General features: G+C 66.5%; 41 protein-coding genes, 1 tRNA gene and 1 pseudogene. 15 read left to right on the top strand and 28 right to left on the bottom strand.

Annotation, left to right across the window (positions count from 1 at the left end):
• Window positions 1-126 precede the first annotated feature (126 nt).
• Both rpmG and VHB27_RS24510 read left to right on the top strand, forming a co-directional pair.
• Window positions 127-294: a 50S ribosomal protein L33 gene (gene rpmG, locus VHB27_RS24515; RefSeq protein WP_325605615.1), complete on the top strand. Its 168-nt coding sequence runs from the start codon at window positions 127-129 to the stop codon at window positions 292-294.
• A 413-nt stretch (window positions 295-707) separates the two neighbouring features.
• On the top strand, window positions 708-3,017 hold the full coding sequence (locus tag VHB27_RS24510) for a xanthine dehydrogenase family protein molybdopterin-binding subunit (RefSeq protein WP_325605613.1): 2,310 nt from the start codon (window positions 708-710) through the stop codon (window positions 3,015-3,017).
• Window positions 3,018-3,027: 10 nt separating this feature from the next.
• On the opposite strand, the gene VHB27_RS24505 is transcribed toward VHB27_RS24510, so the two are convergent.
• Entirely contained in the window at window positions 3,028-4,287 is a 1,260-nt protein-coding gene (locus tag VHB27_RS24505; protein ID WP_325605611.1) for an MFS transporter, read from the bottom strand.
• Here VHB27_RS24505 and VHB27_RS24500 point away from each other — a divergent pair.
• From VHB27_RS24500 to VHB27_RS24490, 3 genes are read left to right on the top strand one after another with little or no spacing between them, the layout of a single operon-like run.
• Window positions 4,286-4,465, top strand: a complete 180-nt coding sequence (locus tag VHB27_RS24500; RefSeq protein ID WP_325605609.1) for a hypothetical protein — start codon at window positions 4,286-4,288, stop codon at window positions 4,463-4,465. The two genes, VHB27_RS24505 and VHB27_RS24500, sit on opposite strands and share 2 nt — an antisense overlap.
• Before the next feature lie 44 nt (window positions 4,466-4,509).
• Complete coding sequence (locus VHB27_RS24495) at window positions 4,510-5,229, top strand: hypothetical protein (RefSeq protein ID WP_325605607.1); 720 nt, start codon at window positions 4,510-4,512, stop codon at window positions 5,227-5,229.
• Window positions 5,230-5,253: 24 nt separating this feature from the next.
• On the top strand, window positions 5,254-6,141 hold the full coding sequence (locus VHB27_RS24490; RefSeq protein WP_325605605.1) for a TauD/TfdA dioxygenase family protein: 888 nt from the start codon (window positions 5,254-5,256) through the stop codon (window positions 6,139-6,141).
• Between the two features lie 51 nt (window positions 6,142-6,192).
• Here the strand turns inward: VHB27_RS24490 and VHB27_RS24485 are convergent, their stop codons facing one another.
• Window positions 6,193-7,413: an ABC transporter substrate-binding protein gene (locus VHB27_RS24485; protein ID WP_325605603.1), complete on the bottom strand. Its 1,221-nt coding sequence runs from the start codon at window positions 7,411-7,413 to the stop codon at window positions 6,193-6,195.
• A 102-nt stretch (window positions 7,414-7,515) separates the two neighbouring features.
• On the opposite strand from VHB27_RS24485, the gene VHB27_RS24480 reads away from it, so the two are divergent.
• On the top strand, window positions 7,516-9,192 hold the full coding sequence (locus VHB27_RS24480) for a thiamine pyrophosphate-binding protein (RefSeq protein ID WP_325605601.1): 1,677 nt from the start codon (window positions 7,516-7,518) through the stop codon (window positions 9,190-9,192).
• A gap of 24 nt (window positions 9,193-9,216) precedes the next feature.
• On the opposite strand, the gene VHB27_RS24475 is transcribed toward VHB27_RS24480, so the two are convergent.
• The gene (locus VHB27_RS24475; protein ID WP_408904043.1) at window positions 9,217-9,828 is read right to left on the bottom strand and encodes a DNA-3-methyladenine glycosylase family protein; all 612 of its coding nucleotides are present in this window, start codon (window positions 9,826-9,828) and stop codon (window positions 9,217-9,219) included.
• Window positions 9,829-10,032: 204 nt separating this feature from the next.
• Between VHB27_RS24475 and VHB27_RS24470 the strand changes: the two genes are divergently transcribed.
• The 3 genes from VHB27_RS24470 to VHB27_RS24460 all read left to right on the top strand — a co-directional run bounded on the left by VHB27_RS24470 (window position 10,033) and on the right by VHB27_RS24460 (window position 11,784).
• Window positions 10,033-10,260 carry a hypothetical protein gene (locus tag VHB27_RS24470; protein WP_325605599.1) on the top strand — a complete coding sequence of 76 codons (228 nt, stop codon included), beginning with the start codon at window positions 10,033-10,035 and terminating at the stop codon, window positions 10,258-10,260.
• Window positions 10,261-10,333: 73 nt separating this feature from the next.
• Window positions 10,334-11,029: a creatininase family protein gene (locus VHB27_RS24465; protein ID WP_325605597.1), complete on the top strand. Its 696-nt coding sequence runs from the start codon at window positions 10,334-10,336 to the stop codon at window positions 11,027-11,029.
• Complete coding sequence (locus VHB27_RS24460; RefSeq protein ID WP_325605595.1) at window positions 11,029-11,784, top strand: SDR family NAD(P)-dependent oxidoreductase; 756 nt, start codon at window positions 11,029-11,031, stop codon at window positions 11,782-11,784. Before VHB27_RS24465 ends, VHB27_RS24460 begins: the two co-directional genes overlap by 1 nt.
• Window positions 11,785-11,880: 96 nt before the next feature.
• Here the strand turns inward: VHB27_RS24460 and VHB27_RS24455 are convergent, their stop codons facing one another.
• The 11 genes from VHB27_RS24455 to VHB27_RS24405 form a co-directional block, all read right to left on the bottom strand.
• Window positions 11,881-12,045: a hypothetical protein gene (locus tag VHB27_RS24455; RefSeq protein ID WP_325605593.1), complete on the bottom strand. Its 165-nt coding sequence runs from the start codon at window positions 12,043-12,045 to the stop codon at window positions 11,881-11,883.
• Window positions 12,046-12,164: 119 nt separating this feature from the next.
• Window positions 12,165-12,587 (bottom strand): VOC family protein, encoded by a 423-nt coding sequence (locus VHB27_RS24450; RefSeq protein WP_325605591.1) that lies wholly within the window; start codon window positions 12,585-12,587, stop codon window positions 12,165-12,167.
• 374 nt (window positions 12,588-12,961) lie between these two features.
• A complete protein-coding gene (locus VHB27_RS24445; protein WP_325605589.1) occupies window positions 12,962-13,180 on the bottom strand; it encodes a hypothetical protein in 219 nt (72 codons plus the stop codon).
• A 270-nt stretch (window positions 13,181-13,450) separates the two neighbouring features.
• Window positions 13,451-14,710, bottom strand: coding sequence for a gephyrin-like molybdotransferase Glp (glp, locus tag VHB27_RS24440; protein ID WP_325605587.1), 1,260 nt, complete (start codon window positions 14,708-14,710; stop codon window positions 13,451-13,453).
• Window positions 14,707-15,012, bottom strand: coding sequence for a hypothetical protein (locus VHB27_RS24435; RefSeq protein WP_325605585.1), 306 nt, complete (start codon window positions 15,010-15,012; stop codon window positions 14,707-14,709). Before VHB27_RS24435 ends, glp begins: the two co-directional genes overlap by 4 nt.
• Before the next feature lie 12 nt (window positions 15,013-15,024).
• Window positions 15,025-15,849, bottom strand: coding sequence for a peptidylprolyl isomerase (locus VHB27_RS24430; protein WP_325605583.1), 825 nt, complete (start codon window positions 15,847-15,849; stop codon window positions 15,025-15,027).
• Window positions 15,850-15,852: 3 nt separating this feature from the next.
• Entirely contained in the window at window positions 15,853-16,593 is a 741-nt protein-coding gene (narI, locus tag VHB27_RS24425) for a respiratory nitrate reductase subunit gamma (RefSeq protein ID WP_325605581.1), read from the bottom strand.
• Between the two features lie 12 nt (window positions 16,594-16,605).
• Window positions 16,606-17,286, bottom strand: coding sequence for a nitrate reductase molybdenum cofactor assembly chaperone (narJ, locus tag VHB27_RS24420; RefSeq protein WP_325605579.1), 681 nt, complete (start codon window positions 17,284-17,286; stop codon window positions 16,606-16,608).
• Window positions 17,286-18,806, bottom strand: coding sequence for a nitrate reductase subunit beta (gene narH / locus VHB27_RS24415; protein WP_325605577.1), 1,521 nt, complete (start codon window positions 18,804-18,806; stop codon window positions 17,286-17,288). The genes narJ and narH overlap by 1 nt, the downstream gene beginning before the upstream one ends.
• On the bottom strand, window positions 18,806-22,576 hold the full coding sequence (locus VHB27_RS24410) for a nitrate reductase subunit alpha (RefSeq protein ID WP_325605575.1): 3,771 nt from the start codon (window positions 22,574-22,576) through the stop codon (window positions 18,806-18,808). The genes narH and VHB27_RS24410 overlap by 1 nt, the downstream gene beginning before the upstream one ends.
• A 10-nt stretch (window positions 22,577-22,586) precedes the next feature.
• Window positions 22,587-23,915, bottom strand: coding sequence for an MFS transporter (locus VHB27_RS24405; RefSeq protein WP_325605573.1), 1,329 nt, complete (start codon window positions 23,913-23,915; stop codon window positions 22,587-22,589).
• A gap of 217 nt (window positions 23,916-24,132) precedes the next feature.
• Between VHB27_RS24405 and VHB27_RS24400 the strand changes: the two genes are divergently transcribed.
• Entirely contained in the window at window positions 24,133-24,879 is a 747-nt protein-coding gene (locus VHB27_RS24400; protein ID WP_325605571.1) for a helix-turn-helix domain-containing protein, read from the top strand.
• A 265-nt stretch (window positions 24,880-25,144) separates the two neighbouring features.
• Window positions 25,145-26,848: a YbaL family putative K(+) efflux transporter gene (gene ybaL / locus VHB27_RS24395; RefSeq protein ID WP_325605568.1), complete on the top strand. Its 1,704-nt coding sequence runs from the start codon at window positions 25,145-25,147 to the stop codon at window positions 26,846-26,848.
• A gap of 93 nt (window positions 26,849-26,941) precedes the next feature.
• On the opposite strand, the gene VHB27_RS24390 is transcribed toward ybaL, so the two are convergent.
• The 11 genes from VHB27_RS24390 to VHB27_RS24340 all read right to left on the bottom strand — a co-directional run bounded on the left by VHB27_RS24390 (window position 26,942) and on the right by VHB27_RS24340 (window position 34,454).
• Window positions 26,942-27,637 (bottom strand): response regulator transcription factor, encoded by a 696-nt coding sequence (locus tag VHB27_RS24390; RefSeq protein WP_325605566.1) that lies wholly within the window; start codon window positions 27,635-27,637, stop codon window positions 26,942-26,944.
• 281 nt (window positions 27,638-27,918) lie between these two features.
• A complete protein-coding gene (locus VHB27_RS24385; protein ID WP_325605564.1) occupies window positions 27,919-28,095 on the bottom strand; it encodes a hypothetical protein in 177 nt (58 codons plus the stop codon).
• 555 nt (window positions 28,096-28,650) lie between these two features.
• Window positions 28,651-28,726: transfer RNA gene (locus VHB27_RS24380), tRNA-Phe, on the bottom strand.
• Window positions 28,727-28,789: 63 nt separating this feature from the next.
• The gene (yacG, locus tag VHB27_RS24375) at window positions 28,790-28,972 is read right to left on the bottom strand and encodes a DNA gyrase inhibitor YacG (RefSeq protein ID WP_325605562.1); all 183 of its coding nucleotides are present in this window, start codon (window positions 28,970-28,972) and stop codon (window positions 28,790-28,792) included.
• A complete protein-coding gene (locus tag VHB27_RS24370; protein WP_325605560.1) occupies window positions 28,965-30,065 on the bottom strand; it encodes a ribonuclease E/G in 1,101 nt (366 codons plus the stop codon). The genes yacG and VHB27_RS24370 overlap by 8 nt, the downstream gene beginning before the upstream one ends.
• Window positions 30,062-30,637, bottom strand: a complete 576-nt coding sequence (locus tag VHB27_RS24365; RefSeq protein ID WP_325605558.1) for a Maf family protein — start codon at window positions 30,635-30,637, stop codon at window positions 30,062-30,064. Before VHB27_RS24365 ends, VHB27_RS24370 begins: the two co-directional genes overlap by 4 nt.
• A 19-nt stretch (window positions 30,638-30,656) precedes the next feature.
• Window positions 30,657-30,875 carry a translation initiation factor IF-1 gene (infA, locus tag VHB27_RS24360; protein WP_011631737.1) on the bottom strand — a complete coding sequence of 73 codons (219 nt, stop codon included), beginning with the start codon at window positions 30,873-30,875 and terminating at the stop codon, window positions 30,657-30,659.
• A 71-nt stretch (window positions 30,876-30,946) separates the two neighbouring features.
• Complete coding sequence (locus tag VHB27_RS24355; protein WP_325605550.1) at window positions 30,947-31,933, bottom strand: DUF2891 domain-containing protein; 987 nt, start codon at window positions 31,931-31,933, stop codon at window positions 30,947-30,949.
• Window positions 31,930-33,219 carry a histidinol dehydrogenase gene (gene hisD, locus VHB27_RS24350; protein ID WP_325605547.1) on the bottom strand — a complete coding sequence of 430 codons (1,290 nt, stop codon included), beginning with the start codon at window positions 33,217-33,219 and terminating at the stop codon, window positions 31,930-31,932. The genes VHB27_RS24355 and hisD overlap by 4 nt, the downstream gene beginning before the upstream one ends.
• A gap of 94 nt (window positions 33,220-33,313) precedes the next feature.
• On the bottom strand, window positions 33,314-33,802 hold the full coding sequence (locus VHB27_RS24345) for a DUF2147 domain-containing protein (protein WP_325605545.1): 489 nt from the start codon (window positions 33,800-33,802) through the stop codon (window positions 33,314-33,316).
• Between the two features lie 19 nt (window positions 33,803-33,821).
• The gene (locus tag VHB27_RS24340; protein ID WP_325605543.1) at window positions 33,822-34,454 is read right to left on the bottom strand and encodes a nicotinamidase; all 633 of its coding nucleotides are present in this window, start codon (window positions 34,452-34,454) and stop codon (window positions 33,822-33,824) included.
• 85 nt (window positions 34,455-34,539) lie between these two features.
• On the opposite strand from VHB27_RS24340, the gene VHB27_RS24335 reads away from it, so the two are divergent.
• The gene (locus VHB27_RS24335; RefSeq protein ID WP_325605541.1) at window positions 34,540-36,117 is read left to right on the top strand and encodes an ABC transporter substrate-binding protein; all 1,578 of its coding nucleotides are present in this window, start codon (window positions 34,540-34,542) and stop codon (window positions 36,115-36,117) included.
• A gap of 134 nt (window positions 36,118-36,251) precedes the next feature.
• On the opposite strand, the gene VHB27_RS24330 is transcribed toward VHB27_RS24335, so the two are convergent.
• Window positions 36,252-37,847: a DHA2 family efflux MFS transporter permease subunit gene (locus tag VHB27_RS24330; protein WP_325605539.1), complete on the bottom strand. Its 1,596-nt coding sequence runs from the start codon at window positions 37,845-37,847 to the stop codon at window positions 36,252-36,254.
• A gap of 26 nt (window positions 37,848-37,873) precedes the next feature.
• The gene (locus VHB27_RS24325; protein WP_325605537.1) at window positions 37,874-39,007 is read right to left on the bottom strand and encodes an HlyD family secretion protein; all 1,134 of its coding nucleotides are present in this window, start codon (window positions 39,005-39,007) and stop codon (window positions 37,874-37,876) included.
• A gap of 92 nt (window positions 39,008-39,099) precedes the next feature.
• On the opposite strand from VHB27_RS24325, the gene VHB27_RS24320 reads away from it, so the two are divergent.
• The gene (locus VHB27_RS24320) at window positions 39,100-39,771 is read left to right on the top strand and encodes a TetR/AcrR family transcriptional regulator (protein WP_325605535.1); all 672 of its coding nucleotides are present in this window, start codon (window positions 39,100-39,102) and stop codon (window positions 39,769-39,771) included.
• A gap of 44 nt (window positions 39,772-39,815) precedes the next feature.
• Here VHB27_RS24320 and VHB27_RS24315 read toward each other — a convergent pair whose 3' ends face one another.
• A complete protein-coding gene (locus VHB27_RS24315; RefSeq protein WP_325605533.1) occupies window positions 39,816-40,946 on the bottom strand; it encodes a M20 family metallopeptidase in 1,131 nt (376 codons plus the stop codon).
• Between the two features lie 133 nt (window positions 40,947-41,079).
• Here VHB27_RS24315 and VHB27_RS24310 point away from each other — a divergent pair, with 133 nt between their 5' ends.
• Window positions 41,080-41,502 (top strand): MaoC family dehydratase, encoded by a 423-nt coding sequence (locus VHB27_RS24310; protein WP_325605531.1) that lies wholly within the window; start codon window positions 41,080-41,082, stop codon window positions 41,500-41,502.
• A pseudogene (locus VHB27_RS24305) lies at window positions 41,502-42,072 on the top strand (FAD synthetase family protein); the annotation flags it as partial. The gene VHB27_RS24310 and the pseudogene VHB27_RS24305, both read left to right, overlap by 1 nt.

The following is a 42,072-nucleotide window of genomic DNA, read 5'->3' as shown; positions in this document are numbered from 1 at the left end:
GGGCACAGCGACCCTGGGCATAACGACCCCTGGGCATAATGCTTGACCTGGGGCCTCCGGATGCGCATTTTGCGCCCCTCGAATTTGGGGGCCATGGCTGAGTGGCCCATTCCAAGGATTTTTCTGATGGCAAAGACCAACACGATCCAGATCAAGCTGGTTTCGACCGCTGACACCGGGTTCTTCTACGTGACCAAGAAGAACGCCCGTGCGACGACGACGAAGCTGGAGATGAACAAGTACGACCCGGTCGTGCGGAAGCACGTCCCGTTCAAGGAAGCCAAGATCAAGTAGCGCCGATCGGCGGTGCCTTCGACCCGCCCCCTCATGGTCGGCCGCGTCAGGCTGCGTGAGAACGTCGCGAGCGACGGCAAAGGGTAGGGTTTTCACCAAAGGATCGGGGCGCTTCCTTGTGCCATGGCTTGGCCCGATCATGGCGCGAGGGCAACGGCCTGACGCCACATCCGGAGCGTACTTGTCCACGCTCCGCTGACATCCCCAAACTTTCATCGATCCCGACCACACGGAACGGCCGTTCGCGCCTTGCGGTGGTGGCGGTGAAAAGGCCTTCAGGCGGGCCCGTGCCCTCCACGGCAGGACCGGTGCCGCACAGGGGGTGCCCCCATCGCCCTCGGCGACAAGCCGGTTATACTCCGTGTCGAAGCGGATCACCGTGTGATCCCCGCCAGAACGGAAAGGACGCCGGAATGTCCACGATCCAAGCGAAATCCGTCCGCCGCCGCGAAGACCTCCGCCTGCTCACCGGCCGCGGCAACTACACCGCCGATGCGCGGCCGGGCGCCATGGCGGTTGCCGTCTTCCTGCGCTCGCCCTACGCCCATGCACGCATTACAAGCATCGATACGGCGGCGGCGAGGGCATTGCCCGGCGTCTTCGGCGTCTTCACCGCCGCGGACCTGACCGACGTGTCGCCGATCCCCGGCGGCATCGGCTTTCCGCGCCCCGACGGCGGTCCCGCCCCCAAAACCGACCGCAAGCTGCTGGCCGAGGACCGCGTCCGGTTCGTTGGCGAACCCGTCGCCGTGGTGGTCGCGGACTCCCGGGCGGCGGGGCTGGAGGCGGCAGAGGCGATCCTGGTCGACTATGACGCCCTGCCGCTGGTGACCGATGCCGCCGCCGCCATGGCACAAGGCGCGCCCGCGGTCTGGGACGACGTCCCCGACAATATCGGCTTCCTGTGGAAACGCGGCGACGCGGACGGCGCCGCCGCTGCACTGGCCGGATCGGCACATGTCACGACGCTCGACTTCTGCGTCTCCCGCGTCACCGCCAATTCGATGGAGCCGCGTGGCGCCTGGGCCGAGGTGGCGGCGGACGGGCGGCTGGAGGTCCATGCCTCCCACCAGTCGCCGTTCGCCCTGCGCAACGGCATGGCGAGCGGCAATTTCGGCTGCGCGCCGACGGATATCCGCGTGGTGCCGGGCGATGTCGGCGGGTCCTTCGGCATGAAATCAGGCGTACACCTGGAGCCGGTGCTGGTTGCCTGGGCGGCGCGGCGGTTGGGCCGGCCGGTGCGTTGGGTCTCGGACCGCACCGAGGGGTTCCTGACGGACGAGCAGGCGCGGGAGATGCGGATCAGCGCGTCGCTGGGCCTGGATAAGGACGGCAGGTTCACCGCGCTGAAACTGCGCTGGGACGTCAACCTTGGCGCCTATGTCTCCGGCCGCTCGGGCTGGGGTGTCGGCAATATCGGCGGCATCGCCGGGGTCTATGTCATCCCGTATATCGCGGCCGAGGTCTGCGGCGTGCTGACCCACACCGTCCCGACCGCCGCCTATCGCGGTGCCGGCCGGCCTGAGGCCACATACGCGATCGAGCGATTGATCGACCTCGCTGCCCGCGAGATCGGCGTCTCGCCTTATGAGCTACGGCGGCGCAACCTGATCCCGCCCAGCGCGATGCCGTACAAGACGGCGCTGACGTTCACATACGATTGCGGGGAATTCGAGGGGAATATGGTCATGGCCGCCGAAATGGCGGACCTCGGCGGTTTCCCGGCGCGCCGGGCGGACGCGGAAGCGCGCGGCAAGCTGCGCGGCATCGGGTTGTGCAACTGCATCGAGGTCGCCGGTGGTCCGTTCCTGCGACCGGCCAGGGACCAGGCATCCCTGCGCATCGCACCCGACGGGACGCTGGTGCTGCGGTCCGGATCGATGTCGGTGGGGCAGGGGTTGGAGACCACGATGACCCAACTCGTCGCCGAACGCTTCGGGGTGGACATCGAGCAGGTGCGGTGGGAAGGCGGCGACACCGACCTGCTGCCCGGCGGCAAGGGCAATGGCGGATCGGGCGCCCTGTGCATCGGCGGATCGGCGGTCATGCTGGCGGCCGACAAGGTGATCGAGACCGCGCGAAAGGTCGCCGCCGAGATCCTGGAGGCGGCGGTGGTGGACATCGAATTCTCCAATGGCCGCTTCCGCATCGCCGGCACCGACCGATCGGTCGGGCTGGCCGAGGTCGCGCGCGCGGCACCGATCATGCCGGGCGAGGAGGGCGGGCTGACGGAAAGCGGCGAGTTCGTGCCGACCGCCGTGACCTTCCCCAACGGCACGCATGTCTGCGAGGTCGAGATCGACAAGGAGACCGGGGTCACCGAGATCGTCCGCTACAGCGCGGTGGAGGAGCTCGGCCGCGTGCTGAACCCGCTGATCGTGACGGGCCAGATCCAGGGCGGCGTGGTGCAGGGCATCGGCCAGGCGCTGGGCGAGGTCATCATCCACGACAAGGAATCCGGGCAGATGCTGACCGCGTCCTTCATGGACTACCAAATGCCGCGGGCCTACGAATATCCCGAGTTCCAGCTTGCGACGCGGGAGGTTCCGACCGCGGTGAACCCGATCGGTGCCAAGGGCGTCGGCGAGGCCGGGACCGTTGGCGCACTGGGTGCGGCGATGAACGCGATCAACGACGCACTCGCGCCCCTGGGCGTGCGGCATTTCGACATGCCGGCGACGCCTGCACGGGTTTGGGAGGCCATTCGGATGGCCTCCCGCTGAAGATTCGGGTTCAGTGCGTCGGATCGTTGCGTACGACAGCAAGTTCGCCTGCAAGGAATCCGTCGGCCGCCGTATCCATCCTGCCGAGGCGAGCGGCATCGGCTTCCGGGTCGATCAGGAACGTCACAAGGATCGCGACGGCCGCCGCCGCCAGGCCGGTCATGACGAACCCGGACCGAAAGCCTTCGATGGTATTTGTCCCGCTGTCGATGATGATGCCCATGACCGTCGGCGCCAGCACGCCCGCCAGCGTCGCGACCGCGTTGCCGGTCGCGAGCGTCAGGCCTCGCTGCGCCGTCGGGGTGATGCTGGCCACCATGATCGGACACAGGGTGAAAACGATGCCGCCGGAGGAGAAGGCGACAAGGGTACAGAGGATCGGCAGAAGATGCCCCGGTACCAGCGGCAGTGCGACCGTGGCGGCTGCCGAAACGAACAGCGATGCGCCGGACACCCAGCCACACGCCACGCGGTTCGATGCGCCGCGCGCTTGAAGCCATTGCGCGAAGCCGCTGACCCCGGGTACGAGGACGATCTGGGCGATCGCTGGCAGCGTAACGATCCAGCCGGTGGCCACGGCCGAGAACCCGGCACCTCGGACAAGGTAGGCCGGCAGCCACACGACCGAGAGCATGGCGAGCCAGTAGCTCGCGAATTCGGTGGCGGCCTGGGCGACGAAGGTGCGTGACGTCAATATGGCGCGATAGGGGACAGGCCGAGCGTCCGAGGAGCGGGAGACAGGGGGGACGTCGGCGATGGTGCCTTCCTTGCCGATGACCAGCCAGGCCAGGCACCAAATCAGCCCGACGACGCCAAGCGTCGCGAAGGCGGCATGCCAGGAATAATGCAGGATGACGTAAACCAGCGCGGGCGCGGCAAGGCCGGTTCCGACAGCGCTGCCGACGTTGAGGAAACTGGTCGGGAACGATCGCCGGTCGGCCGAGAACCATTTGTAGGTGGCGTGGACGGCCACCGGATAGGCCGGTCCTTCGCCAAGGCCCAGAAGCACCCTGTTGGCGACGAGCGCCGCGGCGCCCAGGGGCAATCCCATCGGCAACTGGATCAAGGCCCAGGACAGGGCCATCGCGAACAGGATCCATTTCGTCGGAAGGTGATTCGCCAGGATGCCGACGCAGACCGCGGAGAGCGAGAAGAAGGTGAAGAAGCTCGTTCCGACCAGGCCGAACTCGACATGGTTCAGCCCCAAGTCGCGCATGATCGGCAGGGCGGCGAGCCCCAGGATGGCCTTGTCCGCAAAATTGACTGTCATGAACAAGAACAGCATGACCACGATCAGCCATGGCCGCGCCCGCTCCCACTGGGTCGTCATCGACGTCATCCTCCTGCACTTGCGGCTGTTTGCCGGCCGCTTCATTCGTGAATTCAAAGGTTTCGGGCGTGATGATCTTGTCGGATCGGCCCGCCGCGATTTAATGCTATCCAATTAACGGATTTAATGCCATATCATTGATGGCAGAGGCAGGGCGATAGCATGGGCGAAACCGCGTACTGGGACCCCGATACCGATACCAGGACCAAGCTGATCCTGGCCGGCGAAGCCTTGTTCGGCAGCCGCGGCATCGACGCCGTGCCCCTGCACGAAGTGGTGACGGCCGCCGGGCAGCGGAACGTTTCGGCGCTCAGCTATCATATCGGCGGGCGGGAGGCGTTGCTGATGGCCATCCTCGATTACCGCCGTTCGTCCGTCGATGCCCGGCGCTTCGCATTGCTTCAGGAGTACATCGCGGCCGGCATCGTGATGGACGAAGCCGCGATCGCAGCCGGCATCATCCTGCCGTTGGCAGAGCTGATGATGAAGGATCCGAACGGTGGAAACTACCTGCGGCTGTTGACCCAGGTCTTCGTCACCGACCGCCCGCGCGCGAGTTATGCGGTCGCGGGACGCTTCGATCAGGGCTGGCGGCTGTGCCGGCGTCTTTACCGGGCGTGGTTCCCTGGCGTCTCGCACCGGGCACTCATTGAGCGTTTCGAGACCTGTAGCCATGGCGCGATGTACGCCATGGCCGATTGGGAACGGGACAAGGTTGCGCCGCGCAACTTTCCGCGCAGCGGCTTCATGACGTTCATTTCGGACCTGATCGCCCTGACGGCAAGCGCCTTGGCCAGTCATGGCCGAAGCGATCCCCGGTTCAAGCCGTTCGCCACCATCCAGCCGGCGTCCGTCGATGCCGAGGAACTGGCACTGCAATAACCCCAAGGAAAGGAGAAGCCGCCCATGAGCGTTTCCGTCGCACCGGCGTTCAACAAGCCGAACGACCAGGTCACCATCGAGCCAATCAGCGGCGCGGTCGGTGCGGAGATCCACGGCATCGACATTTCCCGCACGCTGCGGGGGGATGAACTCGACCGGCTCCGCTCTGCCCTGTTCGAGCATGGCGTCCTGTTCTTCCGCGACCAGACGCTGACCCCCGACCAGCATCTGGCGTTCGCGCGCAACTTCGGGCCCGTCAACGTCAACCGCTTCTTTGCGCATGTCCCGGACCATCCGGACATCGCCGAGGTGCGGAAGGAGCCCGATCAGAAAAAGAACATCGGCGGCGGCTGGCACACCGACCACTCCTATGACGAGGCCCCTGCGCTCGGGTCCGCGCTCTATGCGCGGGAGGTCCCCCCGACCGGCGGCGACACGCTGTTCGCCAGCATGTACGCGGCGTATGACGCGCTTTCAGACGGTTTGAAGCAGACGCTGGAAACGCTGCGCGCCTGTCATTCCAGCCGGCACGTGTTTGGCCTGAGCTCCGGCCGGCATCTGGACAAGGACATCAGCAGCCGGATCAAGAATCCGGAACTCGCCACCCAGGACGCGGTGCATCCGGTGGTGATCCGCCACCCCGGCAGCGGCCGTCCGGCGCTGTACGTCAACCCGTCCTTCACGGTACGGTTCGACGGGTGGACCGAGGAAGAGTCGCGTCCCCTGCTGGATTACCTCTACCGCCATGCCTCGCGGCCGGAGTTCACCTGCCGGTTCCGCTGGCAGCCGGGTTCAATGGCGCTGTGGGACAATCGCGCGACGTGGCATTACGCGGCGAACGACTACCATGGGGAGCGCCGGCTGATGCACCGGGTCACGATCGGCGGGACCGAGTTGTCCGCCCGCAATTGACCGGTTGGGGCTTTCCGCCATGCCGGCATGGCGGAAAGCCGTCCAATCCCATCAAGCCTTGATGAAGTAGCAACCGCCTTCGTTCAGCGGCCGCCAGGCGTCTTCCGGCTTGATCGTCGCCAGATGGGTGCAGTCGTCATGCGGATACTTCGATTCCGCGGGGGATTTCACCTGCCACAGATACATCTGGTGCATCACCCGGCCATCTTCCCGGACCTCCACATCGGTGTTGTAGAAGTCGTTGACCTTCGTCGCCTTCATCTTGGCCATCACGGCGTCCGTGTCCGTCGATCCCGCGGCCTTCACCGCCTTCAGGTAGTGGAACGCGGCCGCGTAACTGCCGGCATGCAACAGGCCGGGCACCCGACCACCCATCTTGTCGCCCCAGCGCTTCGACCAGGCGCGGGTCTTGTCCGTCATGTCCCAGTAAAAGCTGTCGGTGTAGATCAAGCCGGCGGAGGCCTTCAGCCCCAAGGCCTCGACGTCGCTGATCTGCATCAGCAGCGTCGCCAGCTTGGACGTCTTGGTCAGCCCGAACTCGGCTGCCTGCTTCACCGAGTTCTGCGTATCGGTGCCCGCGTTCGCCAACCCGATGACTTTGGCCCCCGAAGCCTGCGCCTGCACCAGGAAGGACGAGAAATCCGACGTGCCCAGGGGTGCCCGCACCGCCCCCAGCACCTTGCCGCCCGCCGCCTTGACGGCGTTGATCGTGTCGCGTTCGAGCGCATAGCCAAAGGCATAGTCGGCCGTGATGAAGAACCACGAGTCCCCGCCGGCCTTGGTCAGCGCGCCGCCGGTGCCGTGCGCCAGGGCATAGGTGTCGTAGGACCAGTGGGTGCAATAGGGCGAGCACTGCTTTCCGGTGAGATCGGAACTGGCCGGGCCGGTGGCCAGGTAAGGCACCTTCTTTTCCCGGCAGACCTGCTGGATCGCCAGGCTGGAGGAACTGGCCGCGCCGTCGGCCAGCACGTCGACATGCTCGTCGTCGATCCATTGCCGCGCGAGGGAGGTCGAGACGTCCGGCTTGTTCTGGTCGTCGGCCTGCATGATCACGACGGGCCGGCCGAGCACCGATCCGCCCATGTCGTCGACGGCGAGTTGCGTCGCCACCTTGTTGCCCGGTCCGCCGACGTCGACATACGGGCCGCCCATGTCCGACAGCAGGCCGATCTTGATTGGCTTGGACGAGGTCTGCGCCTTGATGACGGCGGGGGCGGCGAGCGGTGCGGCGGCAAGGCCACCCAATACGATACGGCGCGACAAACCAGACATGAACTCAGACTCCTTCCCTGGCGCCTGGCGTCCGCTTGATTTGCGGCGCCGCGCCTTGTAGCGGAACAGCACCGATTGCCGTTCAACGGGGGGAAACTATCGATGCCAATGATGCCGGGAAAGAGCGCATTGCTGGAATTGTTGAAGCAGGAAGGGGTCCGGGTGTTGTTCGGCAACCCTGGGACGACGGAACTGCCTCTGATGGACGCATTGGCTGCGGAACCCGAGCTGCGATACGTCTTGGCGTTGCAGGAAGCCCCCGCGATGGGCATGGCGGACGGGTATGCACAGGCGTCCGGACAATGCGCATTTGTCAACCTTCATGCCGCCCCCGGCCTCGGAAACGCGATGGGCATGTTGTATGACGCGCAGAAGGGCAACGCGCCGATCCTGGTGACCGCGGGCCAGCACGAGCAGCGGTTCAACTTCACCGAACCCTTGCTGTGGTCGGACCTGCCGCGCATTGCCCGTCCGTTCGTCAAATGGTCGGAGGAGGTGCGCCGGCTGCAGGACTTGCCGCGCGCCATCCATCGTGCGGTGAAGACCGCCTTGGCGCCGCCGATGGGGCCGGTGTTCCTGTCGCTTCCGGGCGACATCCTGACAGCCAGCGCCGATCTCGACCTGGGCAAGCCCAGCCGCGTCGGGACGCGGATCCGTGGCGATGCCTCGGCGATCGAGACGGCCGCGGCGATCATCGCGGCGGCGGACAGCCCGGTGATCTTCGCCGGCGATTGCGTGGCGCAAAGCAATGCGCTGTCCGAGTTTGTCGAACTCGCCGAAGCGATCGGCGCACCGGTCTATGACGAGGGGATGGCGACGCGGGCGATGTTCCCGTCATCGCATCACCTGTATCGCGGTGCGATCGTCCGCCTGCCGGCCGCGATCCGCGGCATCCTGGACCAGCACGACCTGCTGGTGTCGGTCGGCGCGGACCTGTTCACCTTGTCCTTGCCCGCCGACATCGAATCGGTCCCGGAAAATTACAACATCGTCCATCTGGACACGGACGCGTGGGAGCTGGGCAAGAACTATCCGGAAAACGTCTCGATCCTTGGCGATCCCAAGGCCACGCTTCCGGAACTGACGAGGGCGATCAAGGCAGCGCGTTCGGCGCAGCAGGCGGCGAAGGCGGCGAAGCGCCTGGCGCATGCGATGGCCGAGGGCGAGGCGAGCCTGCAGAAGCTGCGCGCCACGGCCGACGCCATGTCGGAACGGAGCCCGATCCATCCGCTGGCGCTGATGGCGACGATCGGCCGCGTCCTGCCTGATGATGCGGTCGTCGTCGACGAAACCATATCGTCCGGAACCGGCTTGCGGCGCTTCCTGAAGAGCGACGACGCGCAGAGCTTCTTCGGCGGCCGCGGGGGCGGTATCGGCTGGGGATTGCCGGGTGCGATCGGGGTGAAGCTGGCGTTGCCGGACCGGCCGGTGGTGGCGCTGATCGGCGACGGGTCGATGATGTACACGATCCAGGGCCTGTGGACCGCCGCGCGCGAGAAGCTGCGGATGGTCTTCATCGTCATCAACAACTACTCGTATCGAATCCTGAAGCAGCGCACGAACAACATGAAGGGGCTGGCACAGCAGAACGACCTGTATGTCGGGATGGACTTGGACAATCCGCGGGTCGACTTCGTCTCGGTTGCCAAGGGTTTCGGCTTGCAGGCGCACACCGCCAAGACCTTGTCGGATGTCGCCGAGCTGTTGGAGCAGGCGCTGGAGACGGACGGCCCGACGCTGATCGACGTGGAGGTGGACCGGTCCTGGAAGCCGGTTTGAGGGAGGTTGGTGCTTCGGCCGCCGTCACGCCCGGCTCATGGGTCCCTGCCGCCGAGCTTCCTCGACCGCGCGGTAGAGATACCAGGTGGCGAGGGAGCGGTGGGGGGCCCAGGCCAGCCCGATCTCGGCCAGGGCCTTTGGCTTCGGCTGCTCCTCCAGCCCCGCCAGGATGCGGTATCCCTCGCGCACGCCGAAATCGTCCACCGGCAGGATGTCCGGGCGCCCGAGGGTGAAGATCAGCAGCATCTCCACCGTCCAGCGGCCGACGCCGCGGATCGAGGTCAGCCGCTCGATCAGCACCTCATCGCTTAGCCGCAGCGATGCGCGGCGGGACGGCACCGTGCCGTCCAGCGTCCGCGCGCAGATGTCCCGGATGGCGCTGATCTTGCCCTGGGAGAAGCCGCAGCCGCGCAGGGCCTCGTCCGAGGTCGCCAGTACCGCGTCGGGGTGCGGGAAATCATCGCCGGGGAACAGCGCGTCGAACCGCGCCAGGATCGCCTGCGCCGCCTTGCCGTGCAGTTGCTGATGGGCGATGGCGCGCACCAGTGCCGCATATGGGCTGCGGTCGCGCTCGATTGCCATCCGCGGCGGGCCGACGCGGCGGATCAGCGCGTCGAACCGCGGATCGGTCCGCAAATGCCGTAAGCCGGCCGCTCGTGAGCCTGGGGAAGCCGCTGCCACCGAATCCTCTCGCCGTCCTGGACGCTGCGCACTTGTACAGATCAGGCGGTGGCAGCGCCATGGACGGAACGCCACTTGCGCTGGTGGCACATCGGGCTTGCTTCCAACGGCGTGGCTTTTGCTCTAAGATCAAGAGCGCCTTGCGCGTGGGAGGCTCGCGTGTATCCAGGTCGGCACTGGCAGTCAGAAGATGCGGAATGGGAGGCGGCAAAGCGGCAGACCGCCGGCCTGATCGGTATCGTGGTGATCCTGCTGCTGCTGATCGTCGGCCTCTTCCTGGTGCAGCAGCTCCGTATGTCGAGCGAGATCGGCGACTGTCTTCTGTCCGGTCGCCGCAACTGTGACGCCTTGGTGCATCCCGACACCCAGCCCCAGCCTGAACCTTGACCGGCGGAACCTTGACCGCCCCCCATCCGCGCGTCAGCGTGGCTGAAAAGGTGACGTCGTCAGAGGGGATGGGATGCGCATTGCCGATATGGATTGGCGGATGGTCGAGGATTGGGTGCGTCACGACGACCGATGCATCCTTCCGCTCGGCAGTACGGAACAGCACGCGGGCCTGTCGCTCGCCACCGACGCCATCCTGGCGGAACGGGTCGCCGTGGAGGCCGCCGAACCGCTGGGCATTCCGGTCTTCCCGGTCGTTTCATTTGGCCTGACACCGTATTTCAGCGGTTTTCCCGGTACCGTGACGCTGCGGGTCTCGACCTTCGCCGCACTGGTGCGCGACGTGCTGGATAGCCTGAAAGGAAGCGGCTTCCGGCGGATCCTCCTGGTCAACGGCCATGGCGGTAACCAGCCGGCGTCGGCCGTGGCTCAGGAGTGGATGATGGATCAGTCGGACGCGCGGGTCCGGTTCCATGACTGGTGGCGCGCACCCCTGACGCAGGCGGCGATCCAGCGAATCGACCCGGTCGCCAGCCATGCGAGCTGGATGGAGAATTTCCCCTGGACCCGGCTACCGAACCGCACCCCCGTGGACGATGCCAAGCCGATGGTCGATGTCGATCGCATGCGCACGCTGCCTCCGTTCGAAGTGCGGCTGCTGTTGGAGGATGGCAATTTCGGCGGCCGCTATCAGCGAGACGATGCCGAGATGCTGGAAATCTGGGATGTCGCGGTCCGCGAGACCCGAGCGTTGCTGGAGGCGTGGTAGTGGAGATCAGGTTCGACGGAAAAATCGTTGTCGTCAGCGGCGCCGGCCATGGCTTCGGCCGGGAGATCGCGCGCAGCTTTGCCAGCCTGGGCGCGCGGGTGTTCGCCACAGACCTGTCGGCGCGCGCGCGCGCCGAGACCGCCGCGACCGGGAACATCGAGATCACGGCGCTGGATCTGCGCGATCGCGCGGCGGCAGCAGCTTGGGTCTCGCGGATCGAGGCGGAGACGGGACGGGGGGTCGACATCCTGGTGAACAACGCCGGGGGTGTGGCGGGACAGGAGCCGGTGCCGCTGGAGGCCGTGCCGGACGCGGACTGGAACGTGATTTTCGATATCAACGTCCATGCGGCGTTCACGCTGAGCCGGGCGGTGGTGCCCGGGATGAAACGGACGGGCGGCGGGCGGATCGTGAACATCAGCTCGGGCGCGGGTGTTCAAGCGTCGCTGACGGGCATCCAGGCCTATTGCAGCGCCAAGCACGCGGTGGTCGGCCTGACGAGGCAACTGGCGCACGAGTTGGGGGCGTTCAACATCACGGTCAATTCCGTGGCTCCCGGCTTGGTCCGCACCAATGAGGCGACCGAGAAGCAATGGGCGAGTTACGGGCCGGAGGGGCAGAAGGCGCTGGTCGAGCGGATCGCCATGAAGCGGCTGGGATCGGCGCGGGATATCGCGAACGCGGTGATCTTCTTCGCGTCGGACCTGGCGGGGTTCGTGAACGGACAGATCCTTCAGGTCGACGGGGGACGCTAGGAACACTTCGCGAAGGATGACAGGACAGCCGTATCGGCAGGCGCTGTCCGCCTGCCACCGATCGCCCCCGAGGGGCGGTCCGGCATCGCCGGACGATCAGGCCCGTGGAAGCCTGACTTCCCCATGTGGAGGGTCGGGAAACAGCGGCGGATCGTTGAAGTCGTGCCATCCCTGGACGACAGCGATGATGACCGCAGTCGTCAAGATGATCGCCACGACAAAAGCAATCCCAAGCCGGATGATTTCTCGTTCGCGACTCATGGAGGGGAAGCTATCCGATCTGCGGCGGGCGCGCTGTGACGCGAGTCACAGGCAGCAGAGGATGGCGGCGATACCGTGTCCCGCTTTGCCGCCGTCACAGCAGCCAAGACGGGTCGGCGCTATTTCATCTTGAAGCCGTTCTCGACAATGCCGGACGCGAGCCCGAGGCCGCGATCACCCACCTGCACGTTTAGGCCGTCCGGATCGCGAACATGGAAGCTGTCGGAATCCTTCTGCGGGTCCAAGTCCGCCGCGACAAGCTGAGCGCGGAGCTTATCAGCGTCGTAATCGTCGATTCCGAACATGAAGTGCGAAATGGTCCCCGGTGTCCCTTCCGCGCGAAGCACCAGCATACTCTCGCCAAACCCGAGCAGCACGCTCTCCGCACTCTCCTGGATCAGGCGAAGGCCGAATGTCTGACGATACCAGTCGCGTGAGCGCGCCAAATCCGACACGGAGATCGCAATGTGGTTGACGGTCTGCGCCTTGCAGACCGGCTCATTCTTCATGGGCATGAAGGCCTCGTCTTTAGCGAGGCCCATCTTGGGACCTCTCCCCGCCTGGATGCAAATCGTATCGGGACCGACGCGTTGGTCTTTCAGCCAAAGGTGGCGCAGACCTCAACGCCCGGAGATCGCCCTCAGCGATAATAGCCCGGAGGCGGATGCCCTGGAGGCGGTCCGTAGCCTGGCGGAGGCGGACCTGGCGGCCTCGGTGGAGGTGGCGGCGGATGCCTTGGTGGCGGCACTACGACGCAGCCCGAAACTGACAGGCTGACCACCAGCAATGCCAGCATGGCGGTGATCGATCTCGGTGCGGCCATCGTTACCCCCTTGTCCGGGCAATAACGTTGCGGGGCGCCGCGGGGTTCGTCCGTTCACCGATGCGTCAATCCCCGATCACCGCAGCCGCCGCGTCACCAGCCGCCGAACCAGATGCCGATGCCATGAACGATGCCGACGGGGAAGAATGAAGCGGACGCGACCAAAAGGGGCCAGCGGTCGTGTGCGGCGCAGAACACGATCGACGTGAGCCACGCCGAGTATGCCAACCCGGCCGCCCCGAGGAGCGACGTCGCGGTAGGGATGTCCAAGGAGCCAAAACGAGTGACGCGCATCTTAACCTCCATCGCCATTGCCTGAACCATCCTGCAGCGGGTGATGCCGCTCTGCTCAGGCGATATTGCCCTACTGCCCCTTCCGCGTCGCGCGGTTTCCTTCGGCCGTGAGGTTGGCTGGTCATCTGCGCTGTGTCGATATATTTGCCCATCGTGGGCCCGTCGGCACGACGTCCATGTCGCCACGACGGGCGATGACACAAAGGCGGGCGCAAGGCGCGGCACCATGGAAGCCGTCATGGCATGCCGTTAGCGGACGCTGCGTTCACGGCCGTTTGGGGCATGGTGTCAGCGATGCGGCCAATCCGCTGCGAAGCCGTTCGGCAACCAGGGATGCACGTCGAGGATGTCCCCCTGCTGCAGATCGCCCATCCAGGCCGCGAGCATCGCCAAACCATCAGCCGCGAGCAGTGGCGTCAGCCGACCCGAACCTTCCGGTCCGGCCCGTGTGGCTCGGAGGCAGGTATCGTGTTGCGCAAGACGGACCGGGATGAACTCTGTGCGCCCCGGTTTGCGGCGGAGGGAGAAGTCCGCCCGTGCACGTAGCGTGGCGGGCGATGATGCACCGGTCAGCCGGGCGAGCAGCGGCCGGAGGAAGCCGACCGCGCCGGCCAGCGCCGCCTGCGGATTGCCGGGCAGCCCCAGGAAGACAGCTTGGCCCAGCCGCCCGGCGGCCAGCGGCTTGCCTGGCTTCATCGCCACCTTCAGCACGGCCAAGGTGCCGCCGTGCCCACGCAGCGCGTCGCGTACATGGTCCTCCTCGCCGACCGAGATCCCGGCGGTCGTCAGCACCAGGTCTGCTGCCAGGGAGGCCTCGCGCAGGGCCGTACCGATTGCGGCCGCGTTGTCGGACACCACCGGCAGCGGCCGCACTTCCGCGCCCCAAGCGGCGAGCAGGGCGGTCAGCATGGGCAGGTTCGAGTCGTGGATCTGGCCCGGCGCGAGGCTCTCCCCGACATCACGCAGTTCCCGACCGCTCGACAGCAGCGTAACGCGCGGGCGCCGGCGCACCTCGACGGTGCCGATCCCTTGCGCGGCGAGCACGGTGAGGTGTCGCCAGTCCAGTGTGATACCGGCCGGGATGAGCACGGTGCCGGCGCGGATGTCCTCTCCGCGTCGGCGCAGGTTCGTCCCGGCGGGCGGTGTCGCGGCGATGGCGACGACATCGCCGTCGCGGTGCAGGTTCTCCTGCGCGATCACGGCGTCCGCGCCCCAGGGTAGCGGCGCACCGGTGAAGATGCGGTGCGCCCCGCCCGGCACGAGGTGGTGCGGCGGTTCGCCGGCGGCCGTACGGCCGGTGACGGGCAGACGGGCGCCGGGCATCGCGTCGATGGCGCGGACGGCATAGCCATCCATCGCGGATTGGTCGAAGCCGGGAAGGTCGAGGCGGGCATGGACGGGCTGCGCGAGAACGCGGCCGACGCATGCGGCAAACGGCACGCGCTCCGCTGGCAGCGGCGCCGTGACGAGCGCCAGGACGTGGTGCAGTGCGTCCTCGAACGGCAGGCCGCCGGCGGTGCAGCCGAACGCAGGGGCGATCGCGTTCATGCCGCGCCCCGCGTGATGCGGACGCGCACCGGGTCGGGGAAAGCCGTGGCGAGCACGCGCACGGCAGCAGCGGCACCGGGTTGCGGTGATCCTGACATCACGCCCAGCAGGTCGAGCCAAACTGCCTCGCCGCCATGTTCGACAATGTGCCGGACCCTGGCGGCGACCAGGGGGCCGACGGAGACGCCCTCGGCCGCGGCGGCGTTGACGATCCGGGTAAGAATTGAAGGCGGGACGACTTCGGCGGCGACGTGTTCGGCGCGCGCCTCATCGGTCAAGCCGGCCAGGATGGCTCCAAGCATTTCCGCCCCCCCTTATTGAACGAGCGGCGACACGGCGGCCGCCATCTCGCAGCCGTCGATCGTCGCCTGACCGGCGAGCAGGGACACGTATTGCGCGACGGCGCGGCGCCAGGCGCTTTCCTCCAAATAGGCCGCGATCCGTGCGTGAACCTGCTCGAATGGCAGGGATTGACCCTCGACCTTGCGATCCAGCCGCAGAACATGCACGCCATAGCGCGTCTGCACCGGTTCGGCGCAGATCTCACCCGGCCGCAGGCGCAGCAGCGCCGCTTCGAATTCCGGCGTGGTGTCGCCACGTGCGACCTGGCCGAGCCGGCCGCCCTCATGCGCTGATGGGCAGTCGGAGAGAGCGCGCGCGAGAGCGTCGAACCGGTCCGGGGTAGCCTTGATTTCGGCGAGTGCGGCCGCGGCGCGCGCGATGGCCGTCGCGTAGGCATCACCATCGGCGCGGTCGGCCTGGAACAGGATGTGCAGCGGCTCGAACAGATCGGGGCTGCGGAAGCGGCGGAGATTGGCGGCGTAATAGCGGCGGCAACTGCCTTCGTCGGCGACGGGGGTATGCACTTCGGCTTCCAGCAGAGCGCGGATCAGCGCCTCCTCCTCGGTCTCCCGCAGCCCATCGTCCGTGCGTGGCGTGGCCGAGAGGCCTAGATCGCGGGCGCGTTGCAGCAGCAACTCGCGGATGACGAGGGCCCGTGTCGCTTCCTCCCAGGCTGCCTTCGGCGAGATGCCGGGATGGTTCTGCACCTCACGGGCGATGGCAGCGGCGGGGACCACGACCGCGTTGACCGAGACCGCCGGATGCGGCGCTTGCTGGTGACGGATGGACGTGCGCATGGCTCAGTCATCTCCCTGCGCAGGCTGTGGCCCGGTGGCGGCCGGACGACGAGCGATCTGCCGCCGCGTGCGGACCACTTGGTAGCCGGGCCGGCCGAAATACCAGATCGGCGCGCTCCACACATGCACAAGGCGCGTGAAGGGGAAGACCAGGAAGACCGTCATGCCGAGGAACAGGTGGAGTTTGAAGATCGGGTTCACGTCGGCCACCAGCGCCGCGGCACCGGGATGCAACGTGAGGATGCCCTGCGCCCAGGTCATGAATTTTACCATCTCGCCGCCGTCGAGATGCTGCGCCGACACCGGAATGGTGAGCAGGCCGAGCGTCAACTGAACCCAGAGCAGCAGCAGGATCGCGATGTCGCCGAAGCTGGAGGTGGCGCGGATGCGGGGATCGAACAGCCGACGGTGCGCGAGCAGGGCGATGCCGATCCAGCAGGCAATGCCGGCGACACCGCCGAAACTCATCGCCAGGAGTTGCTTGAACGTATGGCTGATGCCGAGCGCATCGAACACCGCGACGGGCGTCAGCAGTCCGACGAAGTGGCCGGCGAAGATCGCGAGGATGCCGACATGAAACAGGTTCGACCCCCACAGCATCTGCCGCCGCCGCAGCAACTGGCTGGAGCCGGAGCGCCACGTGTATTGCGAATGATCGAAGCGCAGCAGGCTACCGAGCAGGAACACGGTGAGCGCGACATAGGGATACCAGCCATAAAGCGCGTTGTTCAGCCAGGGGCTCATGATGATTTCTCCTCAGGCCGCGGCGGCGTCACGTTGCGCGGCGCGCAGGCGCGTGCGCAGGCGATCGGTACCGCAGCCATCGATGGCTTCGCCGGGGCCGAAATGAACGGCCGCTTCCTCCCACGCCGCATCCAGCGCCGCGAGATCATCCGGATCCTCATCCGGGATCGCGGAAGCCCCGGTCCGTGGCGCCTGCGCAAGCGCGGCGACAGCCTGCATGACGGCGGCGTAGCCGGCATGGCGCTTCGCCAGGCGTTCGGTGAGCGCCCGCAGGATGGCGGCGGGTTCGGCGAGTAGAGCCTGGGCTTCCGGGACCGGAAGCAGCGAGAGGAATTCGAGGAACAGCGGCAGGAAATCCGGCAGTTCCCCGGCAGTGACCTCCAGCCCGTGCTCGCGGTAGAGCGCGAGCAGATCGACCATCGCCTGGCCACGGTCGCGGCTTTCGCCGTGCACATGCTCGAACAGGTGCAGAGAGACGGCGCGGCCGCGATCGAACAGGCCGACATAGCGCTCCTGCAAGTCATAGAGATCCGCGCCGGCAAGTTCGCGGAGAAATCCGCGGACCGATTCACACTGCGGGGCAGACAACAGCGCCTCGGCGGTCAGGGTCTCGGCAATTTCCCCGGCGGCAACCTGCAATTCCTGCGTCGGGTAGGACAACAGGGCCGCGAGAGCGCGATAAGTGCGGGCCATCACTCGACCTCCATCGGTGTCTTGTCATGCGGCTGCTTCTGGCCGAACAGATTGAAGCCGGTGCGGCCGGAACAGCCCTCGCCGAAGGAGAAGCCGCAGGAGCCGCGAAGCTGATAGGGGTCCTCGCCGGTTTCGCGATGCGCGGTGGGGATGACGAAGCGGTCTTCGTAATTGGCGATCGCCATCAGCCGGTACATCGCCTCGATATCGTTGCCGGAGAGTCCGACGCGCTCGGCCAAGGCTTCGTTGATGACGCCGTCGACGGTCTTGCTGCGCATATAGCCGCGCATTGCCAGCATGCGCTGCAGCGCTTGTTCGATCGGCTTTGTGCGCCCGGCCGTGAGCAGGTTGGCCAGGTATTGCACCGGGATACGCAACGATGTGACGTCGGGCAGGCCGCCGACTTCGCCGAGATCGCCCTTCGCCGCGGCCGACTGGATCGGGCTCAGCGGCGGCACGTACCAGACCATCGGCAGCGTGCGATACTCGGGATGCAGCGGGAACGCGATCCGCCAATCCATCGCCATGCGCCAGACCGGCGAACGCCGCGCGGCGTCAAGCCACGGGTCGGCAATCCCGTCGGCGCGCGCCTGTGCCTGCACCTGCGGATCGAACGGATCGAGGAAGACCTTGAGCTGCGCTTCATACAGGTCGCCCTCGTCGGGCACCGCTGCAGCTTCCGCAATGCGGTCGGCGTCGTAGAGCACGACGCCCAGATAGCGGATGCGGCCGACACAGGTTTCCGAGCAGACGGTCGGCATGCCCGCCTCGATACGCGGGTAGCAGAAGGTGCATTTCTCCGATTTGCCGGAGGACCAGTTGTAATAGACCTTCTTATACGGGCAGCCGGAAACGCACATGCGCCAGCCGCGGCATTTGTCCTGGTCGATGAGGACGATGCCGTCTTCCTCGCGCTTGTAGATAGCGCCGGAGGGGCAGGCAGCGGCACAGGCGGGGTTGAGGCAATGCTCGCACAACCGCGGCAGGTACATCATGAAGGTGTTCTCGAAGGCGCCATAAATTTCCTTCTGCACGCCTTCGAAATTGACGTCCCGAGACCGCTTGGCGAATTCGCCGCCCAGGATTTCCTCCCAGTTCGGCCCCCAATTGATCTTCTCCATCCGCTCCCCGCTGACCAGGGAGCGGGGACGCGCCGTGGGCATCGCCTTCGTCTCTGGAGCATTCTGCAGATGCTCGTAATCGAAGGTGAAGGGTTCGTAGTAGTCGTCGATCTCCGGCAGGTCGGGATTGGCGAAGATCTTCGACAGCACGCGCCATTTCGCGCCGATGCGCGGCTCGATCTTGCCGCTCCGGCGCCGCACCCAGCCGCCATTCCAGCGCTTCTGGTTCTCCCAATCCTTCGGGTAGCCGATGCCGGGCTTGGTTTCGACATTGTTGAACCAGGCGTACTCGACGCCCTCGCGGCTCGTCCACACGTTCTTGCAAGTGACCGAGCAGGTATGGCAGCCGATGCACTTGTCGAGATTCAACACCATCGCGATCTGCGCGCGGACCTTCATCACACGGTCTCCTTGCTGGTCGTGCCATCCGCGCTCGTCGGCGAGGCCGCCTCGAACGATCGCGCCGCGCCGGCGGCCGGTTCGTCATCGAGCCAGTCGACCTTGTTCATGCGCCGGATGACGATGAACTCGTCGCGGTTGGAGCCGACCGTGCCGTAATAGTTGAAGCCGTAGGATTGCTGGGCGTAGCCGCCGATCATGTGCGTGGGCTTGAGCACCGTGCGCGTGACCGAGTTATGGATGCCGCCGCGCTTGCCGGTGACCTCGCTGCCCGGCATGTTCACGATCTTCTCCTGCGCATGGTACATCATCGCCATGCCGGAATTGACCCGCTGTGAAACAACCGCGCGGGCGACGAGCGCGCCGTTGGCGTTGTACGCCTCCACCCAGTCGTTGTCGGCGATGCTCGCCGCCCGGGCGTCGTCCTCGCTGATCCAGATCACCGGTCCACCGCGGTTCAGCGTCAGCATCAGCAAATTATCGGTGTAGGTGCTGTGGATGCCCCATTTCTGATGCGGCGTGATGAAGTTCAGAACGATTTCCGGATTGCCGTTGCCGTGGCGGCCCCGCACCGGGGCGATCGCCTTGGTATCGACCGGCGGCCGCCAGGTCGCGAACGCCTCGCCGAACGCACGCATCCACGGATGGTCCTGGTAGAGCTGCTGGCGACCGGTGAGCGTGCGCCACGGGATCAGCTCATGCACGTTGGTGTAGCCGGCGTTGTAACAGACCTTCTCGCTCTCCAGCCCCGACCAGGTGGGCGAGGAGATGATTTTGCGCGGCTGCGCCTGCAGGTCGCGATAGCGGATCTTCTCGTCTTCCTTCGGCAACGCCAGGTGCGCGTGCTCACGACCGGTGACCTTGCCCAGCGCTTCCCACGCCTTCACCGCAACCTCGCCATTGGTCTCCGGGGCGAGGCTCAGCACCGCTTCGATCGCATCGATGTCCGTCTCCATGCGTGGCTGGCCGTTTGGCGCGATGCCATTCAAGGCGCGCAGGAAATCCATTTCGTGCTGCGTGTTCCATCCGATGCCCTTGCCGCCGTTGCCGAGCTTTTCCATCAGCGGACCGATCGACGTGAAGCGGTCATACAGGCTCGGATAGTCGCGCTCGACGACGGCGACGGACGGCATCGTGCGGCCGGGGATCGGTGCGACGGCGCCGGTCTTCCAGTCCTGCACGTCATAGGGCTGCGCCAGTTCCCCCGCCGTGTCGTGCAGGATCGGGGTCAGGACGACATCCGTCTCCCTGCCCAACACTTCCGGTGCGACGTTGGAGAATGCCTTGGCAATTCCCTTGTAGATGTCCCAGTCGGAGCGCGCCTCCCACGCCGGGTCCACCGCCGCGGAGAGCGGGTGGATGAACGGGTGCATGTCCGACGTGTTGAGGTCCGCTTTCTCGTACCAGGTCGCGGTCGGCAGCACGATGTCGGAATAGACGCAGGTCGTGGACATGCGGAAGTCCAGCGTGACCAGCAGGTCAAGCTTTCCTTCCGGCGCCGCATCGTGCCAGGCGACGTCCTGTGGCTTCACGTGTCCTTCCGCACCCAGGTCCTTGCCCAGCACGCCATTCGACGTGCCCAGCAGGTGCTTGAGGAAATACTCGTGCCCCTTGCCGGAAGAGCCGAGCAGGTTCGATCGCCAGACGAACAGGTTGCGCGGCCAGTTCGCAGGATCGTCCGGGTCATGGCAGGAAAGTTCAAGTTCGCCGGAGCCGAGAGCCTGCGCCACGTAATCGCGCGGCTCCAGCCCGGCCGCCTTTGCGCGGCCGGCGATCGTCAGCGGGTTCTGCTTGAGCTGAGGCGCCGACGGCAGCCAGCCCATCCGCTCCGCGCGCACGTTGTAGTCGATCAGGCTGCCCGACCACTCACCCTCGGGCGCCGTCGGGGAGAGGATCTCGGAAACGCCCAACGTCTCGTAGCGCCACTGATCGGTATGCGCGTAGAAGAACGACGTACTGTTCTGCTGCCGCGGCGGACGATTCCAATCCAGCGCGAAAGCCACCGGCAGCCATCCGGTCTGGGGGCGTAACTTTTCCTGCCCGACATAATGCGACCAGCCGCCGCCGGACTGGCCGATGCAGCCGCAGAACACCAGCAGATTGATGATCCCCCGATAGCTCATGTCCATGTGGTACCAATGGTTCAGACCGGCACCCAGGATGACCATGGAGCGGCCATTGGTTTTCTCGGCGTTTGACGCGAACTCCCGCGCCACATGGATGATCTGCTGCCGCGGCACGCCGGTAATCCGCTCGGCCCAGGCCGGAGTGAACGGCGCGTCATCATCATAGCTGGCAGCAACATGGTCGCCGCCGAAACCACGATCCAGCCCGTAATTGGCGCACAGCAGGTCGAACACCGTCGCCACCGGAGCCTCGCCGTCCTTCAGGACCAGGCTGCGCACGGACACCGTATGGGTCAGCACGTCCGGATGGTCGGTCGCAACGAAACCATTCGTTGCGGCGCCCCCGAAATATGGGAAGGCGACCGGCACGGTGGTGGCGGTGTCGCCAGCCAGCGTCAGGGCGAGCTTCGCCTCCTGACCGGCGGCGTTGCGCTCTTCCAGGTTCCACTTGCCCTGCTCGCCCCAACGGAAGCCGATCGAGCCGCGCGGCACCACTGGGGTCCCGGCTTCATCGAAGGCGACCGTCTTCCAGGCCGGATTGTTCGCCTCACCAAGCGCATCGGTGAAATCCTCGGCGCGCAGCAGGCGGTCGGCGACATAGCCGTCGCCCCGGCGCACCAGCCGCACCAGCATCGGCAGATCGGTGTAGCGCCGCACATAGTCATGGAAATAGCCAACCTGCCGGGCGAGATGGAACTCGCGCAGGATCACATGTCCCATCGCCAGGGCCAGCGCGGCATCGGTTCCCTGTTTCGGATGCAACCACAAATCGGCGAACTTGGTCGCCTCGGCATAGTCGGGCGAGACGACGACGCTTTTGGTGCCCTTGTAGCGGACCTCGGTATAGAAATGCGCATCCGGCGTGCGCGTCTGCGGAACGTTCGAGCCCCACAGCATCAGGAAGCCGGCATTATACCAGTCCGCGCTTTCCGGCACGTCGGTCTGCTCGCCCCAGGTCATCGGGCTGGCGGGCGGCAGGTCGCAGTACCAGTCGTAGAAGCTCATGCAAACGCCGCCGAGCAGCGACAGGTACCGGGAGCCCGCGGCGTAGGAGAGCATCGACATCGCCGGGATCGGCGAGAAGCCGATGATGCGATCGGGGCCGTATGTCTTCGCGGTATAGGCGTTGGCGGCGGCGATGATCTCGGTCACCTCGTCCCAATTCGCGCGTACGAAGCCGCCGAGGCCACGCCGGGTCGTGTAGCTCGCCCGCTTCCCGGGATCCTCGACGATCGAGGCCCAGGCGGCGACCGGCGTGCGGAGCGCCCGTGCCTCCCGCCACAACTTGAGCAGGCGGCTGCGCACCAGCGGGTGCTTCACGCGGTTCGCGGAATAGAGGTACCAGGAGTAGCTGGCCCCCCGCGAGCAGCCGCGCGGCTCATGGTTCGGCATGTCGGGCCGGGTGCGCGGATAGTCGGTCTGCTGCGTCTCCCAGGTGACGATACCGCCCTTGACATAGATCTTCCACGAGCAGGAGCCGGTGCAGTTCACGCCGTGAGTGGAGCGCACGATCTTGTCGTGCTGCCAGCGCTTGCGGTAGCCGTCCTCCCACCCGCGGTCTTCGTCAGTCATCACGCCGTGCCCGCCGGCGAAGGTCTCCGTGCTGCGACGGAAGAAGGTGAGGCGATCGAGAAAATGGCTCATTGTCCGGCCCTCACGCGGCAGCGGCGCTGTTGCGGATGAAGCCGATCGAGACCAGCATCGCCGCCACCGCCAGCACGACATAGACGAAGAACCCGCCGGAATAGCCGGCATCGCCGAGCGCGCCGGCGAACAGCCCGAGTGTCGGCGGGATCACGAAGCCGCCGAGCGCGCCGAGCCCGCCGACGATGCCGGAGGCGCCGCCGACCGCATGCGGCACGTATTTCGGCACCATCTTGAACACGGCGGCATTGCCCAGGCCCATGCCGAGGCCGATCAGCAGTTCGCCCGCGATGTTGACGGGGAACGAGGTCGCGAAGGTCAGCAGCGCGGCGCCAACCAGCACGATGGCGAAGGACAGCAGCGCCATCACTTCACCGCCGAACTTCTCGGCCAGCGATCCGCCGCCGACCCGTGCCACCGCCGCCAGCAGCGAGAAGCCCACGCCCCCCAGGATGCCGGCATTGGTCAGGCTGAGATGGTGAAAGTTGATCCAGTAGGTCGGAAACCACGTCGTCAGCGCCAGGAAGCCGCCGAACGAAACGAAGTAGAGGAAGGTCAGGCCCCAGGTGCGCGTCTCGTCGGCAGCCATCAGCAGCGCGCCCCAGACCGAATCGCGGGGGAACAATTCCTGGCCGTGGCTCTGCGCGATGGTTTTCGCTTCATCGGCCGTCGTGCCGCGGGCGCGAAGCTGGAAGTAATACGCATCGCGCGCCAGCCAGCCATAGATGCCGGTGCCGATCAGCAGGAAGGCAAGCCAGGCGAGATAGGACCCGGCCAGGCCCAGGGCGGAAATGGCGAAGGGCAGAAGCAGCGTGAACAGTCCCGGCGCGAGATTGCCGACACCGCCATAGATGCCCAAGGCCGTACCCTGCCGATCGCGCGGGAACCAGTACGACACCTGCGGAATGCCGACCGAGAATGAGGCCACGCCGCAACCGCTCATGAAGCCGAACAGCAGGACGACGGGATAGAGCGTCGCGGTGATGTGCGGTACCGTGACCAGGATGAACACCAGCCCCCACATGCCGACAATCGAGATGCCGAACAGCACGAGCATCGGCAGGCGGCCGCCGACCTGGTCCACCCAGGCGCCGAACGGGATGCGGAGCAGCGAGCCGGTGAGCTGCGGCGCCGCCACCAGCAGCCCGACCAGCAGCGGCGAGAGCTGCATGGATTGCTGGAAGGCATGCGCGGCCGGCCCATAAAGCGCGACCGCCGCGAAACCGATGAAAAAGCCCCACGTGCCCATGACCAGGCCCAGACGTGGATTACCTTGCAGCCCGTGATCCGCCGCGCCGACGGGCCCGGTGGGGACGGGTGCTCGGGTGAGTGTGTCCACTGCTCACGCTCCTTGTGGCGCGCCACCACCTGGCTGGAATCGCAGGCTGGCAAGCGGCCTCGCGGCCCGATGCCGCGAGAATGGGGCGACGTTGCCTTGTGTGACGCGACCGATCATTGATCTGAGTCAAGCAAAAGCGTGATCCTATCCACTAATCTACGTGACATAAGTCACACACAAAGGGGCGGCCGGCAGGTGGCGGAAAGACGAGCGGCCAATGGACATTGAGAAGCCGGTGGCGGAGGCGTCTCCGGCCGAGGCGTTGCGGCGCACGCCCTGGCTTCGCCATGTGCCCAGCCCGACGATCGACAGGCTGGCGCGGCAGGCGGTGCTGCATCGCGTGCCGGCCGGCAGCATCCTGTTCGAACAGTCCGAAATCCCGGGGTTCGCGCAATTGCTGGTCAGCGGAGGTGTCGAGCTGCTTGCCGTCGACGGCACCAACGAGGTCCCCATCGAGACCGTGCGGCCGGTCGACCTGCTACTGCCCGCGGCGGTGTTGAACCAGCAGCCGTATCTCACGCGCGCGCGCGTGCTGGAGGAGGCACATCTCGTCCTGATCCACGCCGGCGTGTTTCGTGACGCCGTGGCGAGCGATCACGCCTTGTGCCTGGCCGTGCTGGCTTGCCAGGCGGCGCAGTTCCGCCGCCAGGTGAAGCTGGCCAAGAACCTGAAGCTGCGTTCGGCGGAGGATCGCGTCGGCTGTTATTTGCTGCGCCTTGTCGAGGGGAAGGACGCCCTCACGCCCACCCACCTGCCGCTGGAGAAGCGGCGCATCGCCGGGCAGCTTGGCATGACCCGGGAAACATTCTCCCGGACCCTGTCGGCGATGTCGCGCCACGGGCTGCACGTGGCCGGCGATACGATCACGGTGACCGATCCGGAGGCGCTGCGGGCTCGTTTCCATTTGGACCCGCTGATCGATGCGCCCGAACCTGTGGAGCCGATTGCTTCGCGCAGGGACTGACGCGCTTCCCCAGGCAGCTGCCGCCCGTCGGGTTTCTACACCGTGGCCGATCTCCTCGGCTCGTCCTGCGGGACGGGTCTGGCACATCACCAGGAACAACGAGCCCCGGGCTGCCGTCAACTTTCCTCGCAACGAAGGTACAGGAGTCTCGACGCCAAGCGTGGGCCATGGCCGCAGCAGCGGGTCAAGGCTATGGAACAGGGGTCGACCGTTGGCGGACGCGCTGGCGCCGCGGCCTCGGCCTGTCAGTAAGGAGGGGGTGTAGATGCCGCACGAGACGCCGCTAATCGGCATCCTGGTGATCGGTTTGGGTTTGGCCTTCCTCCTGGGTACCCTCGCCAACCGTCTGAAAATATCGCTGCTTGTTGGATATCTCCTCGCCGGCGTGGCGGTCGGACCGTTCACCCCCGGCTTTGTGGCAGACCAAGACCTGACCCTCCAATTGGCCGAGGTAGGGGTCGTCCTGTTGATGTTTGGGGTCGGTCTGCACTTCTCCCTCAAGGACCTGGCCGCCGTCCGTGCCGTCGCCATTCCGGGTGCGCTCATCCAGATGGTCCTCACGTCCTGCCTCGGCGTGGGCCTCGCCGGCGTGCTCGGCCTGCCTTGGGGGGCAGGGGTCGTCTTCGCATTGGCCCTGAGCATTGCGAGCACCGTTGTGTTGCTGCGGGCACTGCAGGACCGACGGCTGATGGATACGGAGCGTGGTCATCTCGCCGTCGGTTGGCTCGTAGTCCAGGACCTGATGACCGTCTTGGCTCTGGTATTGTTGCCAGCGCTGGCGCCCTTGCTGCGGCACGACGCGTCCGGGAGCCCGACGGTGGCGGCGCTCGCCCTCACTTTTGCCATCACGCTCGGCAAAGTGGCGGCTTTCATCGCTCTGATGCTTCTCATCGGCCGGCGAGTCATCCCGGCAATGATGCACTACGTCGCGCATACCGGCTCGCGCGAATTGTTCAGGCTCTCCGTGCTCGCGGTCGCCCTGGGGGTCGCCTTCGCCGCGGCCGAGTTGTTCGGGGTCTCGTTTGCGCTGGGTGCCTTTGTGGCGGGGATGGTTCTGAGCGAATCCCAACTCAGTCAGCGAGCGGCGGAAGAGACATTGCCGCTGCGGGATGCCTTCGCCGTCCTGTTCTTCATCTCCGTCGGCATGTTGTTTGATCCGACGATTCTTGTTCGCAGCCCGCTGCCGCTCCTGGGGACGCTTGCGGTGGTTCTCGTTGGCACGCCGGCGATCGCGGTCGTGATCCTGCGTGCCATGAGGCAGACCTGGTCCGCTTCCCTCACGATCGCTGCCGGCCTGGCGCAAATCGGCGAGTTCTCGTTCATCCTCGCCGCGCTGGGCATAGGGTTGGGCCTGCTGAGTCAGCAGGCACGCGACCTGATTCTGGGGACATCCATCCTGTCGATCCTGATGAACCCGCTTCTGTTCCTCGCGGTCGACCGTCTGCGCCCCTGGGCAGACCGCCGGGATGGCATTCTTCCCGCAGTCCAAGGTCCCGCTGCAGTGACAAAGCCGATCGAGTACCCGGTCACGTCCCTGCGGGGCCACGCGGTTCTCGTCGGTTACGGCCGTGTGGGCAAGATGGTCGCGCACGGCCTGTTGGAAAGGGGATGGAAGCTGCTGGTGATGGAGGCCGGAGACGCGGCCGTTCAGCCGCTCCGGGAGGTCGAGGCAGAGGTGCTGGTGGGTAACGCCGCTGATCCGGACATCCTCAAGGCAGCCAACCTCGCAAGCGCCCGTCTACTTCTTGTGGCCATCCCGGATGCGTTCGAGGCCGGCCAGATCGTCGAGCAGGCGCGTGCGGCCAACCCTGATCTGGAGATCATCGCCCGTGCTCATCTGGAGGCGGCCGTGACCCATCTGCAGGAGCATGGTGCGAATGCAGTCGTCATGGGAGAGCACGAGATCGCCCGAGCCATACTGGATCTGGCCAGAGGCTGGGAGGAGCGGCGCTCGAACTCGGCGGCGTGAAGGTTGGCGGTTTGGCGCGTATCACCTGGTTCCTGCCACCGCCATTCATGGGCCTTCCAAGGTTGTCCCGGGCGGCCGCAGCCCCGGATCGGCTCACGCCGCCAGGCGTTCCTCCATGACCTCGGTACGGTTGACGTTGGTGATGACGAATCCGTGGCCCCAGACGGTGCCGATCATGTTCCTCACGCCGGCATGTTCCAGTTTTTTGCGGACATGGCGCATGACGACATCGAGGACCTTCGGATCGGGTTGAGGGCGCCCTTCGTAGAGCTGCGCCAGCAGCGCCGACCTGGCGACGACGGACCCTCTGCGGAGCATCAGGCTCCTCACGACGTCGAATTCCATCCTGGTGAGCCTGATCTCCCGGTCGATCACAAACATCCGCCTCGTTGCCAGGCAGAGCCTCACGTCACCGATTTCGAGCCAATCGTGGCATGCTTCCAGCCCTGGGCGGCAGAGATTGGCAAGCCGCTCCCAGAACGCCTTGCGCGTCACGGAGAGGCAGGCCGCGTCGTCGGCTCCGAACGCGAGCGCATTGCCGCGATCACCGGACTTGACGCCCGGCAAAGCAAGGATCGGCGTCGCATCGCCACTTGCGCGCATCCTGCGAATGAGCCGGAAGGCCTCCCAGGGACGGGACCCCAGATTGAGGACGACGGCATCGAAGCGATTGGTTCGGAGCAGGGTCATGGCTTCAGCGACATCCTCGGCGCAGAGGACGACAGCCCGGTCGTCGTCGAGATAGGAAGACGCGGAATTCCGGGCCTCTTCGACTAGAAGGATGTGCATATCGGCCTCAAAACAACTCTCGATAGTATTTCTGTAAAATTACCAACTTGTAAAGTTTTATTTTTATATCAATTTGTAGACGATACGGATGGCTGGGCCCGTTGGAGTGGACGGATGAGAAAGAGAGGGCATCCGTCGTTCCTGGAATCCAGGATGAAGGGGCATCATCGATCGCCGGTCGAGAAAGCTTCAGCGTCCCACGGCCAGTTCGCCCTCGCGAGGAAGAGTCTTCCTGAGCGTCGTCAGTTCGATGGTCATACCGGAACCACGGCGGGGCGGTTTCAGTCGCCGGCACGGACGCGGTCCAAGATGACGACGCTGCCCACGGCGCCGACGACGCCCACACCGAGACCGATGCCCGCTCCCCAATAGCCGCCGTGGACGGCGCCGAAATAGCTGCCCAAGACGGCGCCGAACGCCAGCGTGGCAAACGGGATCAGGCAACCGACGGCGAGCATCCTTGTCCTTCCGGGGCATGGGATCGCGATGTTCGAGACCTACGACAAGAAGGTTCGGCCACATCTCCGCACGAACCGTGATGCTACTATAAGTAGAAATACTATGAGTTCATGCTTGCATGGGTAGCGATAAGCCGCTATAAGCCTGTCACCCGCCGGACGGTTTGGCGGAACCGCATTGACGAGTTGAATTAGGAATTTGAGGATTTTGTGGCGGCCTGGATTTTTGTCCGGGCCGCTTTTCCTTTGGGGTGGGTCTCCAAGCCGCCATGCACGGAAGAGCGTTGGCGTCGGGAAGGCACGGCACTCTGTGGCCCAGTCAATGTGGCCCAGTCATCGCCCCAGGGGCGGGTCGCACGATTGAGGCCGGGAAGGGGTCCGTCAACGGCGCCGGACTCTGTGCTGTTCCACCTCGCGCGGACCGCAGCAATCGGGACGCGCTGGTCCCTTTGTCATGGCAACCGGTCATCAAACGATGGTCGCGTCGCTGAAATAATGGCCGAGTGCCGGTCAGCGGCTGGTCCCGATCTCGGCGGGCGTTGACGTGACGTGTGATGGTGCCCAGGGGCGGAATCGAACCACCGACACTGCGATTTTCAGTCGCATGCTCTACCAACTGAGCTACCTGGGCACGGCGACGTCTCGGTCGGGAGGCGCGTGCTTAGACCATGCCCGCGCCGCGATCAAGCCGCTTTCACGCGGCATCCGTCGAAGGCGGCGGGTCCTCGTCCAATTCCGCCGGCGGCCCGGGAATGCGGTACGCCCCGGTCAGCCAGCGGCCGAGATCGACCTCCTGGCAGCGCGGCGAGCAGAACGGCCGGTTCTTCGCCGAAGCCGGCCGGCCACAGATCGGGCATTTCGTCCTGGTATCAGCCATGGTCCAATCTCCATGTCCGGTCCGCCATCGACGGGTCCGACCGCAGTGTCACCTCACATCCGGTCCGCCGCGTGAAGTCAGCCAGCGCCACGGGATCGCCCCGCAGGGCGGCAACCACGGCCGGATGTGCCCGAAGGGCCGGCATGGCCCGTGGATTCGTGCCGCCACCCCCCGCCAGCACGGCCCGCAGTCCCGCCAATCCAGCCGCGAGAGGGGAGGATAGCAACTCGTGCAATGGCAGGTGAACCCGCGGCCGCACGATCTCGGCCAAGCCCAAAGCGGTGAAGCCCAGAAACCTCGGGTTCAGCCGGTCCTCGGCCAGTGCGGTGACGATGTCCGCGCCCAGGAGGGACCGCCGTTTCGCCGGCATCCCGGCCAGATCGACCACGATGGCCCCCGACAAGTCCCGCAGCCGGATCTGCGCGGCCAGTGCAGGCAGCAGCGCTCTGTTGAACGCGGTGTGGCGGTGCTGGGCGGACCCGAAGCCTCTGTCCACCGTCCCGGCGCTGTCCACGTCGATCGCCACCAGCGCCGGTGTTGGCCAGATCGACAGCCGGCCACCGCCGGGGATTTCGACCACCGGCCGGCCCAGCGCCTCGATCGCCTCCAGGATTGGTTCGTCCAGCACATCCGGGACCACGCGAACGCCGCGCCCCAGGGACGCAGCCATCGCGTGGTCGTCTGTCAGGACCAAAGCCCCGGGGTAGCGTACCGCCATCCGTTCCACCGGGTTCGGCCCCGGTCGGGGCTGGGCGTCCGGCGGCAACCGGGCGCTGAGTCGCGGGCCCTTGCCGCCCTGGGCGGACCGGATGATGCGTACCGGCAGCACCGACCCGACGCTCAGACCCTTGGCACCCTCGCTGTCGGGCAGGAAGCCTTCGGCGTCGGGCAGCGCCAGGAACGCGCCGGCCATGGCCGGCATCACGGCGGAGACGCGGCCGATCACGATATCGCCTACCCCGTCGGGTGCACCGGGCCGCCACAGCGCGTAATCGATCAGGGTATCCTCACGCACCACGGCGACATGGGCCTCACCGGGGCTGGTGGCGACGCGGATCGCCAAGGGCACGGGTGGCGGGACGGGCAGGGTCACGGCAAATCCCAGCCATGGCCGCGCAGCAGTTGCGCGGTCTCGAACAGCGGCAGGCCGACCACGCCGGAATAGCTCCCGGACAGAAAGCGGATGAACGATGCGGCGTGGCCGTTGATCGCATAGCCGCCGGCCTTGCCGATGCCTTCGCCGGTGTCGGCATAGCGGGCGATTTGCGTTTCCGTCAGGCGATTGAAGGTGACGACGCTCTCGACCAGCCGATGCTGCATGGCGCGCCCAGGCGCCGCCAGGGCAATGGCGGTCAGAACGCGGTGGCGCCGCCCGGACAGCAGGCGCAGCGACTCGACGACCTGCACCGCCGTCTCCGCCTTGGGCAGGATGCGGCGACCGGCGGCGACCACGGTGTCGGCCGCCAGCACCAGGTGATCGGGCGAGGGCAGGGCCGCCGCCTTCGCAAGCGCCATGCGCGCGGCATAGGGCCGAGGCAATTCCCCGCGCCTTGGGGTCTCATCGATGTCGGGGGACAGAACCTGGACCGGCACGATGCCGATCTGCCCGAGCAGCGTCAGGCGCCGTGGGCTGGAGGACGCCAGGATCAACGGTAGCGGGGACACCCGCTCAGCGCACCGGCGTCTACTTGAAGCGGAACGTGATGCGACCTTTGGTCAGGTCGTACGGCGTCATCTCGACGTTCACCCGGTCGCCCGCGAGCACGCGGATACGGTTCTTGCGCATCTTGCCGCTGGTATGAGCCAGGATCGAATGCTCGTTGTCCAGCTTAACGCGGAACATGGCGTTGGGCAGAAGCTCCATCACCGTCCCACTGAATTCGATCATATCTTCTTTCGACATCAGACCCCGTCTATTGGTTGATTCGGCGGGAACATGATGACGGCGGATGTCAAGGTCAAGCCATTCCGGCTTCATCCCAGCGCCAGGGCAGCGAAACTGGCGAGCCAGTGTTCACCCATATAGTCGCCCCCGACATGGGGCAGGCTGGTTGCGATATGGGCCTCGGCGGCGGCGCGTGCCACCGCGGGCTCCGGCGTGAACGGCGCCAGCGATCGCCAGCACCATGCCCGGCTCAGGTTCAACCCATCCAGATGCGCGATCTTCCCGTCGCTCCGGTCGCTGACCGTGGCCGGGACGAACAGCGTCCGTGGCTCGCGCCGCGCCAACCTGGGCAGAAAGGCGGAAAACCAGGCATGGAATTCCGGCTCCGGCAGGATGGCCCGCAGGCATTCGGCCTCGATCAATGCGGGCGAGAGGAACTCGTCCCCGCCTGGTTCCCAGGCCTGGCAGTCGCGGTCGTCGGCGTACCAGCGGCGCGCGGCGGCGGTCAGTGCCGCCCGCAGCGCCTCGTCCGGATATTCCAGCGCCAGCCGCACGGCGAACGCCGTGTTCGTATGCACCCCGGCGCGGATCGGATAGGTCGCGAGCGGCAGGAATGCGAGAAACCGGGCGATGAACCGTTGGGTCAGCGGCGCCAAGGCAGAAGACCAAGGGGCGGACAACGGAGCATGCGACCGAAGCTCTGCCGCCAGCATCAGGAACCAGGCCCAGCCATAGGGCCGTTCGAACCCCCGCGCCGTCGGACGATCCAGATAGGCGGCCTCGGCGTTGATGTTGGCCGGGGTCAGGTGCGAATCGAATAGGGCGCGGATCGCCGGCGCCTCCGGGATGGCGGGGAAGCGCCGCAGGATATGTGCCAGCATCCACCAGGCATGCACGCAGGAATGCCAGTCGAAACTGCCGTAGAAGATCGGATGCAGGGCGCGTGGCGTCCGCGCGTCCTCCGGACCGGCGAGCACGTGGTCGAGCTTGTTCGGGTATTCGCGCGTCACGTGACCCAGCGCCAATCGCGCAAAGCCCGAAGCCTGTTCAGGCGTCATCCCGACCAGCGACGTCATCCGCCAAGACGCAGGGCGATGCTGCGGGCATGGGCCTGCAAGCCTTCGGCCTCCGCCAGCGCGACGGCGGCCGGCCCGATCGCGGCCAGCGCCTCCGGCGTGGCCGAGACATAGGTCGTCCGCTTGAGGAAGTCATAGACCGACAGCCCGGACGCAAACCGAGCCGTCCGCCCCGTCGGCAGCACGTGGTTGGGGCCGGCGATATAGTCGCCCACCGCCTCCGGACAGAATCCACCCAGGAACGCGGCACCGGCGTGACGCACCTGGCTAAACAGCGCCTCCGGGTCCCGCAGCATCAGTTGCAGGTGTTCGGGGGCGAGCCGGTTCACCAGCCCCGCGGCTTCCTCCCAATTGCGCACCAGGATGACGGCGCCGTGCGTCTCCCAACTCGCGCCGGCGATGGCAGCGCGAGGAAGGGTAGGCAGTTCGGCGGCGACCGCGGCGGCCACCGCATCCGCGAAGCCGGCGTCGTCGGTGATCAGGATCGACTGCGCCGCCTCGTCATGTTCGGCCTGGGCCAGCAGGTCGACGGCGATGCGGCGCGGGTCGTTGTCCCGGTCCGCGACAACGACGACCTCCGACGGACCGGCGACGCCATCGATGCCGACGCGGCCGAAGACTTGGCGCTTGGCCTCGGCGACATAGGCGTTGCCGGGACCGACGATACGGTCCACCGGCGCGATCGACGCCGTCCCATAGGCCAGGGCCGCCACCGCCTGCGCCCCGCCGACGCGATAGACCTCGGTCACGCCGGCCCGGCGCGCTGCCGCCAGCACCAGCGGGTTCAGCACGCCCCCCGGGCTCGGCACGCACATCGCGATCCGCTCGACGCCCGCCACTCGGGCTGGGATCGCGTTCATCAGCACCGAGGACGGATAGGCCGCCTTGCCGCCCGGCACATAAATGCCGACCGCGTCCAAGGCGGTCCAGCGCATGCCCATGGTGACGCCCACGGCATCGGTCGTCTTCAGGTCCTGCGGAAGCTGCGCGCGGTGGAACGCCTCGATGCGCGTCGCCGCCAGGTCCAGTGCTTCCGTCAGTTCGGCGGAAATGGAGGCAGTCGCGGCGTCGATCTCCGCCACGCCGATGCGCAGCCGGTCGGCGGTCAAGGTCAGCCGGTCGAAGCGCGCGGTGTAGTCGATCAGCGCCTCGTCGCCCCGCGCCCGGACGGCGGCGACGATCTCGGCGACGGCGTGATCGACGGTTTCCGTGGTCTCTCGCGCCTGCGCCAGCAGCGCGGCGAAGCGGGCGGGGAAGTCGGGGGCGGCGGTAGAGAGACGGATCATGGCGCAGGCTTAGCGGATGCCGGCCGTGGAGTCATGCCGGTTGGCCGCGTCGCCTCAAGGGGACTCGTCGGAGGGCTCTCCCTTGGGGGGGCGCTCACCCGCCCGTGGTCTCGCCCCCTTGGGCGGCCTGGGCCGGGGTCATCCGGCAATCGGCTGGGGGCACCCTGGGAAAGCGCTTCCAGTAATCGGTCCGTCCCAGCAGCGCCAAGCCCAGGAACCCCCGCACCGCCAGCAGGCCCTGGCTGTCGACATGCAGTTCCACGCCATAGACATGCCCGTTGCGCGGATCCGTGATCGTGCCGCGCCACAAATTGGCGTCCACCTGCCGGGCGTCGTTGATCAGCGCCAGGCCGCATTGGGACACGCCGCGCCAATCGGTGGGCATCTTGTCGTCCGGATGGTCCAGTACGATTCCGACCAGGTACGCGCACAATCCATCACCGCAGCTCGTGACCTCCACGACGCCGCCGTCATCCTTTGTCTGCCAATACCCGATCGGCGAGGATTGCGGCTTTGCCGAAGCGATCGGCGCCAGCAAAGGCCAGACCAGGAACGCCGCGGACAGCGGCAGGCCGATACGCATCACGAGCCAGCCGTCCCGCTCAGTCCAGCGAGTCCGAGGTGGTGAACCGCACGCCCAGCGCCGTCAACTGTCGCCGAGCCGCGTCGATCGTGGTGCCTCCTGCCGGGTCCGGCAGGCCGATGCCCCGGCAGGCGTCCTCGATGACGACGACCTCGAAGCCCAGGCGGCGGGCGTCCTCGGCCGACCAGGCGACGCAGAAATCGGTCGCCAGCCCGCACAGGAACAGCCGGGTGAAGCCGCGCTGCTTCAACCAGCCCTCCAGGCCCGTGGGCGTCACGCGGTCGTTCTCGAAAAACGCCGAGTAGCTGTCCAGTTCCGGGCGGAACCCCTTGCGGATGATCACCTCGATCCTGCTTTGGTCGATGCCGGCGTGGATCGCCGCGTTGGCCGAACCGGCGATGGCATGGTCGGGCCAAAGGATTTGCGGGCCATAGGGTCTGCCGACCGTTTCATAGGCCACGCGTCCCGGATGGGCGCTGGCGAAGGACGTATGGCCGGTCGGGTGCCAGTCCTGCGTCGCGAAGGCATGGGGAAAGCGGCCCAGCAGGTCGTTTACAAGGGGAACGATGAAATCGCCGCCGGGAACGGCTAGCTCGCCTCCCGGCATGAAGGTCGGTTGAATGTCGACGAGGCCAAGAATGTCCGCGGGCATATCTCAATCCCTGTTCAAATTGTAACGAACCGGATAGGGTCCGTTGCTTGGTTTTCGATCCACCGTAAGGCCAGAGGTCCTTTGCATGAAGCTGCTTCGATTCGCCCTACCAGCCCTGCTGCTCTGTTCAGCCATGGCGGCGACCCCCGGCAGGGCGGCGACGTTCAGATGGGCGAATGACGGCGATGTCAACGCCATGGACCCGGCAACGCGGCAGGAGACGGTGCAACTCTCTTTCCTTGCCAACATCTACGAACCCCTGGTGCGCCGCAACCGTACCCTGGGGCTGGAACCGGCCCTGGCGACGTCGTGGGAACATATCTCGCCCACCGTCTGGCGCTTCCACCTGCGTCCCGGCGTGAAGTGGCAGGACGGCTCGCCTTTCACCGCCGATGACGTGATATTCACCCTGAAGCGCATCCTGGCCAAGGACAGTTCCATGCGCGCGCCGATGTCGGTGGTGAAGGAAGCGCGCAAGATCGACGACCTGACGGTGGATTTCGAGACGTTCCTTCCCGACCCGATCTTCCTGCAGGAGCAGACCAACCTGCTGATCATGTCGAAGGCATGGTGCGAAGCGCATAATGCGACTGAGCCGGTTGTCATCGGCAAGGAAGACAATTACGCGCTGCATTACGCTATGGGTACCGGTCCGTATAAACTGGTTTCACGCGAGCCGGATCGCAAGACGGTGGTCGAGGCGAACCCGCTCTGGTGGGACAAGCGGCAGGGCAACGCCGACCGGGTGGAGTTCAACGTCATCTCCTCCGCACCGACCCGCGTGGCCGCGCTGCTGTCGGGCGAGATGGACATGATCTACTCGGTCCCGCCGCAGGACATGGCACGCATCAAGGCATCGCCTGACTTGAAGATCCTGGAGACGCCGGAGCTGCGGACGATCTATCTCGGCTTCAACTTTACGCGCGACGCACTGAAGACGTCCGACATCAAGGGCAAGAACCCTTGGCGAGACATCAGGGTACGGCAGGCGGTGGCGCTGGCGATCGACGAGCAGGCGATCACCAGCCGCGTGATGCTGGGCCTGGGGCACCCGACCTGGGAGATGTGGGGGCAGGGGGTCAACGGCTATAACGCGGCGCTGGACGTGCGGCCGAAGCCCGACCCGGCGAAGGCGAAGCAGTTGCTGGCGGAGGCGGGGTATCCGGACGGCTTCAAGGTCACGATGGACTGCCCGAACGACCGTTATGTGATGGATGAGCAGATCTGCACGGCGATCGTCTCCATGCTCGCGCGCATTGGCATCAAGGTCGACCTGCTGGCGCAGACCAAGACCAAGTTCTTCACCAAGATCAACGGGCCGAATTACGACACGGACTTCTTCCTGCTCGGCTGGACGCCGGCGACCTATGACGCGCATAACGTGCTTTACACGCTGCTGGGCACCCGCAACGGCAAGCGGGGGGAGGTCAACGACGGCGGGTATTCCAACCCCTCGCTGGATGATCTGATCGAGAAGATTGGTGTCGAAACGGACCAGTCCAAGCGGGATGGGCTGATCAACCAGTCGATCGAGATCCTGCAGAAGGACCTGCCGACGATCCCGCTGCACCAGCAGGTGATCGTCTGGGCGACGAAGAAGAACGTGTCGGTGGCGCAGCCGGCGGATGATTTCTTCCCGTTCCGATTTATCCAAGTGAAGTAGGGGCATCGTTTCGTGCCGTGGCCGGGCTTGGCCCGGCCGTCCACGACTTGCGGTGCCAGCGGTGATGAAGTCGTGGATGGCCGGCACAAGGCAGGCCATGGAGCGGGGACGGCGGCCATGACGCGGGGTCACACTCAATGCGCCCCGGCCCCCGACGCCGTCACCTTCCGGGCCACCAGCACCGTCGCCGACGCAGCGACCAGCAGCACCCCGATCACCGCGAACGCGTCGCTGAACGCCATGATCAGCGCCTGGCGCCGCACGATATTCCCGATCGCAACGATCGCCTCGTGTCGCGCGGTCGCGATGTCCGCCACGCCGCGTGACATGAAATACGACGTCAGGCCGTCGATCCGGGCGCGGACCTCGTCGCGGGAAAGGGTGACGGACTGGCCGATGATGTTGGAATGGAACTGCTCGCGTCGGGTCAGCACCGTCGACAGCGTCGCCGTGCCGACCGCGCCGCCGAGGTTGCGCAGCATGTTCGACAGGCCGGAGGCCGACCCGGCCTCGCTGGGGGCGATGCCGCCTGTCGTGATCGCGCTCACCGGCGTGATCACCAGCGCTTGCCCCACCGCCCGGACGATGTTCGGCAGCCAGAACTGATCGCCCGCCGAGTCCAGCGACAGGTTGACGTTCATGAAGCAGCTTGCGGCGAAGATGGCGATGCCCAGCGCGGCGATCACGCGCACGTCGTAGCGCCTGATCAGCATCGGCACCAGCGGGATCAGCAAAAGCTGCGGCAAGCCCGTCCAGGCCAGGACATTGCCGATCTGTTCGGCGTTGTACTTCTGCACCTGGCCCAGGTATTGCGGCAGCACATAGACCGACCCGAACAGCGCGAACCCCACCAGAACGTTGGCGGTCACGCCCACGCCGAAGTTGCGGCGCTTCAGCAGCCGCAGGTTGACCAGCGGCTTGGCCACGGCCAGCTCGATCGCGATGAAGGCGGACAGGAACACGAACGCGACGATCGCCAGGTCCAGGATGAACGGGGAGGAGAACCAGTCGTCCTTGTTGCCTTCCTCCAGCACGGTCTGCAGCGCGGCCAGGCCGATTGCCATCGTGACGATGCCGGCCCAGTCGCCTTCCCTCAGCAGGCGAAGCTGCATCGGCGTGCGTTCCAGCGTGAAGGCCAGGGCGACGACCATGACGATGCTGGGCGGCGTGTTGACGAAGAAGATCGTCTGCCAGCCGTAGTTTTCCGTCAGGTAGCCGCCGATGGTCGGGCCGATGGCGGGCGCGAACGTCACCGCCAGCGCGAACACGGCCAGCCCGATCGGCTGCTTCGCCTTGGGCAGCCTGGTCAGTACCATGGTGAAGGCCATCGGGATCAGGATGCCGCCGGCGAAGCCTTGCAGCCCGCGCATCACGATCATCTGCCCCAGGTCGTGGGTGAAAGAGCAGGCGATCGAGAACAGCGGAAACAGCACCGCGTTCACAAGCATATAGCGGCGAAACGAAAACACCCGGCTGAGATAGTCGGTCAGCGGGATGACGATGATCTCGCCGATCAGGTAGGACGTGGAGATCCAGGCGCCGTTGTCGACGCCGGTGCCGATGCCGCCCTCGATATCCAGCAGGGAGGCGTTGGTGATCTGGATGTTCAGGATCGCCATGAAGGCGCCGATCATGCTGGCATAGACGGCGATCCAGGACGACAGCGGCACCCGGTCAGGGGACGGTTCGGCCCGGATGGCGGTATCCGCTGTGGCGGCGAGCGATGACATGACACGCACTCCCGTGACGCGAAGGTTCAGTCGTTCCGGACCGGCTTGGTGTCGATCGACGGATAGACGGACATGCCGGGGCGCAGGACGACCCCAAGCGAATTGTCGTCGTCGAGCAGGATCTTCACGGGGATCCGCTGCACCACCTTGGTGAAGTTGCCGGTGGCGTTGTCCGGCGGCAGCAGCGCGAATTCCTGCCCGCTGGCCGGCGCAAGGCTGTCGACGTGCCCGTGGAACACCTCACCCGGGAACATGTCGACCGAGATGGAGACCGGCTGGCCCGTGCGCACGTCGGTGAGCTGCGTTTCCTTGTAGTTGGCAACGATATAGGCCGACGCCGCCGGCACGACCGACATCAGCTGCGTGCCGGCCTGGACATATTGGCCGACGCGCAAGGTGCGGTTGCCGACCACGCCGTCATCCGGCGCGACGATGGTGGTATACGACAGGCTCAGCTCCGCCTGGTCCTCGACGGCCCGGGCATGCGACAGAGCGGCCTCGGCCTGCGCGACCTCGGCCGTCAGCACATCGACCTGGCGCGTTGCGTTCGCCAGCGCCGCCGTGTCGCGATCCACGGCGGCCTGCGCGGCGGCGATGCGGGAGGCGGTTTCCTGCGCCTTCTGCACCGTGCCCCATCCGTCCGCCGCCAGCGTCGCATAGCGGCGACTGTCCTGCTTCGCAAAGGTCTCGTTGGCGGCATCTACCGCGATCGTCGCCTTGGCCCCCTCGATCACTGATTGCTGCGCCGCCAGCGCAGCCTGCTTGTTGGCCACGGTGGCGCGCGCCGCTGCGACGTCGGCCCTGGCTTGCTCCAGCGCGACGGCGAAGTCCCTCGGGTCGATCCGCGCGAGGACCTGCCCGGCCTTCACCGGCTGGTTGTCGCCGACCAGCACCGCCGACAGATAGCCCGAGACCTTCGGTGCGATCGTCGTGTTGTCTGCCTGGACATAGGCGTCGTCGGTGGAGACCTGGAAGCGCCCGACCGTCCAATACTCGGTGCCGAAATACGCGCCGGCCGCCAGCGCCAGGATGCCCGCCCCGGCCAGCAGGGCCTTTTTCGGGTTCAGCTTCGTGCGCCCTTGCGTCGCCGGCACCGCGATGTTCGGGGTCGAGACGGACGCCGGGGGAAGGGCGGCGGGACTGGCTTCGATGTGAGACATTGCGGGCTCCGAAGGCGCTTGCCTTGATTAAGGAAAATTCTTATTTTCTAAATTAACGCCACACTGGCTGGTGTCAAAGGCGAATTTGGAAAATGAGTCATTCCGGAAATGGTGAAATCCCCCGCCGAGGCCCCGGCCGCCCGCCGGTGCGCTCCGACGAAGACACGCTGCGCCTGATCCTCGACGCTGCGAGCCAGGTCTTCCGCGCCGACGGCTATGCCGGCGCGGGCATGAGCAGAGTCGCCCAGCAGGCCGGCGTGTCCACCAAGACGCTGTATCGGCTGGTGCCCACGAAAGCGGACCTGCTTCGTCGCGTCATCGCGGCGCGGACCCGCGACTTCGTGCTGGGGGCCGACCATGTCGACGACTGCGCGGACGGCGTGCAGGCGGGGCTCGAACGCCTGCTGACCCAGTTCGCGACCCTGACGCTTTCGGCCGACGTGCTGGACGTCTACCGCCTGGTGCTGAGCGAGAGCGGGCGGTTCCCCGAAATCGCCAGGACCTTCTATGAGGAGGCGATCATCCCCACGACGGACGCGATGGCGGCCTGGCTCGACCGTCAATGCCGGGCGGGGCTGATCCGGCTGGAGGACACACGGCTGGCGGCGGAGATGCTGCGCGGGATGATGATCCTGGAACCCCAGCGCGCCGCCATGCTCCGCCGGGCCCCTCCGCCGACTGCGGCGGAGATCGCCGCGCGGGCCAGGGCCTGCGCGGCGCGGTTCCTGGGCGGGTGCCTTGCGGCCGGTGCGGACAAGGGTTGAGCGCCACCGGGGGCGAGGCCTCGCCCGTCACCAGGAAGACGTTGCTATCCCAACGTCTCCAGAAGCCCGGCGATCAGCCCCGCCCGCTGCGCCAGATGCTGCCACAGGATGTGCTCGTGGCTCGCATGCGCGCCGGCGCCCGGGCAGCCGAGGCCGTCAAGCGTCGGCACGCCGAGCGCGGCGGAGAAATTGCCGTCTGATCCGCCGCCGCGCGACTGTTTCGGCAGCGCCAGCCCCACCTGCTGCGCCACCGCCTGCGCGCGGCCATACAGCGCCGCGATGCCCGCCGTCTCGGTATAGGGCGGGCGGTTCATCCCACCCTCCACGAACACCCGGCAGCCGGCTGTCTTCGGCATCAGACCGAGAATCCGCGCCTCCATGGCAGCGCCGTCCTCGGCGGTGGAGACGCGCAGGTCGATCTCGCAGCCCGCGTCGGGGGAGATCACGTTCGGCCGCGATCCCCCCCAGACCGGGGCGGCGTTGACGGTGATCCCGCGCTCGATATCCACCATCCGATGCAGCGCCAGGACCTGGTGGGACAATTCGACGATGGCCGAGGCACCGTCCTCGAACGCGCTGCCGGAATGGGCGCCGCGACCTTCCACGCGCAGGGTGAAGCGGCCGACGCCCTTGCGCGCGGTGACGCAGGCCCCGCCGGCGCCGGCCGGTTCGGGGATCAGGACATAGGCGGCTTGCGCGGCCTCCTGCTCGATCAGCCGGCGGCTCGTGGGGCTGCCGACTTCCTCGTCCGGGGTCAGCAGCAGGGTGATCGGCCGAGGCGTCGCGACACCCTGCGTCAGCAGGCAGCGCATGGCGTGGAAGGCCAGGAAGCTGCCGGCCTTCATGTCGTAGATGCCCGGGCCATGCGCCTTCGCCCCGTCGATGCGATAGGGCATCTGCGTCAGCGTGCCGTGCGACCAGACCGTGTCGAGATGACCGGCGATCAGGATCGGCTTCCGGTCCGACGCCTCCGGCGTGCGGGCGATCAGGTTATCGCCATAGCCGTCGCGGCCGGGGATCCGGGTGACATCGGCGCCGGCCCGGCGCAGCCCGGCTTCGGCGAGGTCGGCCAGGCGGTTCACCGCGGCGGGGTCGGTCGTCGGGGTCTCCAGCCTGACCCAGGTGGCCAACTCCGCGAGCAGGTCCTCCGATGTCCCAACCTCCACTGACGGCATGCGGTCAATCCTTTGTGCAAACGGTTCGAAGCTGCTACGGCCGACTTGATCGGCGGCCCTGACGTCGAGAATACCGAGCGTACATGAAATGGGCGCGGGGCCAACCCGGCTGGCACCCGAGCGGAGAGGACGCATGACGGCAGGGCTGTTCTTCGAGGACCTTCAAATTGGCCAGAGTGCCCGCATGGGCAAGACGATCACCGAGGCCGACATCCTGATGTTCTCGGCGGTCAGCATGGACACCAATCCGCTCCATATGAACCAGGAAGCCGCCGAACGATCGCGCTTCGGCGGGCGAATCGCGCATGGGATGCTGTCGGGCTCGCTGATCTCGGCTGTCCTGGGCACGCGGCTGCCTGGTCCCGGCTCGATTTATGTCAGCCAGAACCTGGTGTTCAAAGGGCCGGTCCGGCCCGGCGAGACGGTCACTGCCATCGTGGAGATCACGGGTTTGAATCCCGACAAGAAGCGCGCCACTCTGCGCACCCAATGCCTGGTGAAGGAGGTGGTCGTGATCGACGGTGAAGCCTGTGTCCTGGTGCCCTCGCGCGGCTGATGCGTATCTTCCGTGACTGGCGGGACATTCCCGCGGACGCGCGCGGCGCCACGGTCGCGCTGGGCAATTTCGACGGCGTGCACCGGGGCCATGCGGCGGTCATCCGCGGCGCCCACACGGCGCGTCCTGATGCACCGCTGGCGGTGCTGACCTTCGAGCCGCATCCGCGCGAGGTCTTCCGCCCCGACGACCCGCCATTCCGCCTGACGCTGGCAGCCGAACGCGCCGACGCCCTGGCCGCGTTGGGCGTCGACATCCTGTATGAGCTGCCGTTCAACCACGAATTCAGCCTGATGACCGCCGACTATTTCGTCGGCGGCGTCCTGCATCGCGGCATCGGCGCGCGGCACCTGGTCTCCGGCCAGGATTTCGCCTTTGGTCATCGGCGCGGCGGCAATACAGGCTTCCTTGCCGGGCGGGCAGAGACGCTGGGCATGGGACTGACTTTGGTTTCGCCGGTGACGGATGAGGGGGGCCCGCTGTCCTCCACCCGGATCCGGCGCGTGCTGCAGGACGGCTATCCCGAGCGGGCGACGGCGGACCTGGGTCGGCCTTGGGCGATCCGGGGGA

Origin of the sequence: Rhodopila sp. (genome assembly GCF_035548235.1) — a bacterium.
Classification (GTDB): Bacteria; Pseudomonadota; Alphaproteobacteria; order Acetobacterales; family Acetobacteraceae; genus Rhodopila.
This window is presented reverse-complemented; position numbering and strand designations above follow the sequence as displayed.

What these genes read in the sequence shown, in the direction of transcription:
- rpmG (WP_325605615.1), top strand. Translation starts at nt 127, where the DNA reads ATGGCAAAGACCAACACGATCCAGATCAAGCTGGTTTCGACCGCTGAC.
- VHB27_RS24510 (WP_325605613.1), top strand. Translation starts at nt 708, where the DNA reads ATGTCCACGATCCAAGCGAAATCCGTCCGCCGCCGCGAAGACCTCCGC.
- VHB27_RS24500 (WP_325605609.1), top strand. Translation starts at nt 4,286, where the DNA reads ATGAACAAGAACAGCATGACCACGATCAGCCATGGCCGCGCCCGCTCC.
- VHB27_RS24505 (WP_325605611.1), bottom strand. Translation starts at nt 4,287, where the DNA reads ATGACAGTCAATTTTGCGGACAAGGCCATCCTGGGGCTCGCCGCCCTG.
- VHB27_RS24495 (WP_325605607.1), top strand. Translation starts at nt 4,510, where the DNA reads ATGGGCGAAACCGCGTACTGGGACCCCGATACCGATACCAGGACCAAG.
- VHB27_RS24490 (WP_325605605.1), top strand. Translation starts at nt 5,254, where the DNA reads ATGAGCGTTTCCGTCGCACCGGCGTTCAACAAGCCGAACGACCAGGTC.
- VHB27_RS24485 (WP_325605603.1), bottom strand. Translation starts at nt 7,413, where the DNA reads ATGTCTGGTTTGTCGCGCCGTATCGTATTGGGTGGCCTTGCCGCCGCA.
- VHB27_RS24480 (WP_325605601.1), top strand. Translation starts at nt 7,516, where the DNA reads ATGCCAATGATGCCGGGAAAGAGCGCATTGCTGGAATTGTTGAAGCAG.
- VHB27_RS24465 (WP_325605597.1), top strand. Translation starts at nt 10,334, where the DNA reads ATGCGCATTGCCGATATGGATTGGCGGATGGTCGAGGATTGGGTGCGT.
- VHB27_RS24455 (WP_325605593.1), bottom strand. Translation starts at nt 12,045, where the DNA reads ATGAGTCGCGAACGAGAAATCATCCGGCTTGGGATTGCTTTTGTCGTG.
- VHB27_RS24450 (WP_325605591.1), bottom strand. Translation starts at nt 12,587, where the DNA reads ATGGGCCTCGCTAAAGACGAGGCCTTCATGCCCATGAAGAATGAGCCG.
- VHB27_RS24445 (WP_325605589.1), bottom strand. Translation starts at nt 13,180, where the DNA reads ATGGCGATGGAGGTTAAGATGCGCGTCACTCGTTTTGGCTCCTTGGAC.
- glp (WP_325605587.1), bottom strand. Translation starts at nt 14,710, where the DNA reads ATGAACGCGATCGCCCCTGCGTTCGGCTGCACCGCCGGCGGCCTGCCG.
- VHB27_RS24435 (WP_325605585.1), bottom strand. Translation starts at nt 15,012, where the DNA reads ATGCTTGGAGCCATCCTGGCCGGCTTGACCGATGAGGCGCGCGCCGAA.
- VHB27_RS24430 (WP_325605583.1), bottom strand. Translation starts at nt 15,849, where the DNA reads ATGCGCACGTCCATCCGTCACCAGCAAGCGCCGCATCCGGCGGTCTCG.
- narI (WP_325605581.1), bottom strand. Translation starts at nt 16,593, where the DNA reads ATGAGCCCCTGGCTGAACAACGCGCTTTATGGCTGGTATCCCTATGTC.
- narJ (WP_325605579.1), bottom strand. Translation starts at nt 17,286, where the DNA reads ATGGCCCGCACTTATCGCGCTCTCGCGGCCCTGTTGTCCTACCCGACG.
- narH (WP_325605577.1), bottom strand. Translation starts at nt 18,806, where the DNA reads ATGAAGGTCCGCGCGCAGATCGCGATGGTGTTGAATCTCGACAAGTGC.
- VHB27_RS24410 (WP_325605575.1), bottom strand. Translation starts at nt 22,576, where the DNA reads ATGAGCCATTTTCTCGATCGCCTCACCTTCTTCCGTCGCAGCACGGAG.
- VHB27_RS24400 (WP_325605571.1), top strand. Translation starts at nt 24,133, where the DNA reads ATGGACATTGAGAAGCCGGTGGCGGAGGCGTCTCCGGCCGAGGCGTTG.
- ybaL (WP_325605568.1), top strand. Translation starts at nt 25,145, where the DNA reads ATGCCGCACGAGACGCCGCTAATCGGCATCCTGGTGATCGGTTTGGGT.
- VHB27_RS24390 (WP_325605566.1), bottom strand. Translation starts at nt 27,637, where the DNA reads ATGCACATCCTTCTAGTCGAAGAGGCCCGGAATTCCGCGTCTTCCTAT.
- VHB27_RS24385 (WP_325605564.1), bottom strand. Translation starts at nt 28,095, where the DNA reads ATGCTCGCCGTCGGTTGCCTGATCCCGTTTGCCACGCTGGCGTTCGGC.
- yacG (WP_325605562.1), bottom strand. Translation starts at nt 28,972, where the DNA reads ATGGCTGATACCAGGACGAAATGCCCGATCTGTGGCCGGCCGGCTTCG.
- infA (WP_011631737.1), bottom strand. Translation starts at nt 30,875, where the DNA reads ATGTCGAAAGAAGATATGATCGAATTCAGTGGGACGGTGATGGAGCTT.
- VHB27_RS24355 (WP_325605550.1), bottom strand. Translation starts at nt 31,933, where the DNA reads ATGACGTCGCTGGTCGGGATGACGCCTGAACAGGCTTCGGGCTTTGCG.
- hisD (WP_325605547.1), bottom strand. Translation starts at nt 33,219, where the DNA reads ATGATCCGTCTCTCTACCGCCGCCCCCGACTTCCCCGCCCGCTTCGCC.
- VHB27_RS24345 (WP_325605545.1), bottom strand. Translation starts at nt 33,802, where the DNA reads ATGCGTATCGGCCTGCCGCTGTCCGCGGCGTTCCTGGTCTGGCCTTTG.
- VHB27_RS24340 (WP_325605543.1), bottom strand. Translation starts at nt 34,454, where the DNA reads ATGCCCGCGGACATTCTTGGCCTCGTCGACATTCAACCGACCTTCATG.
- VHB27_RS24335 (WP_325605541.1), top strand. Translation starts at nt 34,540, where the DNA reads ATGAAGCTGCTTCGATTCGCCCTACCAGCCCTGCTGCTCTGTTCAGCC.
- VHB27_RS24330 (WP_325605539.1), bottom strand. Translation starts at nt 37,847, where the DNA reads ATGTCATCGCTCGCCGCCACAGCGGATACCGCCATCCGGGCCGAACCG.
- VHB27_RS24325 (WP_325605537.1), bottom strand. Translation starts at nt 39,007, where the DNA reads ATGTCTCACATCGAAGCCAGTCCCGCCGCCCTTCCCCCGGCGTCCGTC.
- VHB27_RS24320 (WP_325605535.1), top strand. Translation starts at nt 39,100, where the DNA reads ATGAGTCATTCCGGAAATGGTGAAATCCCCCGCCGAGGCCCCGGCCGC.
- VHB27_RS24315 (WP_325605533.1), bottom strand. Translation starts at nt 40,946, where the DNA reads ATGCCGTCAGTGGAGGTTGGGACATCGGAGGACCTGCTCGCGGAGTTG.
- VHB27_RS24310 (WP_325605531.1), top strand. Translation starts at nt 41,080, where the DNA reads ATGACGGCAGGGCTGTTCTTCGAGGACCTTCAAATTGGCCAGAGTGCC.